Source organism: Prescottella agglutinans (assembly GCF_004011865.1).
Taxonomy (GTDB): domain Bacteria; phylum Actinomycetota; class Actinomycetes; order Mycobacteriales; family Mycobacteriaceae; genus Prescottella; species Prescottella agglutinans.
The window spans coordinates 455496-512221 of the sequence record NZ_RKLP01000002.1 but is presented as its reverse complement, the minus strand read 5'-3'; the positions used below and the strand labels follow the sequence as shown (position 1 = coordinate 512221).

The following is a 56726-nucleotide window of genomic DNA, read 5'->3' as shown; positions in this document are numbered from 1 at the left end:
TGCCAAGAAGGTTGCAACGAGCCTCGAGCAGTTGCATCCCGACCTGGTGACCGCCGCGATGTCGAAGTCGGTGCGCGGCGGCCGGGTCTTCCTCGACTGGAGTCAGAACAACGCCGCCAAGACCACGATCGCGCCGTACTCCATGCGCGGGCGCGCCCATCCCACCGTCGCGGCGCCGCGGCGCTGGGACGAACTCGAGGATCCGGACCTGCGGCACCTGCGCTTCGACGAGGTCCTCGAACGCTACCGGCGGGACGGCGACCTGCTGGCCGACCTCGACGAGCCGTGGGACGCCCTGTCGGCGTACCGCCGCAAGCGGGATCCCGAACGCACCCCCGAGCCGATTCCGCAGACGGAAGCCGAAGGCGGTGAGGGTAATTCGTTCGTCATCCAGGAGCATCACGCCCGGCGCCTGCACTACGACTTCCGGCTCGAACGCGACGGCGTCATGGTTTCGTGGGCGGTGCCGCGCGGCCTCCCGACGTCACCGAAGGAGAACCGCCTGGCCGTGCACACCGAGGATCATCCCCTCGAGTACGCCGGCTTCTCGGGATCCATCCCCGCGGGGGAGTACGGCGGCGGCACCGTCAGCATCTGGGACGCCGGTACGTACGAGCCGGTCAAGTGGCTCGACGACGAGGTGATCGTCCGGTTGTTCGGGGAGCGGGTGCAGGGCCGGTTCGCGCTCATTCGCACCGAGGGCGACCAGTGGCTGATGCACCTGATGCGGGAGGACGGCAACGGCCGCGACTTCCCGCGGGGGCTGCGTCCGATGCTCGCGTCCGCGGGCAGCCTCGACGGTCTCGACCCCGACGAGTGGGCGTTCGAGGGGAAGTGGGACGGAATTCGTCTGATCGTCGAGTTCGACGGTGAGGCCGTCACCTTGCGCGGTCGCGCCGGCAACGACGTGACCGACAGGTATCCGGCTCTGCAGTCGCTGGCCCGCGCCCTCGACGGGCACCGGGTGGTGTTGGACGGGGAAGTGGTCAGCCTCGACAGCGCCGGGCGGACGAGTTTCACCGCGCTGCAGGCCGGCGCAGAACCCAGATTCTGGGCGTTCGACATCCTGTATCTCGACGGGGTCTCACTGCAGCGGAAGCGGTACGACGACCGCCGGCGGGTCCTCGAGGCGCTCGCCGCCGCGGTGGACGGACTCGTCGTCCCACCGCAGCTGACCGGCTCGGTGCCGGAGGTCGTCGAGCAGAGCCGTGAACTCGAGGGCGTCGTGGCGAAGCGCCGCGATTCGATCTATCTGGCGGGCAAGCGCGGATCGGCGTGGATCAAGATCAAGAACTGGCTCACGCAGGAGGCGGTGATCGGTGGATGGCGTCGCGGGCGCGGAGGACGCGGTGGGCGCCTCGGCTCGCTGCTGCTGGGGATTCCCGGTGACGGCGGACTGCGCTACATCGGACGCGTCGGCACCGGGTTCAGCGAGTCGGAACTCGAACGTCTCACCGCGACACTGGCTCCGCTCGAACGCAAGACCAGTCCCTTTGCCGACGCGGTTCCCGACGTCGACCGCGACACCGTGTGGGTGACTCCGAAGATCGTGGGGGAGGTGCGGTTCCGGGACCGTACCGGAGCCGGACGGCTGCGCCACCCGAGTTGGCGCGGCGTGCGCGACGACAAGACGCCCGAGGATGTGCGCGACGAGTCGACGCACTAAGCGGCGCCCTCCACGGGCGCAATCGGCCGGTCCAGGGCGACCTCGACCGGGGACCAGGCGCCTGCAAGTTCGAGTTGCTCCACGGCTCGGGTGTAGGCGGACACGAGATCGCGGCCCGTGGCGGTGGCGAGCAGCTCGGGAGCGGTCGCCGAGCGCTGGTAGACGCCGATGCTCCATCGCTCGAGCTCGCTGCGGACCGGGGACAAGCCGCTGCCGGTGTTCGCCGCGACGAGGAATCGTCCGAGCTCGAAGTCGGTGCGAATCACGTATCCGTCACCGGTGCGAACCACGTACGCCGGCAGGTGCGTCGATGCGACGAAGGCGCCCAGGGTGTCGGTGTAGAGGTCGGTGAAGTACTCGTGATTGCGCGACATGGTTCTCAACTCTCGTCTGGCCTCGCCGGAGCGTGGCTTCGTTTCGTGCACCTCGCCTCGGTGGCGATGTCGTCGGTTTCCTTTCGCTCCTAATGCATCTTGTCTCATCGGTTCGTGCCAATAAATCTATATCACTCGGCATAGATGTGCCGGTTTCGGTAGTGGTGCGCGTCCGGGGCGTGGTGTCACCGGGCGTCGCGAATAGGATTGGCGGACATTGCTCCTGTATCGGCGGCGAAGGAGGTGGGGCGATGGATCCGGTGGGCGGCCCGCAGTGGTACGACCGGGGCGGTCGCCCGATCCGCCCGGAGGAGGGGGAGCGACTCCTGGCGACACCCGGCTACGACAAGGTTCGGTGCACCACGGTGCTGGACATGGCGGATCTCGATTGGATCCGTGACGTGTCCACGGTGTGGATCGGGGTGGATCTGACCCCCGTGGCCGATGTGCCGATGATCTTCGAGACCGTCGTGTTCGACCGGGACCACACGCCGTTGGCGGTCCGGGCATACGCCACCGAGGCCGAGGCCGCCGCCGAGCATGATGCCTTCGTGGCGGCGGCACGGGCCGAGGCGGTCGACCCGGTGGTCCTGGAGTCCGTGGGATCTGCTTGACATCCACGGTGCCGGTCCGAGCAGACTGGAGGCGCGCCCGTGATCGGAGGGCCGAGGGAGAGGACGCGCGATGTCCCACGACGAGATCGTCATCAAATCGGTGCCGGGGGTCAGGGTGGCCGAATTGACCGGAACCGCAGGAGGTTTCGATCCGGAACGCATAGGCCCGGTCGTGAAGCCGCTGTTCGGCGCCCTGATGGACGGATTGGCCGACGCCGGTATCGAGGGCGTCGGGCCCGCGGTCGCCTACTACGAGCGGACCCCGGTCGGTGAGGACGTCGTCGTGCACGCCGGGATCCCGGTCAGCCCGGAGGTGCGCTCCGGCCGCGGCTTCGCGGTCCTCGACCTGCCCGAGATCCCCCGGGCCGCAACGCTCGTGTACCGCGGCGCGATGGAGCACGTGCTCCCGGCGTGGCGTTCCCTCGAGCAGTGGATCGACGAGAACGGCTACCGCGCCGACGGCCCCGCCCGCGAGCGGTATCTCGTCTACACGGAGAACCCCGACGACTGGGTGACCGAGTTGCAGGTTCCGGTCACGGCGTCCTGAGATACGCCCGGATTCCGTTCAGTGGGCCTACGGCCGGTCGGGGTGTGTCGTGCCCGGAGGTGAGAGGGGTTGCACCGTAGTCGAACTGGCGTTGCAGACTATGCATCAGTATGGGATGCCCGGTCTGCCGGCCGATGGAGTGCCCTCGGCAGGATTCGAACCTGCGACACCGGCTTTAGGAGAGCCGTGCTCTATCCCCTGAGCTACGAGGGCGGGGGCGGGGCGAACTCGGTTCGCACTGTTCCGCAGTTGGGAGTGTAGCCGCCGAAGGACCGCTGCGATGAATCGGTCGCAGAGTCGTGGTTACGCGAGGGGTGGGTTGAACGCGCACGGTGCCGCCTGCCCGGCGAGCGCGGGGTCGAGGGCCTGGCGGACGTAGAAGGCGGCGCGCGGCGAGTACGGCATCGAGGCGTGGTCGGAGAGGTCGGCCTCGCAGCCGTCCTGCAGCGTGACGTTGTGGACCGTCGCGCCGGGACCGGCCGCGAGGAACGTCGACGGGTACGGCGTGGTGACCTCGTCGTACCGGGTGGCGATCACGGTGTACGAGACGCCCGGTTCGGTGTCGCCGCCCGCATTCAGGGCCAGCACGAACGGCGAGTCGACGGCCTGTTGGATGCCGGCGACGCCGACCGGGAGTTGGGCCACCCCGAGGATGTCCACACCGAGGTTCTGGATCTGCCGGCCGAGCAGCGCGATGCCGTCGAGGGTGGTGCCGTGGTTGGTGGCGCCGAGCGTGACGAGCGTGTGCACCCTGTTGCGCGCCGGATCGGCCGGATCGGCGCCACCGGCGAAGCGGAGGTACTGGCGGGCCATCAGCCCGCCCTGGGAGTGGCCCACCAGGTCGACCTGCTGCGCACCGGTCGTCGCGCGGACCGCGTCGACGTACACCGCCAGTTCACGCGCGGACGCGGCGATGTCGCCGGACGCGTACGCGCCGGGAACGTACTGTCCCCACCCGGACGGTTCCGCACCGTAGTTCAGGGCGAACACGCAGTACCCGGCCTGCCGCAGCGCGGGCGACATCTCGGCCCAGTTGTCGTACGCGTTCTCCCACGTCCCGTGCACCAGCACGATCGGGCGCGGGTGCGTGGCCGTCGGCCGGCACGACCAGTCGTTGCTGCCCGGCGGTGCGAGGTCGGGTGCTGCGAGCGACTGTGCGAAGGCCGGCGGGAACCCGGACTGCGGTGACCCCACCCCGACCGTGTTCTCCTGCGGCGGCGAACCCGGGGCCGCCGCTGCCGGGCTGTGCGCCGGCCCGGCGGCGAACAACACGAACGCCGCACCGAGAGCGGACACGACCCGTGCCCACATCGACACTCTGCTCACGTCCGTGACCTTAGAAGCCGACACGCGCGCCGGCCCCGGACGTGATCGACCTGCTCCCACTCCGATCCGCCCAGGTCACAAAAATAAAGATCAGGTAACGCTAGCCATTGCGTATATGGATTTGTTACCTTGGCTCGGCCAGCAAGATCGAATGCACTGTCGGGCTGTGGCCGACCAATGATTGACGAGGTAGCTGACTGTGGGACACCACCGCCGGACGGATTCCGACGCTGTTCTCATCGAGATCGACCCGACCGCCCCGCGGGGTCGTCACCGCGACGTCACCTCCGGACCTGGCGCCGGCCTGAAGGCCGCCACCGTCGCCGCCGCGACCGGCGCAATCCTCACCGCGGGTGCGCAGCTGGGCGCAGGATCTGCGGCCGCCGACACCGCTCCGTCGACCCAGCAGTTCCAGATTCCCGAGGGCCTGCTCCCGGCCGGTGTCGAGCTTCCCGCCCTGCCCGTGCTGCCGCCGGCGCCCACCGCGCAGCAGATCATCGAGTCCGTCAAGTCCTTCGAGATCCCGGCCGGGATGCCGCAGGTCGAGCAGGTCGTCGACGACTTCACCGCCGCGGCCGAGGCCAGCTTCGGCTCGAGCGGCTCGATGAGCGGCTCGCTGAGCGCACCGCGCGCGGTCAAGCCGGTGTCCGGCACGCTCACCTCCGACTTCGGACCGCGTTGGGGCAGCCATCACGGCGGCCTCGACATCGCGGCCCCGATCGGCACCCCCATCTACGCCGCCGCCGACGGTGTCGTGGTCGACGCCGGTCCGGCGTCCGGTTACGGCCTGTGGGTGCGCGTCAAGCACGACGACGGTTCCACCACCATCTACGGACACATCAACGACTACCAGGTCGCCGTCGGCCAGCAGGTGGTCGCGGGCCAGCAGATCGCCACCGTCGGCAATCGCGGCCAGTCGACCGGACCGCACCTGCACTTCGAGGTCTGGAACGCGAACGGCGTCAAGGTCGACCCGTCGTCGTGGCTCGAGGAGCGCGGCGTCGAGGTCACGTGGCGCGGTGCCTCGGCCACCATGTGAGCTGACCCCGATACGAGAAAAGTCCCCGCCCGGTGGTGAACCGGGCGGGGACTTTCGCGTTCGGGTCGAGAAGTCTCAGGCCGCTGGGGTGGCCGCCCGCCGGGCGGAGTAGGACAGTCCGCACACGGTCATGACCTGGCCGAGGCTGAGCGCGCCCTCGTCGCCGAGCGCCCGTGAGAAGCGCCCGTCGGGACGCACCCACAGCCGGATCGCCGCCGGGCCGTCGGCGCGGGCGAGGACGTACTCGTCGCAGCCGTCGGGGCAGGGCAGCGTCCCACGCACGATGTTCTGGGTGTACGCGAGTTCGATCAGGTCGTCGATCACGAAAGCTGCTCCTCACACCCCGGTGCGACGGGGTCCTACATCACCGTTCGGTAACGCAGATTAGGCTAACCTTCGCCCGGTGGGGGCTGTCAACCCCTCGTTCCATTCGTGTGAGCAACGACGCGGGTGTCGCGCCGGTCCTATCGCGCCGACAGTGCGACTGAGGCCTCGCCGGTGTAGGTGAGGAACGTCAGCGACTCCTGGAAGTACAGCTCGACCGTCTCGGAGTCGTGCGACAGGTAGCCGATCGACAGGTCCTGTCCGATCTGCAGGTCGAAGTCGCCGCCGCGGGTGGTCAGCACGAACGCCCCGTCGATCGCCGGCGCCCAGATGATGTCGCCGTCGATCAGCCGCCGGATGTGCTCGCGGATCGGGTACCCGTGATCGGAGGTCTCGCTCACCTGGGTGTAGGCCTCGGCGCTCAGCAGCACCGAGTACGGGCCGTCGACGCCGGCCAGGCGCAGCTCCGACAGCGCCTGGCTGATCACCTCCGGAACGTCGCGGACGTCCTCGGGCAGGCGCAGCGGCGGGTTCGACGAACTCGCGCGGATGCCGTCGATGCCGGCCGCAGCGTAGCCCTCGAAGATCGCGCGATCCTCGGCGAACGCGATCTTCTTCGCGGCCTCCTTGACGGCGTCCCAGTCGGCGTCCTGTGCGCCGCGCTCGACGTTGTCGATCTCCTCGCGGGACAGCGTGAACGGCACTCGCAGCTCGACCAGCGGGGCGACGCGGCGCTGGCGGGCCAGCACGCCGGTGGCCGGGGCGTCGATCGCCGTGGTGCGGCCGAGTCCGACCGCGGAGAAGTCGGTGCCGTGCGGGCCCGAGACGTCGACGACGGTGCGTCCCGCGATGTGCCGCTTGAAGGTTCGCGTCGCCTCCTCCTCGATCGACGCCCAGGCGGCGTCGGTGATGGGGGCGAGACCGCGATAGAGGTTGTTCATCGTGTGGAACTCCTTCTCAGACTGCCAATTCCGAGTGATCCGTCAGCGGCGGGAGACGGGCTCGTGTCTTCGGTGTCGGCCTGCCGGATCCCCGGCGCCGGCGGGAGGTCGTCGAGGAACTCGACGGTGGGGGAGAAGAACAGGCCGCCGGTGACGGCCGTCGAGAAGTCGAGGATGCGGTCGGTGTTGCCCTCGGGCTTGCCGACGAACATGTTGCGGAGCATCTCCTCGGTGACCGACGGCGTGGCCGCGTACCCGATGAAGTAGGTGCCGAACTCGTCGTCACCGAGGCTGCCGAACGGCATGTTGACCCGCAGGATCTGGCGTTCGTCGCCGTTCTCGTCGGTGATGGTGTTCAGGGCGACATGGGAATTGGACGGTTTGACGTCGTCGTCCAGTTCGATGTCGTCGAGCTTGGTGCGCCCGATGACGCGCTCCTGCTCCTCGGTGGAGATCGCGTTCCACGACTCCATGTCGTGCAGGTACTTCTGGACGATCACGTAGCTGCCGCCGCTGAACTCCGGGTCCTCGTCGCCCACGAGCGCCGCCTCGGCCGCCTCGACGTCCTCCGGATTCTCGGTGCCGTCCACGAAGCCGAGCAGGTCGCGCTGCTCGAAGTACCGGAAGCCGTGGGTCTCGTCGACGACGGTGGCCGCGCCGCGCAGGCGTCCGACGATCTTCGACGCGAGTTCGAAGCACAGGTCCATCGACACCGCGCGGATGTGGAACAGCAGGTCACCGGGCGTCGCGGGGGCGCGGTGCCGGGCGCCGTCGAGTTCGACGAACTCGTGCAGTTCGGCGGGGCGGGGACCGTCGAACAGCCGGTCCCACGCGGACGAACCGATCGAGGCGACACACACCAATCCCGAATCGGGCACACGGAATCCGACGGCCTTGCGCAGGCCGTCGACGTCCGCGAGCACGTCACGGACGGCGTTCTCGCCTCCCTCGTCCATGGTGAACACGAGGAAGATCGCCGCAGGTGTCAGCGGCGTCAAGATCAACTGAGGTCGGGCCACACCTCACCGTAGAACACTCCAGTCGGCGTTGCCCGGGAACACAGGCCGTCGGCGACGTGATGTCGCCGACGGCCCGGCTCCCGCTCCACGGCCTACGCGGTGGCGCCGGCCCAGCTGTCCGGGCCGAACACCTCGTAGTGGATGTTCGCCTCCGGAACGTTGCGGGCGATGAGCGACTCCTTCATCGCGAGCATGAAGGGCAGGGGGCCGCACAGGAAGGCGCGCGTGCCGGGTTCGAGCGCGACGTCGGTCAGATCCGCACGGCCCAGCCGGGTTCCGGCGAACGCCTCGCGCGCGCCCATGTCCTCGTACCAGCGGTGCATCACCCCGGACGGCAGCCGCCCGACCAGTTCGGTGAGCTCGGCGCGGTGCGCGTGCTGCGCAGCGGAGCGGTCGGCGTGCAGCACGGACACGCTGCGCCGGTCGTCGGTCGAGGCCAGGTGCTCGAGCATCCCGATCATCGGGGTGCAGCCGATCCCGGCCGAGACGAGCAGCAGCGGCGCGTCGTCGTCCGGCAGCACCAGGTCGCCGAACGGCAGCGACACCGTCAGCTCGTCGCCCTCGAAGACGTTGTCGTACAGGAAGTTCGACACCTCGCCGGCGGGGGAGACAGCACCGTCGGGCAGCGGCTGGGCGGCGATCCGCTTGACGGTGATCCGCCACTCTGCGTCGGTGGGTCCGCACGCGAGGCTGTACTGGCGGATCTGCCGGGCGCCGTCGGGCAGGTGGACGGCGACCGAAATGTACTGGCCCGGCGCGAACGTCGGCAGCGCGGAGCCGTCGGTGGCCGCCAGCGTGAAGGAGACGGTGTCCGCGGACTGGTGTGCCCGACGCGTCACCCGGACCGACCGCCACACGTCACCCGCTGCGACCCCGGCCTTCTCGTACAGCCCGGCCTCCATCGCGATGAGCGTGTTGGCCATCAGCCAGTAGACCTCGTCCCACGCCGAGGCCACCTCGGGCGTGACGGCCTCGCCGAGTACCTCCACGATCGCCTCGAACAGGTGCTTGTGCACGATCCAGTACTGGTCGGCGGTGATGCCGAGCGACGCGTGCTTGTGGGCGATGCGCGACAGGATCGCCTCGACCCGTGCGGGATCGGGGTCGAGCTGCAGCGTCGCGAACGCGGCGATGGCCCCGGCCAGTGCCTTCTGCTGCTCGCCCTGGCTCTGGTTGCCCCGGTTGAACAGATCGCGCTCGAGCTCGGGATGGGCGTCGAACATCTTGCGGTAGAACAGCGGCGTGATGTCGCCGATCGCGGCGCCGACGGCGGGCAGCGTGGCGCGGACGGTTTCCTTCGAGGCCTCCGAGAGCATCGGATTCTCCTGTCGGTCGGGGATTACGGTTCGTTCACTGCCGGCGCGGTGAGCGTCAGCAGCACGTCTTGGGGGGAGTCGTCCGCCAGGTCGCGGACGGTCAGCGTGTCCAGGGCGCCGTAAAAGGCGTTCTGGGCGTCGCGCAGCGCGGAGCGCAGTCGGCAGCCGCGGCGCAGCGGGCACGGTTTGTCGCCCTCGCACGTGACGACCTCGCCGTCGCCCTCCAGCTGTCGGGTCAGCCAGCCGAGCGACGCCGACCGGCCCAGTTCGGTGATCGCGAGACCCCCACCGCGGCCGCGGCGGGTGGTGACGACGCCGAGTTCGCTCAGTCGCGCAACCACTTTCGTGGCGTGGGTGTACGAGACTGCCAGCTGGTCCGCGATCGCCCGGGTGCTGGGGGCCGCCGCGGAATCGGCGGTCGACCCGGCCGCCAGTCGCATGACGATCCGCAGGCCCAGATCCGTGAACTGCGTCAGCTGCATGGCTCGACCGTAGGAAATTGGAATCTGAGATTCCAATTAAATGTGATGCGCATCTCGACCATGGGCGCGAAGTCCCGACTTCCGGCCCTGCCGGGTAGGCCTTTGGTCCCGAACTACACGGGACTCATGCATCCCCGCGGAAACGGGTCGGAGTGACTAACGTCGAAGTCGGCACCTCGATCGGTTCGGTCCGGAGGAGGACCGACCACGACATGCCGCACCGATTCGTCGCAACGGAAGAGGGTGAGCGGGATGACCGCACAGGGCAAGCAGAACGGCGCCGAGGAACCGTCGATCGCGCGGGACGCGAACGCGGTGATCGTCGGCGTCGACGGGTCGGAGTCCGCGGAAGCGGCCGTCCGGTGGGCTGCGCGGATGTGCGCGGACCGCAACCTGTCGCTGCGGATCATCCACGCCCTGAACTTCTCGCCCTACACCTACGGCGCGCCGTACCTCGACGTCGCCGGCATCTACGACTGGATGGAGGACGAGGGCAAGGAGGTCCTCTCCCGTGCGGCCGCCGTGGCCCGGGAGGTCTCGGCCGACCTGGACATCTCCACCGAGATCTCGACGCTGGGCGGCGCCCGCTGGCTGGTGTCGCTGTCCGAGGACTCGCGGGCACTGGTGCTGGGGGCGTCGGGCAGCGGCGCAGCCGGCGGCATCGGCTCGACTGCGGTCAACGCCGCCAGCCACGGCGTGTGCCCGGTCGTGGTGGTCCACCAGCGTGACGGCGAGGTGCCGCAGGAGGGGCCCGTGGTCGTGGGCATCGACGGCAGCCCCACGAGCGAGCGGGCCACGGGCCTGGCGTTCGAGGAGGCCGCGCAGCGCGGGGTCCCGTTGGTGGCGATCCATGCCTGGAGCGACACCCCGCACGGGACGCTCGCCGGTGGGCGCAGCGCGATCCGCGACCCCCGGGCGTTCGAGGACGCCGAACACGAGGTGCTCTCGGAGCGTCTGGCCGGCTGGTGCGAGCGGTACCCGGACGTCGAGGTCCAGCGTGAGCTGTACATCGACGGCCCGCGCACCCATCTGCTCGCGTGGTCGCAGAAGGCACAGTTGGTGGTCGTCGGCAGCCGCGGCCGCGGCGGCTTCCGTGGCCTGCTGCTCGGCTCGACCAGCAACGAACTGGTCCAGAAGGCGCAGTGCCCGGTGATGGTGGTCCGGCCCGCGCGGTCGTAGAGTCCACTTCGTCGTAACGTCCGTCACAGGTAACACGGAATGGGGTCGCCGCAGTGCGCATCGGAATGGGCTTGAACTACAGCGGGGGATTCGCGGAGACCGTCGAAGAGGTCGCCGACCTGGAACGGGCGGGCCTGGACATCGTGTTCGTGCCGGAGGCGTACTCGTTCGACGCCGTCAGCCAGTTGGGCTACCTCGCGGCCAAGACGTCGAAGATCGAGCTGGCGTCGGGCATCTTCCAGATCTACACCCGCACCCCGAGCCTGACCGCCATGACCGCGGCCGGCCTGGACTACGTCTCGGGCGGCCGGTTCGTCATGGGCATCGGGGCGTCGGGTCCGCAGGTGATCGAGGGCTTCCACGGGGTGAAGTACGACGCCCCGCTCGGCCGCACCCGTGAACTGATCGACATCTGCCGTCAGGTGTGGCGCCGCGAGAAGGTCAACTACCAGGGCAAGTACTACCAGGTCCCGCTGCCCGCCGATCAGGGCACCGGACTGGGCAAGCCGCTCAAGCTGATCAACCATCCGGTGCGCGACCGGATCCCGGTCGTCATCGCCTCGCTCGGTCCCAAGAACGTGGCGATGACCGCCGAGATCGCCGAGGGCTGGGAGCCGATCTTCTTCCACCCGGAGAAGGCGGAGTCGGTGTGGGGCGAGGCGCTCGCGGCCGGCAAGGCCAAGCGCGATCCGGCCCTGGGCGACCTGCAGATCTACGCGGGCCCGGCGCTGGCGATCGGCGACGACGTCGAACCGATGCTGCAGTGGATCAAGCCCCACCTGGCGCTGTACATCGGCGGCATGGGTGCCAAGGGCAAGAACTTCTACAACGACCTGGCGTGCCGCTACGGCTACGAGGAAGAGGCCGAGAAGATCCAGGACCTCTACCTGGCCGGCAAGAAGGAGGAGGCCGCGGCGGCCGTGCCCGACGAACTCGTCCGAGCGGTCTCGCTCATCGGCACCGAGAGCTTCGTCAAGGAGCGGGTCGCGGCGTTCGCCGCCGCCGGCGTGACGACGCTCAACGTGACGCCGATGGCCGCCGACCGCGCGGGACGGGTCGCCCTGATCGAGAAGCTGCGCGCGATCGTCGACTGACCGGACCCCCGCAGGCCGCGGCGTGCCCAGCGTCACGGCCCGCGGGGCGTCGAGACCCACGCGGTGACGAACATAAATCGGGACAATGGTCTCGACCGGACCGCAGGTGTGAAGGAGAAACTGGACCCATGAGCGCAACCGAAGCGATCGTCGTCGCCGTCGACGGCTCCGAAGCGGCATCGAACGCGGTGGTGTGGGCGGCACGCGCCGCCGCGGTCCACCAGCGTCGCCTGCACATCGTCACCGCCGTGCACATCCCGGCGTTCTACTACTCCGAGCCGTATCTCGCCCGTAGCTTCCAGGACGAACTGCGTGACACGGCCCGTTCGCGGCTCGACAGCGCCCACGTCCTGGCCAAGCAGTCGGCCGAGGACATCGGTTCGATCGAGATCACCACCGAGCAGATCGACGGTCGGCCGGCGCCGACGCTGATCGACCTGTCGACGCAGGCGTGGATGGTGGTCCTCGGGTCGCACGGGCACGGTGAGATCACCGGACTCGTCGTCGGCTCCGTCACCGCCGCTGTGTCCGCTCACGCAGAGTGCCCCGTCGCCGTCGTCCGCGGCCGCACGCTCGACGGGCTCCCGCCGACCGAGGGGCCGGTCGTGGTCGGTGTCGACGGCTCCGAGTCGTGCAAGCCCGCGGTCGCGGCCGCGTTCGAGGAGGCGGCGGCGCGGAGTGCGAGCCTGATCGCCGTGAACGTGTGGAGCGACGTGAGCGTGCAGCCGTCCCTCGGTGCCACCCCCGACGACCCGCACTGGAGTCGCATCCAGACCGGCGAGGAAGTGGTGCTGGCCGAGCGGCTGGCGGGCTGGCAGGAGCGGTACCCGGACGTCACCGTCGAACGGGTCGTGGCCCGCGACCGGCCGGTGCGGGTACTCAGCGAGTACGCCGAGCAGGCCCAGCTGATCGTGGTCGGCACGCGCGGGCGCGGCGGCTTCCGGGGCATGTTACTGGGCTCGACCAGCCGGGCGATGCTGCACACCGCCGACTGCCCGGTGCTGATCGTGCCGTCGGGCGACTAGTCTCGACCGTCCGATCCGGGGCCGCGTGGCGATCGCCACGCGGCCCCGGTGTCGTTCACGGCGTCCCGGACAGGGCGAGCACCCGGTAGCCGGACGTGTTGAGCGCATGGTGGCGCGCCCACCGGGTCGCGGCCCACTCCGGATCGTTGTGCGCGGCCACCAGCGCGGCGGTCGTCGCGGAATGCAGGTCGAACTCGAGCCCGCGGCAGAGTTCGCGCGCCTCGGCGTGGTCGGGTGTGGCCTCGATCCGTTCGATCGTCGTCGCGACCCGGCCGTCCGCGTCCTCGAGGATCCTGCGGTACGACCCGGGCAGCACCGCCCACAGCACGACCACGGCGACGGCGACACCGATCACCGTCTCGAGCAGGCGGTCCCGTGTCACGCCGGTCAGGTCGTCGGGCGACCCGAGTCCGCCGAGCAGCAGCGCGAGGATCGTGATGAAGACCATCGCCAGTCCGTAGTTGCGGACGAGGTAGGCCTGTACTCCGGCCATCGCCGCGGCCAGCACGAGCACGAGCACCGCGCCGGTCGGGTCGAACGGCGCCAACGCGGCCAGGACCAGCAGACCCAGCACGGTTCCCGCGAAGCGGTGCACGGCCCGGTACGTTCCGAGGACCCGGTCCGGGCCCTGATGCAGGATCATGGCGGCGGTGATGACGGCCCAATCGGGCCGGGCGACCCCGAGGCCCATGGCGACGGCCCCGGCCACCGGGCACGCCACGAGCAGTCGGACGACGATGAGCGTCGACCGACCCCGCAAGTGGGTCGCCCGGTCGAGCCGGAACCGGATGGTCGGGCGCGGGGCGGGGATGCGTCGCCGCAGGTCTTCCCCGTCGGTGTCGAGGTCCGTGGTGGTGCCGTGCAGGAGTGACACGCAGCGATCCTGCGCCGCGCACAGATCCCGGGTGAGCGGATGGTCCCGGGTGGCGATGCCCGCGTCGTGCAGGCACTGCCACGCGGCGTGGACGGCTCGGACCGCTCCGTGCCGTCGTGCCGCCGAGTCCCGGCCGCGGTCGAAGGCGTCGACCGCCGCGACGGCGGCCGCGACCGCAGCGCGCTCGGGGGTGCGGGGCCGCACCACGCACCCGGTCATCGCGACGGCGACCGCGGTGACCGCCCCGACCGCCGTCCACCCGACGACGTGGCCGACGGGGACGCCGGCCGCCGGCAACGCCGACGCGATCTCGACGGCGAGCAGCGGGAGGAACGCGCCCGGCGCGCCGATGCGCAGCGCGTCGACCAGGAACGCAGCCACGGCCACGAACGCCGACATCACGAGCACCAGCGCCATCGGCCACAGTGCGGATCCGCCGGAGGACGCCGCGTCGTGGACGGCGCCGCCGACGACGGCGCCGAGGAAGGCCGCGAACACCATCACGCCGGCGGCGACGGAGACCGCCCGCCAGCGCACCCGATAGGGACGGCCCTCGCCGTACACCACCGCGAACGCACCGAGGGTCGCCGTCGCGGCGGACAGGTCGTGGCCGAGTGCGATCCCGACCAGACCGGGCAGGGCGACGGCCACGGCCGCTCGTGCGGTTCCCGGCCAGCGTCGTCCGTCCCGCGGCACGCGCACCAGTGCGGGCCAGGGCCGCGCCGGTATGGGTATCGGGGGCAGGAGTTCGATCGACACGGGCCCTTACGTTACGAAACGGTCCGGGGTGCGATCGAATCAGGCAAAACGGGAATGCTGCCCAGGGCGGGTCGCAGGCGCCGTGCCCGGTTTCTCCCTCTCGCCGCCCGGTCGCGGGCGCCCCCGCGCACGGCGGGCGTTCGGGCCCTTCCGCCTTCGCGATTCCTCCCCTCGGTGGACCGGATCGGAGTTAAATAGATTCGAACAGGCGCAACGGATTTCGACAGGAACAAGCCCAGCCCAGTCCACCGCCCACCCGCTCCGGTTCGGTGTCGCCCGCGGGAGGCAGACCGTTTCGGGGATGCGCGATGAACGAAGCAGCCTTGGGAGTCCACGCGAGCAGTCGCGAGCCCGTCGAGGCCCGACCGGAACCGCCCGAGTCGATCGATGACGACTCGGGCGGCGGCGGTGCCGGTGTCACGCTGCCGACGCTGCTCGCGGCCGTGCGGCTGACGCCGGCGCAGGCCGCTCAACTGGTCGCGGACCTGGCCGGCGCGCTCGAACGGGGCGCCGGGCGTGGCCGCCCGGTCGCTGTGCGGGAAGACGCGGTCATGGTGTCCGACGGCGGACGGCTCACGATCGACGGCGCCGACAGCGCCGCGTCCGGCATCGAGCCGAACGATGCGATCGTGGGCCTGTTCCGCAGTATCGCCACGAACTGCCGGGGTTCCGGGTTCGGTGACCTTCTGGCCGAATCGGTGTCGGGCACAACGGATCCGGACAGCCTGATTCGCCGGGTTCGTCGGGTGATCGATCCCGAACTCGACCCGGCCGGCGAGGCACGGCGGAGACGTCAGATCGGCGAACTCGTCCGGGCGACGACAGGACGGTCCGTGCCGCACGGTCTGGTGGTGGAAGATCGGGACGGTCAGACCGATGTACGGAACGGTCCGTCCGTACCGGCCGTGTCGCTCGTGACGAGCACCGGTTGGTACCCGCCGGTCCGAAGCGCGTGGCACAGTCGTCGACGTCGGCCGTCCCGGCGACAGGGCCTTTACGCCGTTCTTGCGATCGTCATTCTCGCCGGGTCGGCTGTGGCGGCTCCTCGTGCCTTGGAGCAACTGAGCCGGGGTTGGAACGCCCTCCTCGATCCGGTGAACTCCTCCACGGCGCAGAACCGCATCGAACCGGTGTCGCCGCCGCCGCCCGAACCGGCGAACCAGACCGGGGCCGCGACCGAAGCAGGTGGTGTCGCGCCGGCGCCGGTTCATACCGGTGCTCCGGCGTCCTCGGGTCAAATCGCCGGGGTCACAGCAAGTTTCGCCGACGGATCGTGCAACCCCGGCAAGCCGTGCGCGGTACGGGTGGACGTCCGCCTCGATCCGTCGGCGGTCGGTGCGGTCACCTGGAAGCTGAACGTCTACGACCGGTGCACCGGTGAGGTGCGCGAGGGCGGTGACGTCACCATCCCGGCCGAGCCGGGGCGCGACGGCGTGTACGGACTGAGCCGGACCACGCTGCCGGACGCTTCCGCCCTGGGCGTCGCCGCGGTCACGAGCGCGCCTGCGGTCGCCGCGTCGGAGCCGCTGTACGTGCCCGCCGAGAACGCGGTCTGCCGATGAGCGGGGACGGCGGCCGGGTACGGGGGCACGATCGCGAGTCCGACCCCTGGATCGTTGCGGCGGCGGTCGTACTCGCGGTCCTCGGCCTGCTCAACCTGGTCTCGATCGGGTTCACGTCGCAGGCGATCCGCCACGCGTTCTTCACCGTGATCGGACTCGGGTTGATGTGGGTCGTATCGCGGATGCGGGTGAACAATCTGGCCCGGTTCGGATGGGTGACCCTCGGGGTCTCGGTCGTGATGCTGGCAGCGGTGCCGCTCGTCGGCGTCGCGGTCAAGGGCGCACAGCGGTGGCTGGACTTCGGCCTGTTCACCGTTCAGCCGTCCGAGATCGCCAAGCTCGGTCTGGTCATGGTGTCGGCGACCATCCTCGCCGGCGGCTACACGTTCGGCCGGCTGACGGCGGCGTTGGCGATCGCCGGTGCCGTCGTCGCACTCGTCGCGCTGCAGCCCGACCTGTCGAGTGCCGTGGTGCTGGTCGCGATTGCGTTCTTGATGCTGATCCTGGCCCGGGTGCCGATGGCGCCGCTGATGCCGCTGTTCGCGCTGGGGATCGCCGCGCTGCCCATTGCCGTGCTCTTCCTCCGCCCGTACCAGCTCGAACGGATCCAGACATTCGTGTCGAGCGACGCCGATCCGAGCGGATCAGGCTGGGCGTCGATGCAGGCCGACATCGCGGTCGGCAGCGGCGGCCTGTGGGGACTGGCGCGAGACCCCATCTACGACCTGAGGGCGGCATATCTTCCCGAAGCCGAGCACGACCTCGCGTTCGCGAGCGTCGTGTACGGGTGGGGACTGTTCGCCGGCATCGCCGTCATCGCGGCCAGCCTGGTGATCACGTGGCGTGCCGCGCTCGCCGCGCGCCGCGCCCGGACCCGGGAGGCCGCGCTCGTGGCCGCGGGCGTCGGTGGGCTGTTCGGGATCCATGCGGTGCTGTCCATCGGGGCGAGCCTGTCGGTACTGCCCCAGACCGGGATGCCGCTCCCGATGTTCAGCTACGGCGGCACGGTCGCGGTCGTCGGATTCATCTCGATCGGGCTGGTGCTCGCGGTGCGCCGCGACGGTGTCGGCCGGCCGCTGTGGGCGCAGCCGTCCACCCGCCGGCGCCGGCCGCGGGGCGTCACGGCGGGGTCCCTCGCCGTCACCGCGCTCCTGGTGGCGATGTCCGTGTTCGCCTGGCAGTTGCAGAGCGACCGCGGTCCGGAGTTGCGCGCGCTGAGCGACACCCAGATGACTCGCTGCATCCGGCTGCCCGCCGAACGCGGCGAGATCCTCGACCGGAACGGCGTGCCGCTGGCGACCAACGTGCCCGAGTACACCATCTCGGTGGTCGCCCGGATGTTCGACGAGGACGACGCCGGTGAGCGCGGCATGCTGGCCGCGCTGCTGGGTGAGCCCGACGCCGAGCTGACGAAAACGCTGGGGGACAGCGGCGAAGGGGAGTTGCAGGCCGTCGTCGGCCAGGTTCCCCCCGAGCAGGCGCGGCGGATAATCGACGCGAAGCTGCCCGGCGTGCTCGTCGTCCCCTCCGGGAAGCGGCACTATCCGTACGGCGCCACGCTCGCCTCCGTCCTCGGCTACGTCAGCGTCGGTGATCCGCAGGACATGGAACGCTGGCCCCAGCTCGCACTCGGGTCGCGGGTCGGCAGGGCGGGTCTCGAGAAGCAGTACGACGCGCTGCTCCGCGGCACCGACGGCAGGCAGTGCATCTATGTCGATCCGGCCGGAAATCTGATCGGCCCGGCCGAGCGCGTCGATCCGGTGCCGGGCCACAACCTGCGCCTGTACCTGGACATCGGCCTGCAGACCCTGGCGACGGATGCGTTGGCCCAGGCGGTCCGCAGCAGCGGGGGCGACCTCGGTGCCGCGGTGGTGATGGACGCGCGCACCGGTGGGGTGCTCGCGCTCGCCAGCGTGCCCGGGTACGACAACAACGTCTACGGTCCCCCCGTCGACGCGGTCGCGCTGGCCGCGCAGACCGAGGGATCCGGGCCCGGACGGATGCTCAACCACGCCTATCAGACCGCCGCGCCGCCGGGCTCGACCTTCAAGATCGTTGTCGCGTCGGCGAACCAGGTGGACCAGGTGCTGGACCCGGAGCAGGTGATCGAGACCGGTGCCGCCTACAGCTACGGCGGGCACACGTTCGCGAACTGGAAGCCGCTGGGGCCGAACAACCTGTTGGGGGCGATCCAGTGGTCGGACAACGTGTACTTCTACAAGCTCGGTGAGCTTCTCGGTCCGGAGCGGATGGCGAAGACCGCCTCCCAACTCGGAGTGGGCAGCCGATCGGGGATCGACCTGCCCGGCGAGTCCGCGGGGTTCCTGGGCACACCGGAAAACGTCGCCGACATCGGTGGCACCTGGTATCCCGGCTCGACGCTGTTGATGGGCATCGGGCAGGGCACCGTGATCGCAACCCCGATCCAGGTGGCGCGGTGGACGTCCGGCATCGCCACCGGGGCGATGGTCACCCCGCAGCTCGCCGCCGCCGACGCGACCGGAGACGGCGCGCCGATTCCGACGGGCGAGCCTCAGCGGCTTCCGTTCGCCGACAAGCTCGGTCCCGTCCGCGCCGGGATGCGGGCATCGGCCGCTGCCGGCACGGCAGGTCAGCTCGCCACGCTGCCGGTGACGGCCGGCGCCAAGACCGGCACGGCGGAGGATCCGTCGGCACCGGGCGGTCTCAACGCCTGGTTCTCCGCGGTGGTGCCCTTCGAGTCGCCCGAGATCGTCGTCACGGCGCTGGTGCGCGGCGGTGGATTCGGATCGGCGACGTCGGGTCCCGTGGTCAAGTCGATCCTCGAGCGCTACCTCGCGGGGCGGCCGGGTCCCCCGCCGGCACCGGCACCCGGTCGGTGATCAGCTGTCGCAAATGATCCCCCGCAGCGGATCGGACGCTGCGGGGGATCAGAAGCTTTGGTGATCGAGAGATCAGCCGCTGTACGCGGCGACGACCTCCGGGTGATCCAGGCAGGCCGTGGCGCCCTCCGCGACGCAGGTGAGCGGCCGCTCGGCCGTCTTCACCGGGAGACCGAACGACTCTTCGAACAGTTGGGACAGTCCGCGGAGCATCGCGCCGCCACCGATCACCAGGACGCCTTCGGACATCACGTCGCTGATCGCTTGCGGGGGAAGATCTTCCAAGCATGCGGTCAGTGTCTGCACGATTCCTGTCGTGGTCGGTCGAAGTGCCTCCACGATCTCCTCGACGTCGAGTGAGATCAGTCGTGCACGGCCCGTGACGGCGTCCAGTCCCTCCACCACGAGCGACTGTTCGTCGGCGGCGTCGGGCGTGCCCATCTTGGCGCGCTCCGCCGTGAGCTCTCCGACCATGATCTGGTGCTCTTCGCGCAGGTAGTGGTGCAGCGCCTCGGTCAGTTCCTCGCCGGCCAGTTGGCAACTGCGGTGCGAGATCACGCCACCGAAGCAGATGGCCGTGACCTCCGAGACACCGCCACCGACGCTCACGACGAGATGGGCGCGGGGCTCGAGCGGATTGACACCGCACCCGAGAGCGCCGGCCACCGGTTCCGGGATGAGCCCGACCTTGCGCAGGCCGGCCTCGTGTCCGACCTCGAGCAGTGCCCGACGCTCGAGCGGGGTGGCCCCGGCGGGAGCCGAGAAGACGGCCGTCGGTCGTCGACCGTACCGTCGGTGCGGGGCGACCTGCTCAATGACGGCCGTGACGAATGCCCGGGCAGATTCCAGGTCCACGATGACGCCGTCGCGCATGGGGCGGACCTGTGTGATGCCTGCCGGCGTGCGGCCGACGAGGTTGCGCGCATCCTGGCCGATCGCGAGGGCGCGGTGCGGGTCTTTGTTCCGGACCAGCATGAAAGACGGTTCGTTCAGGACGATTCCGCCGTCCAGGGTCCCGACGACAGTGTTGGTAGTTCCGAGATCGATGCCAAGTCCACGCACGCCGGCCTCCCGAAGGGAATCGAACGAGATGGTGTAGATGCTACGCACACCGGGGAGGTTCGTGGCCGGTTTTGCGGGGGGAGTGCGACGTGACTGTCGCGTGCTGATCATGCAGTCGGGCAACCGGTTTCGGCTCGCAATTCGAACCGTTGGCCCCGTTCCGGGTGAAATGCGTCCGATGTCGTGCCCGGGAGTTGTGTCGGCAACGCGGGCTGATCTTCCTCTACGCCGTTGTCGAGGAAGGTCTCGGGATTGCGCTTGTAGAGCACGCCGGGCGAAGCGAATTCGTAACCGGCACAAAACACTCCAAACCCGCAGATGCCGCAAATCGTAAAACGCCAATTCCGGCTTCCGATACCGAATCGGAATGCTAGGTTGACCTCGCCTACACGCATATGGGGCGTCAACCGTCCAGTCGGGGGTCTGGCGGAGTTTCGCAGGGGCGATGGTTGCGTGTCGATGACTTTGATTTCATGCGGTTGGGCGGATCGTTTTGAATTTCTGCGTCGGTCAATCGAGGAGGTAGTGAAACGATGCCAATCCACGGGAACGGAAATCCCCGCACTCTGAAGATGAAGACCCGCATCATGATTGCCGCGACGGCGGCCACCGCGCTCACGGTGAGTGCGCTTGCGGTCGGGCACGCTGAACCTGAATCCGGAAGCCCCGGGTCAGCGGAATCCCTCGCCGCCCCGGTGGCGAGCAGCCTCGGCGGCTCCGAAAGTCACGATGGCGGTTCCGGCAGCTGGGGGAGCCTCGCTTCCGGCAGTAAGGACGGCAGCCACGACGGTGGCGGTTCGGGCAGCTGGGGGAGCCTGGAGTCCGGCAGTAAGGACGGCAGCCACGACGGTGGCGGTTCGGGCAGCTGGGGGAGCCTGGAGTCCGGCAGTAAGGATGGCAGCCACGATGGTGGCGGTTCGGGCAGCTGGGGGAGCCTGGAGTCCGGCAGTAAGGATGGCAGCCACGATGGTGGTGGTTCGGGCAGCTGGGGGAGCCTGGAGTCCGGCAGTAAGGATGGCAGCCACGACGGTGGCGGTTCGGGCAGCTGGGGGAGCCTGGAGTCCGGCAGTAAGGATGGCAGCCACGACGGTGGCGGTTCCGGCAGCTGGGGGAGCCTGGAGTCCGGGAGTAAGGATGGCAGCCACGACGGGGGCCACGGTAGTGACTCCGGCAGCTGGGGGAGCCTGGAGTCCGGCAGTAAGGATGGCAGCCACGACGGGGGCCACGGTAGCGGCAGCTGGGGGAGCCTGGAGTCCGGCAGCAAGGACGGCAGCCACGACGGTGGCGGTTCCGGCAGCCTCGGCAGCCTAGGCGCCCTGGGAAGTATCGGGGCCGTGGGGAGCATCGGGGCCGTAGGGAGTCTCGGGGCGCTGGGGAGTCTCGGGGCGCTCGGGAGCCTCGGTGCCGGCAGCCACGACGGCAGCAAGGACGGCAGCCTGGAGTCCGGCAGCAAGGACGGCAGCCACGATGGCAGCAAGGATGGCAGCCACGATGGCAGCAAGGACGGCAGCCACGATGGCAGCAAGGACGGCAGCCACGATGGAAGCAAGGACGGCAGCCACGACGGCAGCAAGGATGGCAGCCACGACGGCAGCAAGGACGGCAGCAAGGACGGCAGCAAGGACGGCAGCAAGGACGGCAGCCACCAGGGGTGACCGTTCTTGAATAGCTTCATGGACCCGTCCCGAAGGTCGTGAAGCGCTGGGAATTTCTCCCCAATGGTGCCGGCAGTGTGTTGCCACACGAGGCAACAGACTGCCGGCACCATCGTTTCCCGCTGTCGAGTCGAGCGGAACTGTGGTCGTTCGACCGTTCCGCGACCGCAGTTGTCTAGAGGGTGCGTGCCAGGCGGTTCGCGAGCATCTTCGCGAAGTGCGCCGGATCCTCGAGCTCGCCGCCCTCGGCGAGAAGGGCGGTGCCGTACAGCAGTTCGGCGGTCTCGGCGAGGCTCGGGTCGTCGCCGCGCTCGGCGTGCGCGCTGCGCAGACCCTCGACGAGCGGGTGCGTCGGATTGAGTTCGAGGATCCGCTTGAAGTGCGGAACCTCCTGGCCCGACGCCCGGTACATCCGCTCGAGCGCAGGCGTCATGCCGAACTCGTCGCCGACGATGCAGGCGGGGGAGTCCGTGAGGCGGGTCGACAGGCGTACCTGCTTGACCTGGTCCTCGAGGGTCGTGGTCAGCCACGAGAGGACGTCGGCGTACTCCTTGTCCTGTTCCTCGCGCTTGGCCTCGGCCTCCTGCTTCTCCTCCTCGGTGTCGAGGTCCACCTCGCCCTTCGCGATCGACTGCAGCGGCTTGCCGTCGAACTCGGGGACCGACGTCACCCACATCTCGTCCACCGGGTCGGTGAGCAGCAGCACCTCGAGGCCGCGGGCGCGGAACGCCTCCATGTGCGGTGACGCCTCGAGTTGCTGGCGGGACTCGCCGGTGAGGTAGTAGATCTGCTCCTGGCCGTCCTTCATCCGCTCGACGTACTGCGCCAGCGTGGTCTGCTCGTCCTCGCTGTGCGTCGACGGGAACGAGCAGATCTCGAGCAGGGTGTCGCGGTTGTCGAAGTCCGACAGCAGGCCCTCCTTGAGGACCCGGCCGAACTGCGACCACACGGTGCGGTACTTGTCCCGCGTCGCCTCGTCCTCGGAGGACAGCATCTCCTTGATCGTGGTGAGGACCTTCTTGGTGAGCCGGCGTCGGATCGCCCGGATCTGGCGATCCTGCTGCAGGATCTCGCGAGAGACGTTGAGCGACAGGTCCTGCGCGTCCACGACGCCCTTGACGAAGCGCAGGTACTCGGGCATGAGTTCTTCGCAGTCGTCCATGATGAACACCCGCTTGACGTACAGGTGGATGCCGGCACGGTGCTCGCGGGAGAACAGGTCGAACGGCGCGTGCGACGGGATGAACAGCAGCGCCTGGTACTCGAAGGTGCCCTCGGCCTTCATCGGGATGACCTCGAGCGGGTCGTCCCACGAGTGGCTGACGTGCTTGTAGAACTCGTTGTACTCGTCGTCGGAGACCTCGCTGCGCGGCCGGGCCCACAGCGCCTTCATCGAGTTGAGCGTTTCCGTCTCGACGACCGTCTTCGGCTCCGCGTCCTCGGTGTCGTCGTCACCCTTCGGTGCGGGACGCTCGACCTGCATCCGCACCGGGTACGCGATGAAATCCGAGTAGCGCTTGACGATCTCGCGGAGCTTGCGCTCGGACGCGTAGTCGTAGAGGTGGTCCTCGACGTCCTCGGGCTTGAGGTGCAGCGTCACCGACGTGCCCTGCGGCGCGTCGTCGACGGTCTCGATCGTGTAGGTGGCGTCGCCGCTCGACTCCCAGCGCGTCCCGTGCTTCTCGCCGGCCTTGCGGGTCAGCAGCGTCACCTTGTCGGCGACCATGAACGTCGAGTAGAAGCCGATGCCGAACTGGCCGATCAGTTCCTCGGACGCCGCCGCGTCCTTCGCCTCGCGCAGCTTGCGGCGCAGTTCGGCGGTGCCGGACTTCGCGAGGGTGCCGATCAGGTCGATCACCTCGTCGCGCGACATGCCGATGCCGTTGTCCCGCACGGTCAGCGTGCGGGTGTCGGCGTCCACCGCGAGCTCGATGTGCAGATCCGAGGTGTCGGCCTCGAGGTCCTTGTCGCGGTATGCCTCGAGCTTGAGCTTGTCGAGCGCGTCCGACGCGTTGGAGACGAGCTCGCGGAGGAAGGTGTCCTTGTTGGAGTACACCGAGTGGATCATCAGATCCAGAATCTGGCGCGTCTCCGTCTGGAACTCGCGCTGTTCGATACCCGTGGTCATTCTTCGTGGTCCCCTTCGGCAGCAGAACGTTCGACCGAAATGTTAGGACGGCGGCGGGCGTTCCGGTGACGAAGGGCCGCGATCGTCACCTGGCGGTGAGGAACGGTTCCTCGATCGCCACGAAGCCGTGACACAGCGAGGTGACGATCTTCCGGCCGCGCTCGGGGTCGAACCATCGGTCGACGTGCGCCCAGTGGTAGGGGTGGGACATGTAGGGCCCGGTCAGGCCGTCGAGGCTCGTGTACTCCTGCTCCCACACGTGCGTCCAGTCCGCGGAACCGGTCGTATCGCGCACCCGGGCGAGCTGCGAGGAGCCGATCGAGCGGATGTAGTGCGGCATCGCCCCGGTCTCGGTCTCGAACTGCCGGACGAGTTCCGGATCGGTGGCCGGATCGACGGCGACGAGCAGCAGGCGGTACACCGTCGGGGCACCGCCGTCTCGCGACGGGCGGACGGTGCCCGTGTAACTGACGCCGTCGATGTGGTCGACGGCCGGACTCCAGAACCAGGAGTCCACGATGTTCTCGACTGCGCGCCAATCGGATTCGGTGTCGAAACGGAAGCGGGCGATCACGTCGCCGGTGTTGATCCCGCCGGGTAGGGCGGGCCCGATCAGCACGGCCGCGGCATGAGGTTCCACGTCGGCACGCAGACCCGCGACGATCGCCTCCCGGAACGCGGGGTCGGCGGTGTCGGCGAAGTGGATCAGCCTGGTCACCTCAAACATCGGTCACCGCCTCGAGATCGTCGAGCGCGGACGACGTCGTGCGGCGCCGGCTCACCAGCGACTCGTCGGCGGACGCCCACCACGCCGCGACGTCGGGATCGCGGCCGGCGGCCCACCGCTGCTGCCACCACGCGTCCGCGCCGGTGACGGTCCAGGTGACGGTGACGGTGTTCGACTGGTCGTCGAGCCACACCGGCGGGCTCACGAGGATCCGGTCGAGGGTCAGTCCCCGCGCGCGGGCGCCCGGCGCGTACTGGTCGAGGTACGACGCGAGGAACTCGCGCGCCCGACCGGGCACGACCTCCATCTCGTCGACGATGTAGACGGTCGGCGCAGCATCGGCGGCCGCAGGCTCGGCGAGCACACGCTCCATCGAACTCCCTTCGGTGTACCTCGACAGGACGCTAGGGCGTCGTGGATGGTGGTGCCTACGACCGTTCCACGCAGTGGGAGACCGGCGAGCGCACGGGGAGGGACAGCGACGATGCGGATCGGGATCCTCGCCTACGAGGGGTGCCTGGCGGCGGAGATCTTCCTCTTCTCGGACATCCTGCTGGTGGCGAATCGGGTCGCCCGGCACGCGGGCGCCGCCCGGGACCCGTTCGTGGTGTCGGTGATCGCCGCGTCGGAGACGCCCGTGCGGGCGGCCGGAGGATTCCCGATCGGCGCCCAGCGGTGGCACCACGATTTCGACCGACTCGTCGTGCCCGGGTTCGAACTCGTGCCGTCGGAGGACCCGGACGTCCGGTTGGCCGCCCTGCGCCGCGAATCCGAGTTCCTCGCCGCCGCGGCGGCCCGCGGAACCGAGATCGCCTCGGTGTGCGTCGGCGCGTTCCTGCTGGGCGAGGCCGGACTCCTCGACGGGCGCCGGTGCACCACGTCGTGGCTGTTCGCGGCCGAACTGGGTCGGCGGTACCCGGCGGCGAACGTCCTCGGGGATTCGCTGGTCGTGCACGACGGGCCGGTCACGACCACGGCGGCGTTCAGCGCCGCCCTCGACCTCGCCACGGCCATCACCCGCACGCATCTCGGGGACGGCGTCGCCCGGGCCACGGCCAGGATCACCCTCGTCGCCGAGAACCGGACGAGCCAGGCGCCGTACGTGGTCGAGGCGATGCTGCCGAGCGGTCACGGCCCGTTCGCCGAGGAGGTGGGCAGGTGGTTGGTCGAGCATCTGGCCGAGCCGTACGACCTCGCCCGTCTGGCCAGGGCGTTCCACGTGAGCACGCGGACGATGCTGCGCCGCTTCCGCGCCGACGCCGGACAGTCACCGCTGGCGTTTCTCCGGCGGGCCCGCGTCCGCGCCGCGAAGTCGCTCCTCGAGACCACCGACCGCCCGCTGGCGCAGATCGCCGAACTCGTCGGCTACCGGGACGCGGGGACGTTTCGGCGGCTGTTCCTCGCGCAGGTGGGGATGAGCACCGCGCAGTACCGCCGCCAGTTCCGGGTGGGACCGGCGGCCGCGCGGGCGGATGGCGGGATCGCCCTCGATCGTGGCGGCGACGCCACTCGTGCCGCGGCGCGGTAGTCGAAACACTGATCGGGCACACCACTCGGATCAGTGACGGAGGAACGCGGTGCCGGACCGGAGCATGCACGACGACGACCCCCTCGAGGACTTCGAGCGCCGACGGATCGAGTTCGACGGCGTCGGCAGGACCGTGTACGTCGCGGGCGGCGGACCGGCGGTGGTCGTCATGCCGGAGATGCCGGGGATCAGTCCGCACGTCGCGCGTTTCGCCCGCTGGGTGCGGGACGCGGGTTTCACCGTGTACATGCCGTCGCTGTTCGGCCGCGACGGTGCGGTTCCCGCCGTCGAGGAGGGTGTCGCGGTGCTGCGGCGGGCGTGTGTGAGCGCCGAGTTCCGCGCGCTCGGCGTGAACGACCCGAGCCCGGTGACGGTGTGGCTGAGGAGCCTCGCGCGTCGCGCCCACGACGAGTGCGGCGGCCGCGGTGTCGGCGTGATCGGGATGTGTTTCACGGGCAACTTCGCGCTGTCGATGATGCTCGAACCGGCCGTCCTCGCGCCCGTGCTGTCGCAGCCGTCGCTGCCGCTCGACGACCCCGACGCCGTCGACAGCGGCCCGGCCGAGTTGGCGGCGGTCCGACGCCGCCTCGAGGGCGAGGACCTGACGGTGATGGCCTACCGGTTCCGCGGGGACCGGTTCTGCCGGGCGCAACGCTTCGCCGCCTACGCGGACGCGCTCGGCGACCGCTTCGTGGCGCGGGAACTTCCCGACTCCGCCGCCAACCCGGACACCTCGCCGTTCTTCGAGCACGTGATCGGCGGCCCGCACAGCGTGGTGACCGCCCACCTCGTGGACGCCGCGGGCCAGCCCACGATCGCCGCGCGTGACGAGATCCTGTCGTTCTTCCGCGTCCGCCTCGGGCCGTGAGGCGGGGACGATCGCGGGCCCGGTAGCGTCATTGCCGAGAGTTACGGAAGGTGGCACCGATGACCCGGGTCTTTCTGGTGGACGATCACGAGATCGTGCGGCGCGGACTGGTCGATCTGCTCGGCAGCGCGCCCGACCTCACGGTCGTCGGCGAGGCCGCGTCGGTCGGCGAGGCGATGGCACGGATCCCGAACAGCGGCGCCGACGTCGCCGTTCTCGACGTCCGCATGCCCGACGGCAACGGTGTAGAGCTGTGCCGCGACCTGCGGGCCGTGCTGCCCGACCTGCGGTGCCTCATGCTCACGTCGTTCGCCGACGACGAGGCCCTGTTCGACGCCGTCATGGCCGGGGCCTCCGGGTTCGTGCTCAAGCAGATCCTCGGCACCGACCTGATCTCGGCGGTCCGGACCGTCGGCGCGGGCGGGTCGCTGCTCGACAGCCGCGCGACGGCCGCCCTGATGCAGCGGATCCGGTCCGAGCGCACCGCCGACCCGCTGGCGGAACTGTCCGACCAGGAGCGGGCCGTGTTCGACCTGATCGGTGAGGGCCTGACCAACCGGGAGATCGCCGAGCGGCTGTTCCTGGCCGAGAAGACGATCAAGAACTACGTGTCCCGCCTGCTCGCCAAGCTCGGCATGCAGCGCCGCACCCAGGCCGCGGTCCTCGCGACGGAGTTGCGGAACAACCGGCGCAGTTAGAGCGTGCCTCCACATTGGCGAGACACTCGAGCCTGTGGCCAATTCCCACCACTGCTTGACGGCAGCGAAGGATCGCTCGACGACATTGCGGCCCTGTACTCGTCTCCCCACGGACGTCATGCGCGTTCGGAGGTAATCGATCTCTGCCAGTCGACTCGAATCCGGCTGGTAGATGGCAAGATTCGCTAGGAAGTTACTCAGCGAATGGAGTCGGCAGTGGCGCCAACAACCGTCAAATCCGCGCGCAAGCGATTGAACCGACTGGTCCGGCAGGTCAACGACGACACCGTCGCGATCGAGATCGCCGGCAAGAACGCCACCGCCGTGCTGATCTCCCGCGACCGCTACCTGGCCCTGCAGGAATCGACCTTTCTGCTCCGGTCGCCCGAACTCATGAACAGCCTCCGCCGCGCCGCAGAGCGCGCGCTCCCCGACAGCGCCTCCGCCACCGAAGGGGGCACCGGGAAGCGCAAGTCTGCGCAGGCTGCAAAGAAGTCGAAGAAGTCGAAGAAGTCGAAGAAGGCGAATAAGGAGAAGAAGCCGAGAAAGAACAAGTAGAAGCTTCTGCCCGACAACAAGGGTGGAAATGTGCCCGCCCGCTGCCACACGGCAGTAGCGGTCTCGACGTCAGAGGTCGAGAACCACGTCGTCGACCGGTGTCGAACAGCAGATGAGCACATCCCCGGTACCGGGCGAGTCGATCGGCTCGGGGGCGTACGAGGTGTGACCGCTCATCATCGCGGTCTCGCAGGTGTGGCAGACCCCGGTCCGGCACGACCATCGGACCGGGACATCGCAGGCCTCGGCCAGTTCGAGGATGCTGGCGTACCGCGCGGCGTCGAACTTGGCCGTGAGACCGCTGCGAGCGAACGACACCGCCGGGCCGACATCGACGGCGTCGGGCGGTGCGTGCGGCGGCCTCGTGGCGGTGGCGGCGATGCCCGGGGTGGTGCTCGGCCCGGCGCCGAAGATCTCGGTGCGCACCCGGTCGGGGGCCAGTCCGAGCGTGACGAGCGCGTCGGTGACATCTCGCATGAACGCGTCGGGGCCACAGATGTAGGCGTGGGCGTCGCGCGGCGGATCGATGCTCGCGAGTAGTTCCGCATCGACGTGCCCGGTGTCCGTGAAGTCGACTCCGACGTGATCGTCGGGGCCGGGGCGGCTGTAGCAGATGCGAAAATGGCTGTTGGGCAAGCGAACCAGCTGCTCGCGCACCTCGTCCGCGAAGGCGTGTTCGGTGGTGTTCCGGGCCCCGTGCAGCCACCACACCTCCCGGGCGGAATTCTCGTCGGCCAGCGACCGGAGCATCGCCAGCACGGGCGTCACGCCTATGCCGGCGGAGACGAGGAGCACCGGCGCACGGTTACTCGACAGGAAGAAGGTGCCGCGTGGCGCGGCCGAGTTCAGCCGGTCACCGACGGACAGGGTGTCGTGCAGTCGGTTACCGGCCGCCCCGTGGGGGTCGACCTTGATGCTGATGCGGTAGGTGGGGGCGCCCGGCCCGCCGGAGAGCGAATAGCTGCGGACGAGCGACGGCCCGGCGCCCTCCGGTTCGAGCTTCACGGTCAGGTACTGGCCGGGCAGCGCCGCCGGAAGCGCTGCTCCGTCCGGGTCGGCGAGCAGGACGGAGAAGATGGTGGCGCTCTCCTGCCGGATCCCGGTGACGCGCAGCGGTCGAAACCCCGACCACGCAGGGGGAGGGCCTGCCGCGGCCGGGCTCAAACCGACGTTGCCGCCGACGACCGGACTGTCGGCCCCCTCGAGCAGCGACCGGAACGACGCCTGCCATCCCGGACTGAGCGCGTCGATCCGCAGGGCGCGCTCGAGCTGATCGCGGGGGTGGTTCGCGGAGTACAGCAACTGGTCGGCCTCGACCACCGTCAACGACTCCGGACCGCCGGAGACCTTGGCGATCTCCTGGCCGGCCTCGACTGCGCCCTCCTCGAGGACGCGGAGGTAGAAGCCGGGGCGACGATGCGAGACGAGCAGCGCGGCCATGCGGGGCTCGTCCATCCGCAGGCCGACGCGGTAGCACGTGACCCTCGGTTGGGTGACCTCGAAGACCGCGCCGCCGATGCGGTATCGGTCCCCGATGCACACCTCGTCGTCCGGGAGACCCTCGACGGTGAAGTTCTCCCCGAACTGTCCGTGAACGAAATCGTCACGTCCGAACTCGCGGGCCCAGTGCCGATACGAATCGAGCTGATAGACCATGACCGCGCGCATCTCGCCGCCGTGTCCGGCCGGATCGCCCTGCCCGTCGCCGTCGAGGTTGAGCCGCCGGGCGGTGACCGGACCCGATACCGGCGACTTCCAGATGCCGGTGTGAACGGTCTGTCCGCGCCACGGAACGTCCTTCGGAAGGCCGACGTTGATCGATACCAGCCGGCCGGCGGCGGAACGAGTCATGGCTACGACGCTAGCCCTCTCGGCCTGTCACCTCACCGCAGCGGCACCCGCCAGGTGAGCTCGGTGCCGGCGTCGGCACCGGGCAGCACGGTGCAGATGCCGCCGCACTGCTCGGCCCGTCGGACCAGGTTGTCCAGGCCGCTGCGACGCGGGTTGTCGGGGACGCCGACGCCGACGCCGTCGTCGCAGATGCGGATCGTCAGGTGGTCCGCGGCGTCGACCGCGACGGTGATCGTGGCCGCACCCGCGTGCCGCAGCGCGTTGCTCAGCCCCTCCCGCAGGACCGCCTCGGCGTGCGGATGGATCCGCGCCGGCACGAGCGTGTCGATCGCGCCGGTGAACTGCACGTTCGGGGTCAGCGCCGACCGAGTGGTGAGGTCGCCGATCGCGTCGAGCAGCCGTCGGCGCAGGCTCGTCGGGGCCTCCTCGCCCGCGGTGTGCAGATCGAAGATCGAGGTGCGGATCTCGCGGATCGTGCGGTCGAGTTGGGAGACCGTCTGGGTGAGCGTGTTCGCCGCGGACTCCGGAACCGGGTGGGCCTCGTCGAGCAGCAGGCTCTGCAGGCTCATCCCGGTTGCGAACAACTGCTGGATGACGTTGTCGTGCAGGTCGCGGCCGATACGGTCCCGGTCGGCCAGCACGTCGAGTTGCCGTCGCCGGTGCTGCTGATCGGCGAACTCCACCGCCAGCGCGGCCGAGTCCGCCATCGACCCCAGCCGGGTGATCTCGCCCTGCGTCCACCCCAGGTTCTCCCGGGTGACCACCAGCATGCCCGCGACGCCCGACGTCGTGGACAGCGGCAGCGCGGCGATCCGGGCGCTGCCGGACGCGTCGAACGGGGCCACCCGATCCTGCTCGGTGAGCAGCGCGGGACGTCGACCCCGGACGACCGGCAGCAGGTCGGACTCGGACAGGTCGATGTGGCTGCCCGTCCGGGGCCCGTCGTCGGAGGCGGCGGCCTCGACGGTGGCGTCCTCCTCGTCGACGACCATGACGTACGCGCCGTTCGCGCTGCACAGGTCCCGCGTGCGCGTCACGAGCAGGTCGAGGGCCTCGTCGATCGAACCGCCCGACAGCAGTCGCGCGTTGAACGACGCGAGCGCCGTCAGCCACCGCTCGCGGGTGCGGGACTCCTCGAACAGGTGCGCATTGTCGATCGCGACGCCGGCCGAGGTGGCGAGCGCGTCGAGTATCGTCTCGTCCTCGTCGGTGAACTCGGGGCCGGTGCGCTTCTCGGTGAGGTAGATGCTGCCGAACACCTGGCCCCGCACGATGATCGGCATGCCGAGGAAGCTGTCCATGGGCGGGTGGTTCGGCGGGAAACCGACCGACGCGGGGTGCTTACCCAGGTGCGCGACGCGGACCGGCCGCGGATGCTCCATCAGCAGTCCCAGCAGGCCGTGGCCCTCCGGAAGGTGGCCCATCCGAGCGCGTTCGTCCGGGCTGATGCCCTCGTAGACGAACTCCGAGAGTCCGCCGTCGGGGTTCCGCACACCCAGCGCCCCGTATCGCGCGTCGAGCAGCGTCGTCGCGGCCTGCACGATCCGCTGCAGGATCGAGTCCAGTTCCAGGCCCGCACCCACCACCAGCACGGCCTCGAGGAGTTCCCGCAGCCGGGCGGGCGTCGCGACGCTGTCCACGAGGCGGCCGCGCATGTCGGCGAGCACTTCCTCCAGGTTCTCGAAGTCCCCGAAGTCCCAATTCGCGCTGTCGACCATGCAGGCAGCATAGGTGCCCGGAAAAAATCCGGGAGTTCGGTCGAAATCGGGTGTAACACGTTCCAGTCGACCCCCGATGCACTCGGTGACGTTGTCGTGAGCGGGATCGTGGTGGCTCTCTCACGCCGCGTGACTGTCCGGCGTCGATCCTCGGGGGAGGGGGTCGGCGTCGGACTCCCTTCCGTGGGCTCGCTTCAGACCACCAGGTCGTCGAGGGAGAACGGTGGTGCGCCGACTCCGGTGATCCGGAAGTGCCCCCACGGGTCTCGTTCGGCGAGGGTCGCGTCCACGGCGCGACCCTCGCCGATCCGCAGGGTGGGGACCCCGGCGTCCGGCCGTTTCAGTTCGGCGATGAGTTCGTCGCCCACGACCCGGCCGTACCAGTGGTAGCGCCCGTCGAGCGGGTCCATGTGCCCGGTCAGGTGCACGTCGACGTCCAGGCTCCGGCCGCCGCCCTCGAGTACCGCGGGCCCGCGGTAGTCCTCCTCGTCGCGTTCGTCCGCGCTGCTCAGGTCGAAGGCGTCGACGTCCGGGTGCCGCGTCCGCAGCCAGTACGACACGCTCGACCCGGGCCACGCCGCGCGGTTGCGACCGGTCCGATCCAGGTACCAGCTGTCGCAGCCGCCGGAGTTCCACACCGATCGCGCGAGCCTCCGGTGGATGCGGCGGTTGAAGTCCCGCTGGATGCCGGCACGCACCTCGATGCGGGTGGCATCCCGACGGTCCATCTCCCCGAGGCATTCGAGGATGTAGTGCGACTGCGCCTCGATGACGAACACGATGGACTGGTTCCCGCCGCCCGAGTTGGGGCCCATCATGAGGAAGAAGTTCGGGAAGCCGCTCACCGCCATCCCGAGGTACGCCTCCATGCCGCCGCGCCACGCGTCCTGGATGGTCAGCCCGCCCCGGCCGACGATGTGGTCGGTCTCGAAGCGGTCCTCGATCGCGAATCCGGTGCCGTACACGACGACGTGGGCGGCGCGCTCGACGCCGTCGACGGTGCGGATACCGGTCTCGGTCAACCCGTCGATGCGTGCCGTCACCAGGTCGACGTTCTCGCGCTGCAAGGCCGGATAGTAGTTGCTGGACACCAAGATCCGTTTGCAACCGATCGTGTGGTCCGGTGTCAGTGCGGCGCGCAGTTGCGGATCCGGCACCTGGCGCCGCAGCAGGCCGCGGGCGGCGCGTTCGAGGACCGTCATCAACCGGGGGTGCATGAAGCCGGCGATCAGCGACTCGTGGCTCCAGTAGATCGCGCCGCGGTACGCCTTCTGGCCGCCGGGGACGGTGCGGAACAGGCGCTTCTCGGTCGGGGTGATCGGTCGATCGAGTTTCGGGACGACCCAGTGCGCGGTGCGCTGGAAGACGTCGACGTGCGCGGCCACCTTCGCGATCTCCGGGACGAACTGGACCGCGCTGGCGCCGGTCCCGATCACGGCCACCCGCTTGCCGGCCAGATCGACCGCGTGGTCCCACTCGGCGGAGTGGAAAGCCCTGCCCGTGAAGCGTTCCCGCCCTGCGAAGTCGGGGATCGCGGGCTTGTGCAGCGGACCCAGTCCGGCCACGACGATCCGCGCACGGTACGTGTCCCCGCGTCCGGTGCGCACGATCCAGCGATCGGCGGACTCGTCGAAGTCGTAGGCCACCACCTCGGAGTCGAAACGGATGTGCGGGGTCAGGTCGTACTCGTCGACGATCCGGCGGATGTAGTCGAGGATCTCGGGTTGGCGCGCGTACATCCGCGTCCACCGCCGGTTCGGCGCGAACGAGAACGAGTACATCAGCGACATCACGTCGCACCCGCAGCCCGGGTAGGTGTTCTCGCGCCACGTCCCCCCGACCTCCGACGCCTTCTCCAGGATCACGAAGTCGTCGATTCCCGCCTCCTTCAGGCGGATCGCCATGCACAGGCCGGAGAAGCCGGTCCCGACGATCGCGACCCGCGAGGTCCCGTGGTCGCTCACAGGAACCCCGCCCGCCGCCACATCGCCCGGGACGTGCGGTGCATCAGTCCGGTGTCCTCGAGAAACTCTGCGAGACCGGCGAATCCGCGGCGCTGGTTCTCTCGGAAGTACGGGTTCGCCAGGGCCTGCCGACGGGCCTCCTGCGGGTCGAGTCCCGCCCGTCGGTACATGGCCGGGTTCGTGAACAGTCGCTCGAGCAGCAGGCCTCCGAGACCCTGGACGGTACCCACCCAGATCCTCTCGATGCGGCGGGTCTCGGCGACCCGTCGCCGCACCCCGGCCCGCGCGAACTGGATGTGCCGCGCCTCCTCGGTGACGTGGATGCGCATCAACCGCGCGATCAGGGGCTGCAACTGCGGGTCGTCGACGACGCGTCGTTGAGTGGCGTCGAAGATCTCCTCGCCGATCAGCGCAGCCACCCACAGCATCGTGCCGCGGAAAGCCTTGGGCAGCAGGTTCACTGCGGTTGCCTGGTACCAGCGCAGCCGGAACGGCTTGGCGCCCATGCGTTCGATCGCGCGGCCGAACATGGCCATGTGCCGGCACTCGTCGCCCATCTCGGTGAGGGCGTACCGGGTGTGCAGCGAGCCCGGGTCGTTGTGGAGCAGGTACCGCAGCAGCGCCTGGTTCAGGATGTTCTCGAACCAGATGCCCACGCCGAGGATGTTCGCGGACTCCTGGCGGGACAACTCGATTCGCTGCTCCTCGCTCATCGAGTCCCACATCGGCGTCCCGTACAGCGAAAGGATGTGCGGCGGCAGGAAGTACTTGCCGTCCTCGAGCGGCGCGTCCCAGTCGATGTCCACCACCGGGGCGTAGGAGCGTTTGACCGACCCCTTGAGCAATCGGTCCGCGACCTGCCCCCGGGCGTGCGGTTTCGCGATCTGCGTCATGACCGTCCCTCCTGGGCGGACCCCGCGCGGCGGGCCGGCGGGGCGGGAACGACGCCGTGGTCGACACGACGCCTGCTGCCGGTGTCACTTCGAACGTAGGCGCGTGCGGGGGCGGACGTCAACGGTGTCTGTGATCGGAAGGCACATCAATCGGGTGAGAACAGAACCGGCCGGTAGGTCACTTTCGCACTACACTCCGAGCGGTGAGTTCCCGTGCACAAGACCTGAGTCCCACCGCGATTCGCGAACGCATCCTCGACGCCGCGGAGGCCTGTCTGATCGAGGTCGGCTACGGCTCACGGCTGCACGCGTTGATCGCCGAACGCGCCGGGCTGTCCCGGCCGACGCTCTACAAGTACGTCGGCGACCAGTCCCAGATCTTCGACGCGCTGCTCCAGCGCGAGATCACGCGGTTCTTCGCGGTGCTCGATCCGATTCTGTGCCGTCGGGACGACGTCCGCGGCGGATTCGTCGACTGCGTCGTGTTCGCGGTCGGCTACGCGCGTCGGCACCCGGTGCTGCAGAAGGGGCTCCGGGACGATCCGGCCACCGTGCTGCCGTGGTTCACGGTGCATTCGGCCCCGCTCGTCGAGCGCGGCGCCGAGTTCCTGGCGCCGCACTTCGAACGGATGCGTGCCGGCGACCGGCCCGCCGAGGCGAGCCCCCGGGCGATCAGCGAGTGGGCCTTCCGCCTGGTCGCGTCGCTCATCACCACCGCCGGTGACGTCGACGCCGGTGACGAGGGTGCGCTGCGCGAGTTCGTGGACGGACTGCTGTCGCTCGGCGGCGTGGCCGCGACCGCGCCGGCGTGACCGCTACTTGGCGACCGTGAGGAGGAAGGCGACGTCCTCGAGCGCCTCGACGCTGTGCCGGGCCGCGGGAATGATCAGCATGTCTCCGGTGGACCCCTTCCAAGAGTCCTCGCCGCAGATCAGTGCGAGCTTGCCGGTGAGCACCAACATGGTCGCCTCACCGGGACTGTCGTGCTCGGCCAGGCTCTTCCCGGCGCCGAGCGCGATCACGGTCTGGCGCAGGTGACGCTGGTGGCCGCCGAACACGGTCTGCGAGCTGCGACCGCTCGACGACGTAGCCGCCAACTTCAGCTGCTGGCGGGCCAGGGCCGTCAGTGAGGTCTTGTCCATCACATGCCACTCCGGTGCGTCGGGGACGAAACGGGACACTGCCTCTGAAGTATGGCCCACCACAGACTCCTCCGCCCACAGATGCGGGGCATAAGAATCCGGCCAGGAGCCTGAAGCGCCGCGTGCCGTGTTTCAACTCGCCCGCTGTCGGGCAATCTCCCGACCAAGGACGCTCTCGAGTGCTCGTGCTCCCACCTCGGACGAGTCGTGGGAGACCGGCGGGTGTCTCCCGTGTGTCGACGGATCAAGGTCTCCAGGAGCCCAAGATGGACACCACGACCATCATCTGGATCGTCGTCGCGATCGTGATCGTGCTGGTCGTGATCGCCCTCGTCTCCGTGATACTGCGCCAGCGCACCCGACAACGCCGTGCTGAGGCCGAGAAGATTCGAGGCACGGCCCGGGAGGAATCGTTCCGGGTCGGCGAGCGGGAAGCGTTGGCGGAAGAGACCGCTGCGAAAGCTCGCGGGGCCACCGCGGAAGCGGATGCGAAGCGTGCCGAGGCGGAACGGCTGCAGCAGCGGGCCGACGCGCGCAGCAACGCGGCTGCTTCCGCCAGGAAAGACCTCGACGAACAGTTCGAGCGGGCGGACGAGGTCGACCCGGACTACGACCCGGACCGCGACCCGGAGGACGGCACCGGGCGACGACCCGATCGCGAGCGGTAAGCGATCGTAGGGGTGCCGGACGCCGGCGGGGTCGCGGCGGCCGCGCGCTCAGCCGCGGACGTACGTGAGGAAGCGGTAGCGCAGCCCCGACTTCTCGGAGATGTGCCAGTCGCCCTCGTCGCCGACCACCCACTCGTCGCCGATCGTCGGGGCGAAGGCGTCGCCCTCGATCTCCGCATCGATCTCGGTCACCGACAGGAGATCGGCAAACGGCATTGCCGCCGTGTAGATCTGGCTGCCGCCCATGACCCAGGCGGTGTCGCCGGCAAGCGTGAGCGCCTGCTCGATCCCGTGCGCCGTCTCGGTGCCGTCCGCGGACCACCCGTCCTGGCGGGTGACGACGATGTTCCGACGTCCGGACAGCGGGCGGAACTTCGGTGGCAGCGAGTCCCATGTGAGCCGGCCCATCACCACGGGGTGGCCCATCGTGGTGTCCTTGAAGTGGGCCATGTCCTCGGGGACGCGCCACGGGATGGTGTTGTCGCGACCGATCACCCCGGCCGTCGTCTGGCCCCAGATCAGGCCGATCATCAGACGGCCACCGGCGCCTTGATCGCCGGGTGGTGCCGGTAGTCGACGATCTCGACGTCCTCGAAGGTGTAGTCGAAGATCGAGTCGCGCTTGTTCAGCTTCAACGTCGGGTAGGGGAGCGGCTCGCGGGAGAGCTGCTCGGTGACCTGGTCGACGTGGTTGTCGTAGATGTGGCAGTCGCCGCCCGTCCAGATGAAGTCGCCCACCTCGAGCCCGGCCTGCTGCGCCACCATGTGGGTGAGCAGCGCGTAGCTGGCGATGTTGAACGGCACACCCAGGAACAGGTCCGCGGAGCGCTGGTACAGCTGGCAGCTGAGCTTGCCGTCGGCGACGTAGAACTGGAAGAACGCGTGGCACGGCTGCAGCGCCATGTCGTCGAGGTCGGCGACGTTCCACGCCGAGACGATGATCCGGCGCGAATCCGGGTTGGTCTTCAGGGTCTCGATGACCTTGGTGATCTGGTCGATGTGCTCGCCCGACGGTGTCGGCCACGACCGCCACTGGACGCCGTACACCGGGCCCAGCTCGCCGTCGGCGTCCGCCCACTCGTCCCAGATGGTGACGCCGTGCTCCTGCAGCCACTTGACGTTGGACTCGCCGCGCAGGAACCACAGCAGCTCGTAGACGATGGACTTGAGGTGCACCTTCTTGGTGGTGATCAGCGGGAAGCCCTCGGCGAGATCCCAGCGCATCTGGTGCCCGAAGACACTGCGCGTCCCGGTGCCGGTGCGGTCCGCCTTCGCGGTTCCGGTGTCCATGACCAGGCGGAGCAGATCTTCATAGGGGGAGTGCACGGACCCGAGTCTAGGCGGCTGCGCCGCCCGTGCGCCTTTCTGGTGGTGGGTGCTACCGGAAAGGCGCACGGGCGATAGCCTGCGCCCATGCGTGAACTGCTTGTGATCGGCATCGGCGCCGGCGACCCCGACCAGGTGACGATCCAGGCCGTGAAGGCCATGAACCGGGCCGACGTGTTCTTCGTCATCGGCAAGGGCGACGAGAAGCAGGAACTGGTGGACCTGCGCACCACGATCCTGTCCGAGCACATGGACCGCGGGTACCGCATCGTCGACATCGTCGACCCGCCGCGCGACCGGACCCCATCCGACTACCAGGGCGTCGTCGACGACTGGCACGACCGTCGCGCGCAGGTGTTCGAGGAGCGGTTCGCGGCCGAGGACGGCGTCGGCGCGATCCTCGTGTGGGGTGATCCGTCGCTCTACGACAGCACGCTGCGGATCGTCGAACGCGTCCTCGCACGCGGCAACGTGAGCTTCGAGTACTCGGTGATCCCCGGTGTCACGAGCGTGCAGTCCCTCGCGGCCCAGCATCGGATCGTGCTCAACCGGATCGGTGAGCCCGTCCACGTCACCACCGGGCGGCGGCTGCGCGAGGGTCTGCCCGACGGAGTCGACACGGCGGTGGTGATGCTCGACGCCGAGTGCAGCTTCACCCACGTTCCCGGCGAGGACGCCGAGATCTGGTGGGGCGCGTACCTCGGCCTGCCCGACGAGGTCCTGATCTCCGGCAAGTTGCGCGAGGTCGAGGACGAGATCGTGCGCGTGCGGGCCGAACTGCGCGAGCGCAAGGGCTGGATCATGGACATCTACCTGATCCGTCGCTGAGCCACGAGGGCGCTGACCGGCATCGATCCGGTGAGCGCCACCCAGGGTGGGGTTTCCTCACCCCCACGGGTGTCGCCGCCCACCCTCGGGGTGCTGTTCAGCGGGCCGTCGTCGGACGAGGTTGGAAACCGGGAAATTTGGACATCCGACCTGGAGTGAGCACCTCGCTCCGAGCCCTACACCTGACGGAAGGTGAAGGAGAAATGAGGTTTCTCGAAACTGAGCGTGGCGTGCTGCAACGCAGTCTGCCCGGTCTGGACGAGGCACTGACGTCGATAGCGCCGGGCGACCTCGAGCGCCCGGGCAGCCCCGGCACCACGGTGTTCCGCGAGGCAGGTGGGCCGGGACTCCTCGTGCCCGCCGACCTGGGCGGCATCGGGGCGAGCCCTCTCGAAGCCGTCCGCGTGCAGCGCGCGATCGGCTCGCGGTCACCGTCGCTGGCGGTCGCCACGACGATGCACCACTTCTCGGTGGCGAGCCTCGTCGCGGTGAGCGACACGAACACCGGGATGGACTGGATGCTGCTGCAGGCCATCGCCGCCGACAATCTGCTGCTCGCATCCGGCTTCGCGGAGGGGCGTCCGGACGGGCAGATCCTGAAGCCGACCATGACCGCCACCCCCACGCCCGACGGCGTCCGGCTGAGCGGGGTCAAGAAGCCGTGCAGCCTGTCGCGCTCCATGGATCTGCTGACCGCCAGCGTCATGCTCCCGCGGCCGGACGGCCCGGGAGAACAGCTCGCGGTCGCGCTGATCCCCGCGAAGGACGACGGCGTCTCGGTCAGCTCGTTCTGGTCCAGCTTCGCGCTGGCCGGTGCCGAAAGCGATCAGGTCACCATCGACGACGTGCTGGTTCCGTCGGATCTCGTCGTAACCACGTCGGTGAGCGAGGGCGAACAACTCGACGACATCCAGAATGCCGCCTTCCTGTGGTTCGAACTGCTCATCACCGGCTCGTACGTCGGAGCCGCCAGCGCCGTGGTGGAGTCGGCGCTCGATTCGGACTGGATCAGCGAATCCGACCGGCTCCGGCTGGTCGTCACGTTGGAAGGGGCGATGGCGTCGGTGGAGAACGTCGCCCGCCGGATGACCGACGAGCTGGACAGCCGGCAGCTGCTCGTGGACGCGCTCCTGGTGCGGTACGCCGTGCAGGACGCGATCGCGTCCGCGGTGCCCCGCGCGGTGGAGCTCCTCGGCGGGCTGAACTTCATCACCTCGGACCGGATCGGCTACCTCGCTGCCGCGGTCAACGGCCTGGGCTTCCATCCCCCGGCCCGAGCCAAGATGGCCGGCCCGTTGCTGAGCTACTTCGCCGGGAACCCGCTGGCCATCGCGTAGCGCCGGATATGCGTTGCCGCGCATCGTGATTCCACCATAAGTATCGAAGAGGTCGAAACGCATCGAAGGGGTGCCGACATGAACACCGAACAGTTCGATCACGCTTCCCGTCACGGCCCGAAGGGTGGGGTCTTCGCCCCTGATCCCCGATGACCCGGAGCAAGCGAACCATGCTGCTCACCGGCGGCTCCGGAGTCATCGGCCGGGCGGTGCTCGACGCGATGGCCGACGACTTCGACATCGTCTGTCTGCGCGGCAGACGCCCGATCGACGACCCACGGGTCGGCGAGTTCGCCGGCGACTTCACACATCCCACGCTCGGCCTGCCGGCGGCGGACTACGCCGATCTGGTGGACCGGGTCGATGTCGTGCTGCACGGAGCGGCGGTCACCAAGTGGAACGTGGATCCGGCGCGGCTCCGGGCGGTCAACGTCCAGGGCCCGGCGTCCATGCTGCGCGTGGCTGCCGACGCCGACGCCCCGCTCTACTACCTGAGCACGGCCTTCGTGATCCGCCAGGCGCCGTCCGACGAGCGTTTCGCCGGACTGGCCGCCTACCTGGAATCGAAGACGGAGGCGGAGGAGTTGATCCGTGCCGGTTCCGTGCCGGCCGTCATCCTCCGGCCGTCGGTCGTGACCGGGGATTCCCGCGACGGCCGCATGGCCGCCTTCCAGGGCCTGCACCGCATCCTGGGGAGCGCGGTCCGGGGCACCCTGCCGGTCATGGCGGGAGACATCGGCTCCCGCGTCGACACCGTTCCCCTGGACATCGTCGTCGAGGCCGTCGGCAACCTGATCCGCGAGGGGGCGACCGGGGGCGAGTACTGGCTGACCGCTGGCGACCAGGCGCTCACCTTCACCGACCTCGCCGAGTTGTGCGAGCACGTGTCCCGGCTCGCGTGGATCGGTGCGGTGCGGCCACGATTCATGCCCTTCGAGTCCATCGATCGGCTGTTGTTGCCGCTGTTGGACGACCTGATCCCGGACGGCCAGAGGCAGATGTTCGTCGATTTCCTCGAGTCCGCGTGGGTCTTCCAGTCCGGCGACGTCATGCCCAGTGATCTGGACCGGCTGGGATTCGGTGACCGGGCCACCAAGGACGCGCTCACCGAGGCTCTCCGGCGCTCACTGATCTACTGGGCCCAGGTCAAGAAGCTGTTGCCGGCGCAGCCGCCGATGGCGGAGAGCGCCGCCCGATGAGCACCGGTGCGATGCTCGAGTCCGACGTGCTGACCGACCGGTACCGGAGGCACTTCGGTGGCGGCCGGGCGGCGCTCGGTCGGCTGATCGGTGACATGGCCGAGGTCGAGTCGTCGGGTGCCTGGATCACGGTCGCGGACGGCCGGCGGTTCCTGGACTTCGGCGGCTACGGCGTCTATCTGCTCGGACACCGCCACCCGGCTGTCGTGGAGGCGGTGTGCGCCCAGATTCGGCGGCACCCGATGGCCTCCCGGGTGTTCCTGGACCCGGTCAGCGCCGGTGCCGCCGCGGCCCTCGCCGAGGTGACACCGGGTGACCTGGATCTGGTGCACTTCGTCAACTCCGGCGCGGAAGCAACCGAGTGCGCGTTGAAGTTGGCCCGCGCGCATGGCAAGACGGCCGTGATCACGACCCGCAAGGGGTTTCACGGCAAGACGCTCGGCGCGCTGAGCGTCACCGCGAATGCGGTGCTGCAGCGGCCGTTCCAGCCCCTGCTGCCGCACATCATGGAGGTGGGCTTCGGCGATCCGGCCGAGTTGGAGGTGGCGCTCGCGGCGACCGGCGGCCACGGCTGCTTCATCGTCGAACCGGTGCAGGGCGAGGGCGGTGTGCACGTGCCGCCTCCGGGCTATCTGCGCGACGCCGCCGAATTGTGCCGCCGGTACGACGCGCTGCTGATCGTCGACGAGGTCCAGACCGGTCTCGGTCGGGTCGGCCACTGGTGGGGTGTGGACACCGACGGCGTGGTGCCCGACCTGTTGCTGGTGGGCAAGGGGCTTTCCGGGGGAGTGATGCCGATCGCCGCGGTGGTCGCCACCCCGGCGGCCTACGCGCCCTTCGCCCGGGACCCGTACCTGCACACCTCCACGTTCGCGGGGTCGCCGGCGGCGTGTGCCGCCGCGCGGGCCGCGATCGGCGTGATTCGCGACGAGGACCTGCCGGCGCGTGCCGCGGCGCTCGGAGACCGCCTGCTGGTCGGCATCCGGGCGGCGGTGGCCCGGCACGGCGGCGGCCGTGTGTCCCAGGTCCGCGGCCGGGGGTTGCTGCTGGGCCTGGAGATGGCCTCGGGCGGCCTGGTCGGGGAGCTGTTCCTGAACCTGCTCGATCGCGACGTCCTGGCAAACCACTCGTTGAACGCAGCCGACGTGCTGCGTTTCACCCCGCCCGCGACCCTGACGCCGGAGGAGGTCGATCTGTTCCTCCGCGCGCTCACCGACGCGCTCGCGGACCTCACCATCACCTGAACACGAAACCCTTGGAGTCCTCATGCGTCACGTAGTCATGCACATCCGCGCCGAGCACGTCGAGCCCGACGCGGCCTACGCCCGGATCAGCGACTTCGCTCGCTATCCCGAACTCACCGAGACCGTCCTCGGCGTCGAACTCGGGCCCCCGCAGGCGGACGGGGCGGTCGTCTCCAGTTGGCTGGTCCGGTTCCGCAAGGGCACCCTGCGCTGGACCGAGCGGGACGTGCTCGATCCGGTCGACCGCCGCATCGACTTCGCCCAACTCAGCGGGGACTTCCTGACGATGGAAGGGTCGTGGCAGCTCTGTCCGGAGCCGGAACACGGCGGTGTGCTGATCCGGTTCGAGACCCGGTTCGACCTCGGGATTCCGAGTCTGGCCGAGATCCTCGACCCGGTCGCGGAATCCACCTTGCGCAGCAACATCCTCCAGATCCTGACCGGCCTGCTCGGTGCCGCGGTCGAGGTCGAGTCGCTGAACGAACCTGTCTGACCCCGCCCGGCTGTCGGCGGCGGCGCCTACGCTGAGCGCATGCCTGAACTGCCCGAGGTCGAGGCCCTGGCACAGTTCCTGCGCGACCACGCGGTCGGCGCGGTGGTCGGCCGCGTCGACGTGGCCGCACTGAGCGTGCTCAAGACGTTCGACCCGCCGATCAGCGCCCTACGGGGCCGCGACGTCACCGGCGCGCGCAGGTTCGGCAAGCACCTCGCGATGGACTGCGACGGGCTCTGGCTGATCACGCACCTGTCCCGCGGCGGGTGGCTGCGCTGGATCGACAACCCCGGCGAGGCGCCACCGAAACCGGGGAAGGGGCCGCTTGCCCTGCGCGTGCACTTCTTCACCGCCGAAGGGGAGACACCCGCGTTCGACCTCACCGAGGCCGGCACCAAGAAGCGACTCGCGGTGTGGGTGGTGACCGATCCGCGGCAGGTACCGGGGATCGCTCGGCTCGGGCCGGACGCGCTCGAGGTGACGCGGCCGCAGTTCGGCGAGATCCTCGCCGGGACCACCGCCCGGATCAAGACCGCGCTGGTGGACCAGTCGCTGCTGGCCGGTGTCGGCAACGCGTACTCCGACGAGATCCTGCATGCGGCCAGGCTCTCGCCGTTCGCGACCGCGGCGAAGCTGACGCCCGACGAGGTGGACGCGCTGTACGGCGCGATGCGCTCCGAACTGTCGGACGCCGTCGAACGCTCGGTGGGGCAGGAGGCCGCGCGGCTCAAGGGCGAGAAGCGGGCGGGGATGACGGTGCACGCCCGCGCCGGGCTGCCGTGCCCCGTGTGCGGGGACACGGTGCGGGAGGTGTCGTACGCCGAGCGGTCGTTCCAGTACTGCCCGACGTGCCAGACCGGCGGGAAGATCCTCGCCGACCGGCGGATGTCACGGCTGCTGAAGTGACGGCTGGCGGCGGCCGAACACCCAGCCGCGGAGCGCGATGAACCGCAGGCCGCCGACCACCCCGCTGACTGCGATGACCAGCGAGATCGACACCAGGCCCGACGCGTCGGGGAAGAAGAATTGCAGCAGCGCCAGCGCGAGCGAACTGATGATCAGACCGAGGAGCGCGAGCGCGCCGCCCTCCCACTGGGCGGAGAACCAGGGCACCCGGTCGGCGGCGCGGAAGGTGCGCCGGCGGTGGAGTTCGTTGGCCAGCACGGTGCTGGTGGCGACCCCCACGGCGTTCGCGAGCAACGTCCCGTACGCGTCCAGGGCGATGAACGACAGCGCGTACACCACGTTGCTCGATCCGCCGACGAGGGCGAACCGGGTCAGCTGGGCGAACCATCCGTCGCCGCCCAGACGCAGGTCGAGCATCGACATCGGGGTCTCCCACAGCCTGAAATTTGGTTGCGAGTCGCAACGGTATACCACCGGGGGTTCAATGCCGGTGCCGGTATCCGCGCCACGCTTCGCGTCGGCTCCCCAGAGGATCGCATTCGACGCGGCAGATCTCGTCGATGATCAGCGTGTCGCGGCGTTCGAACGAGTACCGCGGCCACGGCGCGAGGGGCCGCCCCTCGCGCGCGAACGCGAGCCAGTGGCCCTGCAGGGTGTCGGTGACGGCGCGAATCCCGCGGCGGCCGCCGAACGCGGTCGCGGTGCGGGCCGCGAGTCCCCGGGACCCGAACACCGGCCACAGTTCCGTCGCGTGGGTCGCGCCCAGGCCGGCGAGGCGCAGCAGTCGCGGTGCGAAGTCGTAGCGGTACATGTACGTGTCGCTGTGCCGGGTGTGCGCGTGCGCGCACCGCAACGACGGCTCCCAGAACACGACGTCACCGCCCAGGTCGGAGGCCGCGCGCCGGCCCGGGTAGCCGGGGTAGGCGCCGATCGCGCGGGCCTTGATCGCGGGATCGGTGCCCTCGAACATCTTCTCGATCCGGGCCTCGTTCGTCGGCAGGATGTCGAGGAGTCGAGAGAAGATCCGGCCCTCCTGCGCGTTGGTCCCGATGACGAGCGGCACCCGGTGTTCGGTGCCGGCCTCGAACGCGTTCAACGGGTGCTCGGGGAGAAACCCGTCGCCGGCCACCGGCGCGAACGGGCGTGTGCCCGGTACCTCGTCGGCGCCGCGGATGCTGAGCGTCGCCGCAGTCTCGACGAGGACGTCGGGGGTGGCGGTGGCGAGGAACGCGGCGGCGTCCGACCGGGACACGCCGGCGACGTCGAGGAACTCGCGTGCCCACCGCGCGGCCAACTCCGGGCCGTTGGACGTGGCCGGAGGTGGGCTCTGCGCGATGACGCGGGCGAACAGTCCCTGCGCCTCGGGAACGCACATCAGGGTCATGACGGCGTCCGCGCCCGCGGACTCGCCGAACAGCGTGACGTTGTCCGGGTCGCCACCGAAGGCGGCGATGTTGCGCTGCACCCACCGCAGGGCCGCGAGTTGGTCGCGCAGCCCGAGGTTGACGTCGAAAGGGTGGCCGGGGGTGGAGAATTCACGGAAATCGAGGTAGCCGAGGGCCCCGAGTCGGTAGTTCAGCGAGACGAACACGACGTCGCCGCGACGGACCAGTGACGCGCCGCTGTACAGCGGGTCCGCCGAGGTGCCGGCCGTGTGCGCGCCGCCGTGGATGTAGACCATGACGGGCCGGGCGGCGCCGGGTTCGGCGGGGCGGAGCACGTTGAGGGTCAGGCAGTTCTCGTCGCCCCGCCGACGCTGCTGCGGTGCCGGCGGGCCGAACTCGGTGGCGTCCCGCACGCCGACCCACGCAGGTGCGGGCTCGGGGGCGCGCAGGCGCAGCGGGCCGACGGGAGGGGCGGCGAACGGAATTCCGCGCCACGACAACAGGTCCGGCAACCGTCGACCGCGAAGCGTGCCCTCGGCGACGGCGACCTCCACGTCGGCGGCGGTCAAGGTCGGGGCTCGGCTGCGGCCTCGCCGTCGTAGCCGAGGTACCCGGCCCATGCGATCCGGCGCTCCCGGCCGGGATCCCGTTCGACGCGGGTGGGCACGTCGAGGATCAGGGTCCGCCGGTGCTCGACGTCGTGCCGCGGCCACCACGGCGCCGGGACACCGCCCCGGGCGAACGAGATCCAGTTCTCCTGCACGCGATCGGTGACCGCCCGCAGTCCGCGTCGGCCGCCGGGGGTCGTGAGTGCGCGCCCCACCGCGGAGTCGCCGTAGCCGAAGACCGCGAACATCTCGAACGCGTGGGTGGCCCCGAGGCCGAGCCAGTGCAGGAGGCGCGGTGCGTAGTCGAAGCGGTAGCTGTAGGTGGGGGCGTGGACGGAGTGTGCGTCGGCGATCTCGACCGACGGTTTCCAGAACGTCAGATCGCCGCCCAGGTCGATGGTCGTCGGCACGTCCGGGTAGCCGGCGTACGCGGCGACCACCCGAGCCTGGGCTGCGGGGTCGGTGAGTTCGAACATCGCGTCGATGCGGGCGACGGTGGTGGGCAGCGCGTCCAGCATCTTGGGGAACAGGGTGCCCTCGCGGGCGTTGGTGCCGATGATCATCGGCACCGGATGCGCACGCCCCGCCGTGAACGCCGCCAGCGGCGACTCGGGCAGGAACTCGCCGTCCACCACGGGGCCGAACGGGTGCAGGCCGGGCGTCTCGGACAGAACCTTGGCGCCCAGCCGATTCCCGGCCTTCCCGAGTTCCGCCGGCGTCGCGGCGTCGAGGGCGCGCGCCGCGTCCGTCGGATCGTCGCAGCCCAGCAGCGTCATGAACTCGTGGGCCCAACGCTTCGCCCGACGGCCGTCGCCCACCAGGACCGGCGCCGAACTCTCCGCGATCGTGCGGGCGAAGAGTCCGCGTGCGGCCGGCGTCGTCATCAGCGTGGTCACCGACGTGCCGCCCGCGGACTCGCCGAACAGCGTGACGTTGTCCGGATCGCCGCCGAACGCGGCGATGTTGCGCTGGACCCACTCCAGTGCCGCAACCTGGTCGCGCAGCCCCAGATTGCTGTCGAACGGCCGCTCGGGGGTGGAGAACTCGGTGAAGTCGAGGAAGCCGAGGGCGCCGAGTCGGTAGTTCACCGACACGTAGACGACGTCGCCCCGGCGGACCAGCCGATCGCCGCGGTAGATCCCCAACGCGGTGGTGCCCATCGTGAACGCGCCGCCGTGCACGAACACCATGACCGGCCTCGGGGACGCGCTCGGTGCCGCCGGCGCGAGCACGTTGAGCGTGAGGCAATCCTCCGAGATCGGCTGGTGCTTCCCCGGCCGCAGCGTGACGCCCATCGGGTGCTGCGGCGCGGCGGCGCCGAACTCGGTCGCGTCGCGAACCCCCGTCCACGGTTCCACCGGTTGCGGCGCCCGCAGGCGCAGCGGTCCCACGGGCGGCGCCGCGAACGGGATTCCGCGCCAGGTCAGCAGGTCGCCGAGTCGGTGGCCCCGGACGACGCCGTCGGCGGTGGTCACTTCGAGACTCGGGGTCATGGCCGCGACTATACGACGATCCGAGGGCCCGGCCGGTCCGGTTGCCGGGCCCCGTGACCGTCAGCGGGCCCGGAGGAACTGCCCGCTGCGTCGAGTCCCCAGCACCTCGGCGGGCTGTCCGGCACCGAAGACGTACTTGCCGCCCACGAACACCGCGGACACCGTGTCGTCGTTGCGGTTCACCATCCTGGACAGGTTGTCGTACTCGGGGATCGGGCACTCGGCGTAGGTGTCGAGGGAGTCGTCCAGATGCTCGGGGTCGATGACCACCAGGTCGGCACGGTCACCCTCGCGCAGGTGCCCGGCGTCGAGGCCGTACCAGTCGGCGAGCTCACCGGTGACCCGGTGCACCGCCTGCTCGACCGACAGGAACGGTGTCCCGGCCCGTTCGGCGTCGTGGACGCGCCGCAGGAAGCGCAGCCCGAAGTTGTAGAACGCCATGTTCCGCAGGTGTGCGCCCGCGTCGGAGAAGCCCAGCTGCACACCGGGATCGGCGGCGAGCGTGTTCAGCACCTCCGGGCGGTGGTTCGAGATCGTGGTCCGCCAGCGCACCTTCGGTCCGTACTCGACCACCAGGTCGAGGAACGCGTCGACGGGATGCACGCCGCCGCGGTCCTCGCCGACCTGACCGAACGTCTTCCCGATGACCGAGTCGTCCGGGCACTCGACGATCTCGGCGTCGAAGAAGTCGCGATGCCACACCCGCGGCCCGTACTTCTGGTCGTAGTCCTTGCGGAAGCGTCGGCGGTAGTCCGCGTCGGCCAGCAGTTCGCGGCGCGCGTCGATCTGGTTCGACAGGTGCAGGGCCGCCGCGCCGGAGCCGAACTCCTCGAACACCGGCAGGTCGATGCCGTCGGAGTACACCTCGAACGGCACCGGCAGGTGCTGCCAACGGAAGTCACCGCCGAGGCCGTTGAGGACCTTCGCCATCAGCGGAAAGATCTTCACGATCCCGGGGATCGCCTTGACGTCGGCGGCCGAGAGCAGGCTCGTCTTGAGTGGCTTGCGGAAGATGCCGAGGCTGCTGAGTGCCATCACCATCATGCTCTGCGGGCGGGCCACGTCCGGGCCGCCCTGCAGCGCCCGGCGGCGGCGTCGCAGGATCGCGTTGAGCCGGCGACGCTCCCGGGCGGTCGCGTACGTCGACGGCAGCGTGCGGGACCTACAGACCTCGCCGTCGAGCTTGTCGAACATCAACTGCTGCGACGACATTCCGACGAACCCGGCGTCGAGCGCCTCGGTCAGCTGCGCCTCCATCGCGGCGAGTTCGGACGCGGTGGGCTTGACCTCCTTGCGGGTGGCCCGATCGAGACCCATCAGCGACGCCCGCATGTCGGAGTGGCCGATGAACGCGGCGACGTTCGGTCCCAGCGGCAGGGATTCGAGCGCGTCCACGTACTCGCGCGCCGAACTCCACGTCTTGCGCTCGGCCAGCCCGTCGACGACGTGGCGCCGCGGGATCGCCTCGACGCGACCGAACAGGTCGCCCGCATCCGAGGGATCGACGTGGACGGTCGACAGCGAGCACGAGCCCACGAACACCGTGGTGATGCCGTGGCGCACCGACTCGTCGAGCTGGGGGCGCAGCAGGACCTCGACGTCGTAGTGGGTGTGGATGTCGAGCATGCCGGGGATCACCCACTTGCCGGCCGCGTCGATCACCCGCTCGCAGCCGGTCTCGTCGATCGGCTCGGCCGAGACGGTGGCCACCCGGCCGTCCCGGATACCGAGGTTCCGGGTCGCGGACGGGGCGCCGGTGCCGTCGAACCACCGACCGTTCTTGATGATCGCGTCGTAACTCATCGGGATCTTGCCTCTCTCGCCGCCGGGAGGCGGAAACGTATTCGTCACAGGGTGATTCGCGTGCGGAGCGTCTTGCCGGTCGCGTTGCGCGGCAACGAGTCCGTGGTGATCCGCCACCGGGTGGGCACCTTGAAGTATGCGAGACGCTCGGCGGCGAACTCCCGCAGGTCGTCCTCGGTCGCCGACATTCCGGGCCGCAGGACCACCACCGCGCCGACCTCCTGCCCGAGATCGGGGTGGTCGACTCCCACCACCGCGCACTCGGCGACTGCCGGATGCTCGTCGAGGCACTGCTCGATCTCGACGGGGTACACGTTCTCGCCGCCGCGCAGGATCAGGTCGGAGCGGCGCCCGGTGAGGCGCACCATGCCGTTCTCGATCACGCCGAAATCGCCGGTGTGCAGCCAGCGGTCGGACCGGATCGCGTCGGCGGTCGCGGCGTCGTTCTCCCAGTAACCGAGCATCACGTACGGGCTGCGGACGCAGATCTCGCCCTCGACCCCGTCGGCCACCGGCTCGCCGAGCGGGTCGCGGATCTCCACGGTGACGCCGATGATCGGGCGGCCGAGGGTGCCCGGGAACGCCTGCAGATCCATCGGGGTCGCGACCGAGATCGCGGTGCTGCACTCGGTGAGTCCGTAGCTGTCGACCAGCGCGTTGGCCGCGAACGGCAGCTTCTCCCGCAGCCGCTGCTGGAAGCCCGGCGACGACGGTGCCGACGCCAGCGCGAACGCGGTCAGCGACGACAGGTCGTAGCGCGAGATGTCCTCGTGCTCGAGCAGGCGGCCCGCCATGGTCGGCACCGCGCCCCAGTTGGTCACCTTCTCACGCTCGATCAGCCGCAGCACCCGGTCCGCGTCGAACGAGCCCTGGTAGATCACCACCGCGCTGCCCGTGGCGAGACGCGGGACGACCAGGTTGTGCAGGCTCGCGATGTGGAACAGCGGCGAGGTGAGCAGGTACCGCAGGTCGCTCGGGCCGTCGCCCGCCGGCGCGCCCGAGAAGGCCGCGAGCAGTGCGTCGCTGTACCGGTGATAGCCGATGACGGCCAACAGGTTTCGGTGCGAGTGCACCGCACCCTTGGGGCGGCCGCTGGTGCCGCTGGTGTAGAGGATCACCGCCGGGTCGTCCTCGCGCACGTCGGCCCGCGGCAGTTCGGCGTCGGCGAACTCGGCGACGAGGCGGGGCACGTCGTCCTCCATGGTCAGGACGGGGACGTCGACGTCGAGACCGTCGAGCAGCGCGGCGCGCTTGGCGTCGACGATCAGGACGGTCGGCTTCGTGTGCTCGATGCCGTACTCGATCTCGCGCGGCGCCCACCACGCGTTGAAGCCGACGGCGATCGCCCCGAGCGACTGCGCGGCCCAGAACGACATCACCCACTCGGGGGTGTTGGCCGCGAGGATCCCGACGCGGTCGCCCTTCCCGACGCCGTACCGGTCCCGCAGCGCGCAGGCCAGGGCGGCCGCGCCGGCGCCGTGCTCGGCGAAGCTCAGACGGCGGTCCTCGGTGACCAGGTAGTCGCGGTCCCCGAACGCGATGGAGGCCGCGAGAACGTCGCCGAGGGAGCGGTCGCGGTTCTTCATCACCGGCATCCGTGCGCCGAGCACTTCTTCCTCGCCGAGTTCGAACCGCCCACCGGGTCCCGTCAATCCGGCCATCACCGATGCGATGTACGCCTGGGGGTCGAGAGACTTCGTCACTGCGGGTCCTTTCGGATCGGGGCCGTCCCCGACACAATTCAGAGTGATGTGCGTCATACTCCGACGTGACTGACGATGTGTCAAGTGAGTGACGATCCGTTGTCTCGATGACGGGCCGACTTGCCGGGGTATGTGGAGGTGGGCGATCGTGGATGCCGTGGGAGCTGTGGCGGACGAGGCGAAGCGCAGGCGCGGGACGCTGCGCGACGAACAGAAGCGCTGGACCCGTGCCCGGCTCCTGGAGGCCGCGCGTGAGCTGTTCTCGACCCGTGGGTACGCGGCGGTCACCGTCGACGACATCGCAGGCGCCGTGGGCTGCAGCCGCGCGACGTTCTACCTGCACTTTCCCAGCAAGGTGGAGATCCTCCGGGCGATCAGCGTGGAGAAGATGGTGCCGAGTGCCTTCGCGTTCTACGAGGACCTCGACCGGGTGCTCGACACCGGCTCGCGGGCCGAGTTCACGGCCTGGGTCAACCGGGCCATCGACTGGTTCGACGAATGCAAGGACATCCTGCCCGCGTGGGACGAGGCGGTGGCGCTCGAACCCGCGTTCCGCGAGACGTCCCGCGACGCGATCGTCGCGCTGCCGAACTCGATGACCCGGTACCTGGCGCGCTGGCCGCAGGACCGGCAGGACGAGGCCCGGTTGCGGATCGAACTGCTGGTCACCCAACTCGAGCGGTTCTTCACCCGGTGGGCGCTGCAGGGGACGATCGAGGTTCCCCGGGAGCGGGCGGCCGACGTCCTCACCGACATCTGGTTCCCGGCACTGACCGCGCCGCTCGCTCCCTGACACGGGGGCGTACGAGCATCACGGGTTCTCCACGAGCAGTGCCAACCGGTCGAGGGCCTCGTTCCAGCCGAGTTCGTTGTCCACCGGATCGACGCCCGGCGGCAACCCGGAGTGCTCCGCGGTCAGCGCGGTGCCACCGTCGGTATTGCGCAACGTGATCGACATCGTCATCTCACCCCGCATCGTGGGGTCGTCGGTCTCGAACTCGAGGACCTCCACCACCCGCTCGTTCGGGACGATCTGCGCGAAGTACCCGTGGTAGGTGTCGGTGTGGGCGCCGGACTTCCCGGTCCGGTCGGGGGAGTCGTAGGTGAGCGAGACCCGGAACCTCCCGCCGACCCGGGCGTCGTACTCGTGCACCGCGCCGGCCATGCCCGACGGCACCCGCCACGTGGCGATCGCCTCCGGATCGGTCAGCGCGCGAAAGACCCGCTCGCGCGGGGCGCGCAGTGTCCGGCGGACTCGTGTCGAGGGCACGCCGAAAGTGTTGCACGAGAAGCGCACGCGTGTGACGGATCAGGGTGCGAGGGCCGCGTTGTGCGCGGTGAGCAGCGCCCCGAGGAGGTAGTGGCCGTCCGCGGAATCCAGGGGCACGACGCCGCCGACGGGTGCGATCGCGGCGTGTGCGGTCGCGGTGCGGGTTCCGGTCAGCATCCACGCGAGATTGTTCTCGTCGTGCCGCGGCCGGTACTGGAGTCCGTCGAGGTCCGGGTTCGCGGCGAGAACGGCTGCGGCCCAACGGCGGGTGGCGACGTATCCGGACGGGTCGCACTTGGTGAGCCACACGCCGGCGTTCAGGCGCGCGGCACCGGTCCCGGTCAGGTCGGCCACCCGCACCGGGCGGGTGGTGCGCAGTTCACTCAGGGCCCGTCCCCGGATCTGTATCCGCGGAATCAGTCTCGGGGACTGGTCGACCGGCAGGTTCCGGCACAGCGTCTCCGCGACCGCGGCGGCCGGGCTGTCGCCGACGTAGAGGTACGAGTAGGAGCCGTCGAGGCTGTCGAACCGGCCCCCGGCCCGGGCGCGTGGCCGCGGTGTCGGATTGAGGTCGGCGGCGCCGCGCGCGTCGCTGTGGATGCGCCACACCGACGTGTCGGCGGGGACGGTGGTTATCAGGGCGGACGGCAGTACGGCGGGTGGGTCCGGATACTCCACCGGGTCAGTCCGCGATCAGGTCGTCGGCCATGTCCCGCAGATCCTGGTCGTGGCCGCCGGCGACGGCGAGTTCCGCGGGGGAGCGTGGATCGTCGGCGAAGTCGGCCGGGTTCAGCCACCACGATGCGGCGCCCCAGGGGTCGTCCTTCGCGTCGATCGCCCGGTTGATCTCGGCGACGATGGGCCGCACCTCGCGGCGCTCGGTGTCGAACTGGAAGGCGGGGAAGAGCTTGTGCCCGGCGGCGGGCAGGGCCACCACGGTGCCGCCTGCCGCGAGGCGGCTGGCGGTGTTCCTACTGGTGGCGGACTTCCCGAGGGCGCGGCTGACGGCCGTGGAGTCGAGCATCTCGTGTTCGTCGACGAGCGAGCGAAGCGCCGAGGACACGATGCGGGTGCGGGCGACCGCGGCGGCGGCCGGGTTGGCGACGGCGCGCTCGTGTTGCAGCGCGAGCGCCGGGCCCATGGCCAGCAGTGCGGTCACGTCGTCACGCACCGGTCGCAGGTTCGGCCGCCGGGAGAATTCCTCGGCCAGGAGTTCCACCAGGTCCTGATCGGACAGGGCGTGGATCGTGTCACGGGCGCGGTCACGGTTGGCGAGCATGGTCACACCTCCAGATGTGCCACCAGCGTACCGCGTACCGAGCGCGTCAGCCAGGGGTGCCGGGCGCCGCCGTCGCGTCAGCTGTGCCCGCCCCAACTGGGGGACTGCGCCACCAGTGACGACGACGTGAGCTGTCGGGGATCGCTGCCGTCGGCGTTCATCACCCAGATCTGCGCACTGGGACGGGGTTCGGTGAGTCCGCGCGTGTAGACGATCTTCGACCCGTCCGGTGAGAACTTCGCTCCGACTGCGAATTCCGTTGTCAGTGGCCGAATATCGCGGCCGTCCGCGGTCATCGCATAGGTTTCGGACGCGTCCGTGCTGCCGCGGTTGCTCGAGAAGACTATCGTCGTCCCGTCGGGGGAGTAGGCGGGATCGGAGTTCCAGTGCTGGTCCCGCAGGATCTGGAACCATCCGTTGCCGTCGGTGTCGAATCCGGCCAGGTATCCGGCTTCGTTGAAGACGATCTTCGAGCCGTCCGGGGTGAAGACCGGGTAGGAACGGCTGATGCCGCCTCGGCCGTCGTACTCGGGGGAGAGTTGCCTGCGGTCGCTGCCGTCCGCATTGATCAGGCAGATTCCGCCGACGCAGCCGAAGACGATCTGCGAACCGTCGGGCGAGAAGGCGGGCTGGCCGCCGCGCTCGGCGATCACCTGCTGATCGGTGCCGTCGGCGTTCATCACCGCGATCGCCGAACCTCTCGTGAACGCGATCCGGCTGCCGTCGGGTGACACGGCCGGGTGGGAGGCGTAGGCGGTGCGGTCGTCGGTGATAGTGGCGGTCAGTTGGCGGAGCCCGCTGCCGTCCGGCGCGATCGTGTAGATGGATCCGTCGCCGTCGGCGAAGGCGATGATCTCGGTCGATTCCACCTGCCCGGGTTCGCCGGCCCCGCACCCGGCGACGAACACGGCGATCAGCAGGCCCGCACCGAGAGATCTGGTCGCCTGTGCGCGGATCTTCCTGCTGTTTCGTGCACGTGCCATCGTGGATTCCCCCCTGTCGGTACGGCGGTGGGAGACCGCCCGGCAGATACATCGGCGGGGGAGTGCGCGCCGTTATTCTCGGCGGTGTGACTACTGCGCGCGCCGCGCCTCGAGCAGTCGCAGCCACACCTCGCTGACCGTCGGGTACGACGGGACCGCGTGCCACAGGCTCTCGAGCGGCACCTTGCCGACCACCGCGACGGTCGCGGCGTGAACCAGTTCGGCGACGCCGGAGCCGACGAACGTCGCACCGACGATCGTGTCGGTGGCGCGGTCGACGACGAGCGAGGCGCGGCCCGAGTAGTCGTCGCGGGACAGGGCGGCGCCGGCGACGTCGATATCCACCTCGACGACCTCGACATCGAGTCCGTCTGCGCGGGACTGGCTTTCGGTGCGTCCAACCGCCGCGACCTCCGGCGTCGTGAACACCACCTGCGGCACCTGGCCGTGGTCGGCGGACGCGACGAATCGGGGGCCGTCGAGCGGCCGCCCCTCCGCGCGCGCCGCGATCACGTCGCCGCACACCCGCGCCTGGTACTTGCCCATGTGGGTCAGCAGGGCGCGGCCGTTGGTGTCGCCCACCGCGTAGAGCCAGTCGCCGTCCACCCCCTGCACGGTCAGGTGATCGTCCACGGTGACGTAGCCGTGATCGGGCAGGCCGACGCGCTCGAGGCCCAGTCCCGCGGTGGCGGGGGTGCGCCCCGCCGCGACGAGGATCTCGTCCACGGTCAGCTCCGGATCGCCGTCGTCGCCCCGGACCGTCAGCGTCACCGGTCCGCCGTGGATGCGGCCGATCCCGGTGTCGGAGACGTCGCCGCGGGTGACGGACTCGAGCGAGGCGCCGAACCGGACGTTCACACCGTGCTTGCGCATCTTCTCGGCGACCATCTCGCCGGCGAAGGGTTCGGTGCGCTCGAGCAGTGCCGATCCGCGGACGAGAACGGTGATGTCGTCGGCGCCCAGTTCGTGCAGCCACGTCGCCGCCTCGCACGCCACGACGCCGCCGCCGACGATCGCCAGCCGCTTCGGTACCTCGCGCACGTTCGTCGCGTCCCGGGACGTCCACGGCAGCGCGTCGCGCAGGCCGGGAAGGTCGGGCACGCTCGCGGTGGTCCCGGTCGCCAGCACCACCGCGTGCCGGGCCCGCAGCACCCGCTCGCCCACGGTGACCTCCCGGACCCCGGTGAGTTTCGCGCTCCCGCGGATGACGTCGATGCCGACCGAGTCGGCCCACAGCACCTGCGACGAGTCGTCGTGGTTGTGCGTGAAGCCGTCCCGGCGGGCCAGGACCGCCTCGACGTCCAGTCCGTACGCGTTGACCTTCTCCTCGACACCGGGCATGTGGCGGGCGGTGCCCAGTACCTCGACCGGTCGCAGCAGCGCCTTCGACGGCATGCACGCCCAGTACGAGCACTCGCCGCCCACCAATTCGTGTTCGATGAGCGCCGCGGTGCGGCCGCTTCCGGCGATGGCGTAGGCCGCCGCGTTCTCCCCGGCCGGCCCGCCTCCGATCACAATGACGTCGAACTCTTCGGGAGCCATGGATCCACGGTAGGCCGGGGAGAAGCGTTTCGCGCGGCTTCCCATGACGCGGTCAGCCGATCGCGCGGCGGTCGTACAGGCGCTTCGCCCAGACGTACCCGAACAGTGCGATTCCGGCGGTCCACGCCACCGCGAGGACCCCGTCGGTGCCGATCGGGCCGCCGAGGAGCAGTCCGCGCAGGGTCTCGATGACCGGGCTGAACGGCTGGTACTCCGCGAACCACCGCAGACCGGTCGGCATCGAGTCGGTCGGCACGAACCCGCTGCCCAGGAACGGGAGCAGCATCAGGAACATCGGCAGATTGCTCGCGGTCTCGACGCTGCGTGACACCAGACCGAGCGCGACCGACAGCCACGTGAGCGCGAACGTGAAGCCGGCCAGCAGACCGATCGCCGCCAGCCACTCGACCGGGTCGGCGGTGGGACGGAATCCGACGAGGACGGCCACGCCCGTCACCACCGCGAGCGCGAACATCGTCTGGATCATGCTGCCGACGACGTGTCCGGTCAGCACCGAGGCGCGGGAGATCGCCATCGTCCGGAATCTGGCGATGATGCCCTCGGTCATGTCCGTGGCTACCGAAATCGCCGTTCCCTGAGCGGCGCTCGCGATCGTGATCAGCATGATGCCCGGGGTGACGAACTCGAGGTAGGCGTCGCGCCCACCGCCGAGGCCGGCGCCGAGCGTGCCGCCGAACACGTAGACGAACAGCAGCAGCAGTACCACCGGCATGCCCACGAGCAGGATCGTCATCGACGGGTAGCGCGCCATGTGTCGGACGTTGCGGCGCAGCATCGTCGCGGAGTCCTGGAGGGCGTAGGAGACTGTGGTCATCGCAGCGAATCCTTCCGGGTGGCGGAACCTT

At 69.8% G+C, this 56726-nt stretch carries 54 protein-coding genes and 1 tRNA gene (2 of these 55 cut by a window edge); 23 read left to right on the top strand and 32 right to left on the bottom strand.

Annotated elements, in window-relative coordinates:
* Positions 1-1666, top strand: the 3' portion of a protein-coding gene (locus EGT67_RS06415; protein ID WP_127915213.1) for an ATP-dependent DNA ligase. 572 nt of this gene lie to the left of the window's left edge; 1666 of the gene's 2238 nt are visible here — the last part of the coding sequence; the start codon falls outside the window, past its left edge; the stop codon is at positions 1664-1666.
* Here the strand turns inward: EGT67_RS06415 and EGT67_RS06410 are convergent.
* Complete coding sequence (locus EGT67_RS06410; RefSeq protein ID WP_127915212.1) at positions 1663-2040, bottom strand: hypothetical protein; 378 nt, start codon at positions 2038-2040, stop codon at positions 1663-1665. The two genes, EGT67_RS06415 and EGT67_RS06410, sit on opposite strands and share 4 nt — an antisense overlap.
* 251 nt (positions 2041-2291) lie before the next feature.
* On the opposite strand from EGT67_RS06410, the gene EGT67_RS06405 reads away from it, so the two are divergent.
* Positions 2292-2654: a hypothetical protein gene (locus tag EGT67_RS06405; RefSeq protein ID WP_127915211.1), complete on the top strand. Its 363-nt coding sequence runs from the start codon at positions 2292-2294 to the stop codon at positions 2652-2654.
* Positions 2655-2724: 70 nt separating this feature from the next.
* The gene (locus tag EGT67_RS06400) at positions 2725-3201 is read left to right on the top strand and encodes a GyrI-like domain-containing protein (protein ID WP_127915210.1); all 477 of its coding nucleotides are present in this window, start codon (positions 2725-2727) and stop codon (positions 3199-3201) included.
* A 140-nt stretch (positions 3202-3341) separates the two neighbouring features.
* On the opposite strand, the gene EGT67_RS06395 is transcribed toward EGT67_RS06400, so the two are convergent.
* A tRNA-Arg gene (locus EGT67_RS06395) sits at positions 3342-3414 on the bottom strand.
* Between the two features lie 90 nt (positions 3415-3504).
* On the bottom strand, positions 3505-4527 hold the full coding sequence (locus EGT67_RS06390) for an esterase/lipase family protein (protein ID WP_241565912.1): 1023 nt from the start codon (positions 4525-4527) through the stop codon (positions 3505-3507).
* A gap of 199 nt (positions 4528-4726) precedes the next feature.
* Between EGT67_RS06390 and EGT67_RS06385 the strand changes: the two genes are divergently transcribed.
* Positions 4727-5566, top strand: coding sequence for a M23 family metallopeptidase (locus EGT67_RS06385; protein ID WP_127915209.1), 840 nt, complete (start codon positions 4727-4729; stop codon positions 5564-5566).
* 75 nt (positions 5567-5641) lie between these two features.
* Here the strand turns inward: EGT67_RS06385 and EGT67_RS06380 are convergent, their stop codons facing one another.
* The 5 genes from EGT67_RS06380 to EGT67_RS06360 form a co-directional block, all read right to left on the bottom strand.
* Positions 5642-5890: a hypothetical protein gene (locus EGT67_RS06380; protein ID WP_127915208.1), complete on the bottom strand. Its 249-nt coding sequence runs from the start codon at positions 5888-5890 to the stop codon at positions 5642-5644.
* A 140-nt stretch (positions 5891-6030) separates the two neighbouring features.
* Positions 6031-6831 (bottom strand): family 1 encapsulin nanocompartment shell protein, encoded by an 801-nt coding sequence (locus EGT67_RS06375; protein ID WP_127915207.1) that lies wholly within the window; start codon positions 6829-6831, stop codon positions 6031-6033.
* On the bottom strand, positions 6828-7850 hold the full coding sequence (locus tag EGT67_RS06370) for a Dyp-type peroxidase (RefSeq protein WP_127915206.1): 1023 nt from the start codon (positions 7848-7850) through the stop codon (positions 6828-6830). The genes EGT67_RS06375 and EGT67_RS06370 overlap by 4 nt, the downstream gene beginning before the upstream one ends.
* Before the next feature lie 92 nt (positions 7851-7942).
* Positions 7943-9166, bottom strand: coding sequence for a globin domain-containing protein (locus tag EGT67_RS06365; protein WP_127915205.1), 1224 nt, complete (start codon positions 9164-9166; stop codon positions 7943-7945).
* Between the two features lie 23 nt (positions 9167-9189).
* Complete coding sequence (locus EGT67_RS06360) at positions 9190-9648, bottom strand: RrF2 family transcriptional regulator (protein WP_127915204.1); 459 nt, start codon at positions 9646-9648, stop codon at positions 9190-9192.
* Positions 9649-9900: 252 nt separating this feature from the next.
* On the opposite strand from EGT67_RS06360, the gene EGT67_RS06355 reads away from it, so the two are divergent.
* The 3 genes from EGT67_RS06355 (at position 9901) to EGT67_RS06345 (ending at position 12946) form a co-directional block, all read left to right on the top strand.
* A complete protein-coding gene (locus EGT67_RS06355) occupies positions 9901-10827 on the top strand; it encodes a universal stress protein (RefSeq protein ID WP_127915203.1) in 927 nt (308 codons plus the stop codon).
* A 53-nt stretch (positions 10828-10880) separates the two neighbouring features.
* Entirely contained in the window at positions 10881-11921 is a 1041-nt protein-coding gene (locus tag EGT67_RS06350; protein ID WP_127915202.1) for an LLM class F420-dependent oxidoreductase, read from the top strand.
* Positions 11922-12049: 128 nt separating this feature from the next.
* The gene (locus EGT67_RS06345) at positions 12050-12946 is read left to right on the top strand and encodes a universal stress protein (RefSeq protein WP_127915201.1); all 897 of its coding nucleotides are present in this window, start codon (positions 12050-12052) and stop codon (positions 12944-12946) included.
* A gap of 55 nt (positions 12947-13001) precedes the next feature.
* Here the strand turns inward: EGT67_RS06345 and EGT67_RS06340 are convergent, their stop codons facing one another.
* Positions 13002-14579, bottom strand: a complete 1578-nt coding sequence (locus EGT67_RS06340; protein WP_127915200.1) for an FUSC family protein — start codon at positions 14577-14579, stop codon at positions 13002-13004.
* A gap of 308 nt (positions 14580-14887) precedes the next feature.
* Here EGT67_RS06340 and EGT67_RS06335 point away from each other — a divergent pair, with 308 nt between their 5' ends.
* Complete coding sequence (locus EGT67_RS06335) at positions 14888-16141, top strand: hypothetical protein (RefSeq protein ID WP_127915199.1); 1254 nt, start codon at positions 14888-14890, stop codon at positions 16139-16141.
* Positions 16138-19002 carry an FtsW/RodA/SpoVE family cell cycle protein gene (locus tag EGT67_RS06330; protein WP_127915198.1) on the top strand — a complete coding sequence of 955 codons (2865 nt, stop codon included), beginning with the start codon at positions 16138-16140 and terminating at the stop codon, positions 19000-19002. The genes EGT67_RS06335 and EGT67_RS06330 overlap by 4 nt, the downstream gene beginning before the upstream one ends.
* A gap of 72 nt (positions 19003-19074) precedes the next feature.
* Here the strand turns inward: EGT67_RS06330 and mreB are convergent, their stop codons facing one another.
* Positions 19075-20064 carry a rod shape-determining protein gene (gene mreB / locus EGT67_RS06325; protein ID WP_127915319.1) on the bottom strand — a complete coding sequence of 330 codons (990 nt, stop codon included), beginning with the start codon at positions 20062-20064 and terminating at the stop codon, positions 19075-19077.
* A 533-nt stretch (positions 20065-20597) separates the two neighbouring features.
* On the opposite strand from mreB, the gene EGT67_RS06320 reads away from it, so the two are divergent.
* Positions 20598-21719, top strand: a complete 1122-nt coding sequence (locus EGT67_RS06320) for a hypothetical protein (RefSeq protein ID WP_127915197.1) — start codon at positions 20598-20600, stop codon at positions 21717-21719.
* Between the two features lie 175 nt (positions 21720-21894).
* Here the strand turns inward: EGT67_RS06320 and htpG are convergent, their stop codons facing one another.
* The 3 genes from htpG to EGT67_RS06305 all read right to left on the bottom strand — a co-directional run bounded on the left by htpG (position 21895) and on the right by EGT67_RS06305 (position 24947).
* A complete protein-coding gene (htpG, locus tag EGT67_RS06315; RefSeq protein ID WP_127915196.1) occupies positions 21895-23847 on the bottom strand; it encodes a molecular chaperone HtpG in 1953 nt (650 codons plus the stop codon).
* A gap of 85 nt (positions 23848-23932) precedes the next feature.
* On the bottom strand, positions 23933-24574 hold the full coding sequence (locus EGT67_RS06310; RefSeq protein ID WP_127915195.1) for a Dabb family protein: 642 nt from the start codon (positions 24572-24574) through the stop codon (positions 23933-23935).
* The gene (locus EGT67_RS06305) at positions 24567-24947 is read right to left on the bottom strand and encodes a hypothetical protein (protein WP_127915194.1); all 381 of its coding nucleotides are present in this window, start codon (positions 24945-24947) and stop codon (positions 24567-24569) included. The genes EGT67_RS06310 and EGT67_RS06305 overlap by 8 nt, the downstream gene beginning before the upstream one ends.
* A gap of 111 nt (positions 24948-25058) precedes the next feature.
* Here EGT67_RS06305 and EGT67_RS06300 point away from each other — a divergent pair, with 111 nt between their 5' ends.
* From EGT67_RS06300 to EGT67_RS06285, 4 genes are all read left to right on the top strand, one after another.
* The gene (locus EGT67_RS06300; RefSeq protein WP_127915193.1) at positions 25059-26102 is read left to right on the top strand and encodes a GlxA family transcriptional regulator; all 1044 of its coding nucleotides are present in this window, start codon (positions 25059-25061) and stop codon (positions 26100-26102) included.
* A 49-nt stretch (positions 26103-26151) separates the two neighbouring features.
* Entirely contained in the window at positions 26152-26970 is an 819-nt protein-coding gene (locus EGT67_RS06295; RefSeq protein ID WP_127915192.1) for a dienelactone hydrolase family protein, read from the top strand.
* A gap of 59 nt (positions 26971-27029) precedes the next feature.
* On the top strand, positions 27030-27668 hold the full coding sequence (locus tag EGT67_RS06290) for a response regulator (protein ID WP_127915191.1): 639 nt from the start codon (positions 27030-27032) through the stop codon (positions 27666-27668).
* A gap of 216 nt (positions 27669-27884) precedes the next feature.
* Positions 27885-28226, top strand: a complete 342-nt coding sequence (locus tag EGT67_RS06285; RefSeq protein ID WP_241565911.1) for a type II toxin-antitoxin system Phd/YefM family antitoxin — start codon at positions 27885-27887, stop codon at positions 28224-28226.
* A 69-nt stretch (positions 28227-28295) separates the two neighbouring features.
* Here the strand turns inward: EGT67_RS06285 and EGT67_RS06280 are convergent, their stop codons facing one another.
* The 4 genes from EGT67_RS06280 to EGT67_RS06265 all read right to left on the bottom strand — a co-directional run bounded on the left by EGT67_RS06280 (position 28296) and on the right by EGT67_RS06265 (position 34652).
* Positions 28296-30077: an MOSC and FAD-binding oxidoreductase domain-containing protein gene (locus EGT67_RS06280; protein WP_127915189.1), complete on the bottom strand. Its 1782-nt coding sequence runs from the start codon at positions 30075-30077 to the stop codon at positions 28296-28298.
* A 32-nt stretch (positions 30078-30109) separates the two neighbouring features.
* Positions 30110-31795 (bottom strand): sensor histidine kinase, encoded by a 1686-nt coding sequence (locus EGT67_RS06275; protein WP_127915188.1) that lies wholly within the window; start codon positions 31793-31795, stop codon positions 30110-30112.
* A gap of 194 nt (positions 31796-31989) precedes the next feature.
* Positions 31990-33699 (bottom strand): DUF4873 domain-containing protein, encoded by a 1710-nt coding sequence (locus tag EGT67_RS06270; protein WP_127915318.1) that lies wholly within the window; start codon positions 33697-33699, stop codon positions 31990-31992.
* 56 nt (positions 33700-33755) lie between these two features.
* Positions 33756-34652, bottom strand: a complete 897-nt coding sequence (locus EGT67_RS06265; protein ID WP_127915187.1) for an AurF N-oxygenase family protein — start codon at positions 34650-34652, stop codon at positions 33756-33758.
* A 203-nt stretch (positions 34653-34855) separates the two neighbouring features.
* Between EGT67_RS06265 and EGT67_RS06260 the strand changes: the two genes are divergently transcribed.
* Positions 34856-35464, top strand: a complete 609-nt coding sequence (locus EGT67_RS06260) for a TetR/AcrR family transcriptional regulator (RefSeq protein ID WP_127915186.1) — start codon at positions 34856-34858, stop codon at positions 35462-35464.
* A gap of 3 nt (positions 35465-35467) precedes the next feature.
* Here EGT67_RS06260 and EGT67_RS06255 read toward each other — a convergent pair whose 3' ends face one another.
* Positions 35468-35794: a cupin domain-containing protein gene (locus EGT67_RS06255; protein WP_127915317.1), complete on the bottom strand. Its 327-nt coding sequence runs from the start codon at positions 35792-35794 to the stop codon at positions 35468-35470.
* A 266-nt stretch (positions 35795-36060) separates the two neighbouring features.
* On the opposite strand from EGT67_RS06255, the gene EGT67_RS06250 reads away from it, so the two are divergent.
* The gene (locus EGT67_RS06250) at positions 36061-36462 is read left to right on the top strand and encodes a hypothetical protein (protein WP_127915185.1); all 402 of its coding nucleotides are present in this window, start codon (positions 36061-36063) and stop codon (positions 36460-36462) included.
* 48 nt (positions 36463-36510) lie between these two features.
* On the opposite strand, the gene EGT67_RS06245 is transcribed toward EGT67_RS06250, so the two are convergent.
* Together EGT67_RS06245 and EGT67_RS06240 are read right to left on the bottom strand one after the other, a co-directional pair.
* Positions 36511-36993, bottom strand: a complete 483-nt coding sequence (locus EGT67_RS06245; protein ID WP_127915184.1) for a dihydrofolate reductase — start codon at positions 36991-36993, stop codon at positions 36511-36513.
* On the bottom strand, positions 36993-37751 hold the full coding sequence (locus EGT67_RS06240) for a thymidylate synthase (protein WP_241565922.1): 759 nt from the start codon (positions 37749-37751) through the stop codon (positions 36993-36995). The genes EGT67_RS06245 and EGT67_RS06240 overlap by 1 nt, the downstream gene beginning before the upstream one ends.
* 123 nt (positions 37752-37874) lie before the next feature.
* On the opposite strand from EGT67_RS06240, the gene cobF reads away from it, so the two are divergent.
* From cobF to EGT67_RS06210, 6 genes are all read left to right on the top strand, one after another.
* On the top strand, positions 37875-38615 hold the full coding sequence (cobF, locus tag EGT67_RS06235) for a precorrin-6A synthase (deacetylating) (protein ID WP_127915182.1): 741 nt from the start codon (positions 37875-37877) through the stop codon (positions 38613-38615).
* Positions 38616-38818: 203 nt separating this feature from the next.
* A complete protein-coding gene (locus EGT67_RS06230; RefSeq protein WP_127915181.1) occupies positions 38819-39952 on the top strand; it encodes an acyl-CoA dehydrogenase family protein in 1134 nt (377 codons plus the stop codon).
* 149 nt (positions 39953-40101) lie between these two features.
* Positions 40102-41151 carry an SDR family oxidoreductase gene (locus EGT67_RS06225; RefSeq protein WP_127915180.1) on the top strand — a complete coding sequence of 350 codons (1050 nt, stop codon included), beginning with the start codon at positions 40102-40104 and terminating at the stop codon, positions 41149-41151.
* Entirely contained in the window at positions 41148-42395 is a 1248-nt protein-coding gene (locus tag EGT67_RS06220; protein ID WP_127915179.1) for an aspartate aminotransferase family protein, read from the top strand. Before EGT67_RS06225 ends, EGT67_RS06220 begins: the two co-directional genes overlap by 4 nt.
* Positions 42396-42417: 22 nt before the next feature.
* Positions 42418-42888: an SRPBCC family protein gene (locus tag EGT67_RS06215; protein ID WP_127915178.1), complete on the top strand. Its 471-nt coding sequence runs from the start codon at positions 42418-42420 to the stop codon at positions 42886-42888.
* Between the two features lie 39 nt (positions 42889-42927).
* Positions 42928-43794 carry an Fpg/Nei family DNA glycosylase gene (locus tag EGT67_RS06210; protein WP_127915177.1) on the top strand — a complete coding sequence of 289 codons (867 nt, stop codon included), beginning with the start codon at positions 42928-42930 and terminating at the stop codon, positions 43792-43794.
* On the opposite strand, the gene EGT67_RS06205 is transcribed toward EGT67_RS06210, so the two are convergent.
* Genes EGT67_RS06205 through casG form a run of 5 tightly spaced genes read right to left on the bottom strand, consistent with a single transcriptional unit; the run spans position 43777 to position 50786 of the window.
* Entirely contained in the window at positions 43777-44217 is a 441-nt protein-coding gene (locus EGT67_RS06205; protein ID WP_127915176.1) for a GtrA family protein, read from the bottom strand. The two genes, EGT67_RS06210 and EGT67_RS06205, sit on opposite strands and share 18 nt — an antisense overlap.
* A gap of 58 nt (positions 44218-44275) precedes the next feature.
* A complete protein-coding gene (locus tag EGT67_RS06200) occupies positions 44276-45799 on the bottom strand; it encodes a carboxylesterase/lipase family protein (protein ID WP_127915175.1) in 1524 nt (507 codons plus the stop codon).
* Complete coding sequence (locus tag EGT67_RS06195) at positions 45745-47280, bottom strand: carboxylesterase/lipase family protein (protein ID WP_127915174.1); 1536 nt, start codon at positions 47278-47280, stop codon at positions 45745-45747. The genes EGT67_RS06200 and EGT67_RS06195 overlap by 55 nt, the downstream gene beginning before the upstream one ends.
* Positions 47281-47340: 60 nt before the next feature.
* Positions 47341-49083 carry an N-acyl-D-amino-acid deacylase family protein gene (locus EGT67_RS06190; protein WP_127915173.1) on the bottom strand — a complete coding sequence of 581 codons (1743 nt, stop codon included), beginning with the start codon at positions 49081-49083 and terminating at the stop codon, positions 47341-47343.
* A gap of 44 nt (positions 49084-49127) precedes the next feature.
* Positions 49128-50786, bottom strand: a complete 1659-nt coding sequence (gene casG / locus EGT67_RS06185) for a steroid-24-oyl-CoA synthetase (protein ID WP_127915172.1) — start codon at positions 50784-50786, stop codon at positions 49128-49130.
* Positions 50787-50916: 130 nt separating this feature from the next.
* On the opposite strand from casG, the gene EGT67_RS06180 reads away from it, so the two are divergent.
* Positions 50917-51579, top strand: coding sequence for a TetR/AcrR family transcriptional regulator (locus EGT67_RS06180; RefSeq protein ID WP_127915171.1), 663 nt, complete (start codon positions 50917-50919; stop codon positions 51577-51579).
* A gap of 18 nt (positions 51580-51597) precedes the next feature.
* On the opposite strand, the gene EGT67_RS06175 is transcribed toward EGT67_RS06180, so the two are convergent.
* From EGT67_RS06175 to EGT67_RS06145, 7 genes are all read right to left on the bottom strand, one after another.
* Positions 51598-52056 carry an SRPBCC family protein gene (locus EGT67_RS06175; protein ID WP_127915170.1) on the bottom strand — a complete coding sequence of 153 codons (459 nt, stop codon included), beginning with the start codon at positions 52054-52056 and terminating at the stop codon, positions 51598-51600.
* A gap of 39 nt (positions 52057-52095) precedes the next feature.
* On the bottom strand, positions 52096-52734 hold the full coding sequence (locus tag EGT67_RS06170) for an RES family NAD+ phosphorylase (protein WP_127915169.1): 639 nt from the start codon (positions 52732-52734) through the stop codon (positions 52096-52098).
* A 4-nt stretch (positions 52735-52738) separates the two neighbouring features.
* A complete protein-coding gene (locus tag EGT67_RS06165) occupies positions 52739-53335 on the bottom strand; it encodes a hypothetical protein (RefSeq protein ID WP_127915168.1) in 597 nt (198 codons plus the stop codon).
* A gap of 77 nt (positions 53336-53412) precedes the next feature.
* A complete protein-coding gene (locus EGT67_RS06160) occupies positions 53413-54318 on the bottom strand; it encodes a TolB family protein (protein ID WP_127915167.1) in 906 nt (301 codons plus the stop codon).
* Between the two features lie 90 nt (positions 54319-54408).
* On the bottom strand, positions 54409-55860 hold the full coding sequence (locus EGT67_RS06155) for a dihydrolipoyl dehydrogenase family protein (RefSeq protein ID WP_127915166.1): 1452 nt from the start codon (positions 55858-55860) through the stop codon (positions 54409-54411).
* A 52-nt stretch (positions 55861-55912) separates the two neighbouring features.
* Complete coding sequence (locus EGT67_RS06150) at positions 55913-56695, bottom strand: ABC transporter permease (protein ID WP_127915165.1); 783 nt, start codon at positions 56693-56695, stop codon at positions 55913-55915.
* Positions 56692-56726 carry the end of an ATP-binding cassette domain-containing protein gene (locus EGT67_RS06145; RefSeq protein ID WP_127915316.1) on the bottom strand. 928 nt of this gene lie beyond the right edge of the window, so only the last 35 of its 963 coding nucleotides appear in the window; its start codon lies beyond the right edge, outside the window; the stop codon is at positions 56692-56694. Before EGT67_RS06145 ends, EGT67_RS06150 begins: the two co-directional genes overlap by 4 nt.

Coding starts and splice junctions, on each gene's coding strand:
- EGT67_RS06410 (WP_127915212.1), bottom strand. CDS start 2,040: ATGTCGCGCAATCACGAGTACTTCACCGACCTCTACACCGACACCCTG.
- EGT67_RS06405 (WP_127915211.1), top strand. CDS start 2,292: ATGGATCCGGTGGGCGGCCCGCAGTGGTACGACCGGGGCGGTCGCCCG.
- EGT67_RS06400 (WP_127915210.1), top strand. CDS start 2,725: ATGTCCCACGACGAGATCGTCATCAAATCGGTGCCGGGGGTCAGGGTG.
- EGT67_RS06375 (WP_127915207.1), bottom strand. CDS start 6,831: ATGAACAACCTCTATCGCGGTCTCGCCCCCATCACCGACGCCGCCTGG.
- EGT67_RS06365 (WP_127915205.1), bottom strand. CDS start 9,166: ATGCTCTCGGAGGCCTCGAAGGAAACCGTCCGCGCCACGCTGCCCGCC.
- EGT67_RS06360 (WP_127915204.1), bottom strand. CDS start 9,648: ATGCAGCTGACGCAGTTCACGGATCTGGGCCTGCGGATCGTCATGCGA.
- EGT67_RS06355 (WP_127915203.1), top strand. CDS start 9,901: ATGACCGCACAGGGCAAGCAGAACGGCGCCGAGGAACCGTCGATCGCG.
- EGT67_RS06345 (WP_127915201.1), top strand. CDS start 12,050: ATGAGCGCAACCGAAGCGATCGTCGTCGCCGTCGACGGCTCCGAAGCG.
- EGT67_RS06335 (WP_127915199.1), top strand. CDS start 14,888: ATGAACGAAGCAGCCTTGGGAGTCCACGCGAGCAGTCGCGAGCCCGTC.
- EGT67_RS06330 (WP_127915198.1), top strand. CDS start 16,138: ATGAGCGGGGACGGCGGCCGGGTACGGGGGCACGATCGCGAGTCCGAC.
- EGT67_RS06320 (WP_127915197.1), top strand. CDS start 20,598: ATGCCAATCCACGGGAACGGAAATCCCCGCACTCTGAAGATGAAGACC.
- htpG (WP_127915196.1), bottom strand. CDS start 23,847: ATGACCACGGGTATCGAACAGCGCGAGTTCCAGACGGAGACGCGCCAG.
- EGT67_RS06310 (WP_127915195.1), bottom strand. CDS start 24,574: ATGTTTGAGGTGACCAGGCTGATCCACTTCGCCGACACCGCCGACCCC.
- EGT67_RS06305 (WP_127915194.1), bottom strand. CDS start 24,947: ATGGAGCGTGTGCTCGCCGAGCCTGCGGCCGCCGATGCTGCGCCGACC.
- EGT67_RS06300 (WP_127915193.1), top strand. CDS start 25,059: ATGCGGATCGGGATCCTCGCCTACGAGGGGTGCCTGGCGGCGGAGATC.
- EGT67_RS06290 (WP_127915191.1), top strand. CDS start 27,030: ATGACCCGGGTCTTTCTGGTGGACGATCACGAGATCGTGCGGCGCGGA.
- EGT67_RS06280 (WP_127915189.1), bottom strand. CDS start 30,077: ATGACTCGTTCCGCCGCCGGCCGGCTGGTATCGATCAACGTCGGCCTT.
- EGT67_RS06275 (WP_127915188.1), bottom strand. CDS start 31,795: ATGGTCGACAGCGCGAATTGGGACTTCGGGGACTTCGAGAACCTGGAG.
- EGT67_RS06270 (WP_127915318.1), bottom strand. CDS start 33,699: ATGGCGATCCGCCTGAAGGAGGCGGGAATCGACGACTTCGTGATCCTG.
- EGT67_RS06265 (WP_127915187.1), bottom strand. CDS start 34,652: ATGACGCAGATCGCGAAACCGCACGCCCGGGGGCAGGTCGCGGACCGA.
- EGT67_RS06255 (WP_127915317.1), bottom strand. CDS start 35,794: ATGGACAAGACCTCACTGACGGCCCTGGCCCGCCAGCAGCTGAAGTTG.
- EGT67_RS06250 (WP_127915185.1), top strand. CDS start 36,061: ATGGACACCACGACCATCATCTGGATCGTCGTCGCGATCGTGATCGTG.
- EGT67_RS06245 (WP_127915184.1), bottom strand. CDS start 36,993: ATGATCGGCCTGATCTGGGGCCAGACGACGGCCGGGGTGATCGGTCGC.
- EGT67_RS06240 (WP_241565922.1), bottom strand. CDS start 37,751: ATGGACACCGGAACCGCGAAGGCGGACCGCACCGGCACCGGGACGCGC.
- cobF (WP_127915182.1), top strand. CDS start 37,875: ATGCGTGAACTGCTTGTGATCGGCATCGGCGCCGGCGACCCCGACCAG.
- EGT67_RS06230 (WP_127915181.1), top strand. CDS start 38,819: ATGAGGTTTCTCGAAACTGAGCGTGGCGTGCTGCAACGCAGTCTGCCC.
- EGT67_RS06225 (WP_127915180.1), top strand. CDS start 40,102: ATGACCCGGAGCAAGCGAACCATGCTGCTCACCGGCGGCTCCGGAGTC.
- EGT67_RS06220 (WP_127915179.1), top strand. CDS start 41,148: ATGAGCACCGGTGCGATGCTCGAGTCCGACGTGCTGACCGACCGGTAC.
- EGT67_RS06215 (WP_127915178.1), top strand. CDS start 42,418: ATGCGTCACGTAGTCATGCACATCCGCGCCGAGCACGTCGAGCCCGAC.
- EGT67_RS06210 (WP_127915177.1), top strand. CDS start 42,928: ATGCCTGAACTGCCCGAGGTCGAGGCCCTGGCACAGTTCCTGCGCGAC.
- EGT67_RS06205 (WP_127915176.1), bottom strand. CDS start 44,217: ATGTCGATGCTCGACCTGCGTCTGGGCGGCGACGGATGGTTCGCCCAG.
- EGT67_RS06200 (WP_127915175.1), bottom strand. CDS start 45,799: ATGGGCCGGGTACCTCGGCTACGACGGCGAGGCCGCAGCCGAGCCCCG.
- EGT67_RS06195 (WP_127915174.1), bottom strand. CDS start 47,280: ATGACCCCGAGTCTCGAAGTGACCACCGCCGACGGCGTCGTCCGGGGC.
- EGT67_RS06190 (WP_127915173.1), bottom strand. CDS start 49,083: ATGAGTTACGACGCGATCATCAAGAACGGTCGGTGGTTCGACGGCACC.
- EGT67_RS06180 (WP_127915171.1), top strand. CDS start 50,917: ATGTGGAGGTGGGCGATCGTGGATGCCGTGGGAGCTGTGGCGGACGAG.
- EGT67_RS06165 (WP_127915168.1), bottom strand. CDS start 53,335: ATGCTCGCCAACCGTGACCGCGCCCGTGACACGATCCACGCCCTGTCC.
- EGT67_RS06160 (WP_127915167.1), bottom strand. CDS start 54,318: ATGGCACGTGCACGAAACAGCAGGAAGATCCGCGCACAGGCGACCAGA.
- EGT67_RS06155 (WP_127915166.1), bottom strand. CDS start 55,860: ATGGCTCCCGAAGAGTTCGACGTCATTGTGATCGGAGGCGGGCCGGCC.
- EGT67_RS06150 (WP_127915165.1), bottom strand. CDS start 56,695: ATGACCACAGTCTCCTACGCCCTCCAGGACTCCGCGACGATGCTGCGC.